The 57450-nt window shown below is 65.6% G+C and carries 49 protein-coding genes and 3 pseudogenes (2 of these 52 running past the window's edge); 21 read left to right on the top strand and 31 right to left on the bottom strand.

The genetic code is table 11. The features are described 5' to 3' along the window. Together ACW5DN_RS12075 and ACW5DN_RS12070 are read right to left on the bottom strand one after the other, a co-directional pair. On the bottom strand, positions 1-99 hold the start of the coding sequence (locus ACW5DN_RS12075) for an AmpG family muropeptide MFS transporter (protein WP_456962896.1). Its footprint begins 1197 nt before the window's first position; only the first 99 of its 1296 coding nucleotides appear in the window; its start codon is at positions 97-99; the stop codon falls past the left edge of the window. Further along, on the bottom strand, positions 96-905 hold the full coding sequence (locus ACW5DN_RS12070; RefSeq protein ID WP_456962895.1) for an exodeoxyribonuclease III: 810 nt from the start codon (positions 903-905) through the stop codon (positions 96-98). The genes ACW5DN_RS12075 and ACW5DN_RS12070 overlap by 4 nt, the downstream gene beginning before the upstream one ends. Positions 906-1010: 105 nt before the next feature. Between ACW5DN_RS12070 and ACW5DN_RS12065 the strand changes: the two genes are divergently transcribed. The 3 genes from ACW5DN_RS12065 to ACW5DN_RS12055 all read left to right on the top strand — a co-directional run bounded on the left by ACW5DN_RS12065 (position 1011) and on the right by ACW5DN_RS12055 (position 2967). Further along, complete coding sequence (locus tag ACW5DN_RS12065) at positions 1011-1544, top strand: GNAT family N-acetyltransferase (protein WP_456962894.1); 534 nt, start codon at positions 1011-1013, stop codon at positions 1542-1544. 2 nt (positions 1545-1546) lie between these two features. After that, positions 1547-2209, top strand: a complete 663-nt coding sequence (gene pyrE, locus ACW5DN_RS12060) for an orotate phosphoribosyltransferase (protein WP_456962893.1) — start codon at positions 1547-1549, stop codon at positions 2207-2209. A gap of 71 nt (positions 2210-2280) precedes the next feature. Further along, the gene (locus ACW5DN_RS12055) at positions 2281-2967 is read left to right on the top strand and encodes a hypothetical protein (RefSeq protein ID WP_456962892.1); all 687 of its coding nucleotides are present in this window, start codon (positions 2281-2283) and stop codon (positions 2965-2967) included. Here ACW5DN_RS12055 and ACW5DN_RS12050 read toward each other — a convergent pair. The 3 genes and pseudogenes from ACW5DN_RS12050 to coaBC form a co-directional block, all read right to left on the bottom strand. Continuing rightward, entirely contained in the window at positions 2929-5262 is a 2334-nt protein-coding gene (locus ACW5DN_RS12050) for a phosphomannomutase/phosphoglucomutase (protein ID WP_456963065.1), read from the bottom strand. The two genes, ACW5DN_RS12055 and ACW5DN_RS12050, sit on opposite strands and share 39 nt — an antisense overlap. Before the next feature lie 39 nt (positions 5263-5301). Continuing rightward, complete coding sequence (dut, locus tag ACW5DN_RS12045; RefSeq protein ID WP_456962891.1) at positions 5302-5775, bottom strand: dUTP diphosphatase; 474 nt, start codon at positions 5773-5775, stop codon at positions 5302-5304. Further along, positions 5775-7009: pseudogene (gene coaBC, locus ACW5DN_RS12040) on the bottom strand (bifunctional phosphopantothenoylcysteine decarboxylase/phosphopantothenate--cysteine ligase CoaBC). Before coaBC ends, dut begins: the two are co-directional and overlap by 1 nt. Before the next feature lie 235 nt (positions 7010-7244). Between coaBC and radC the strand changes: the two are divergent. The 3 genes from radC (at position 7245) to ACW5DN_RS12025 (ending at position 10510) form a co-directional block, all read left to right on the top strand. Beyond that, entirely contained in the window at positions 7245-7919 is a 675-nt protein-coding gene (radC, locus tag ACW5DN_RS12035; protein WP_456962890.1) for a RadC family protein, read from the top strand. 101 nt (positions 7920-8020) lie between these two features. Beyond that, entirely contained in the window at positions 8021-9709 is a 1689-nt protein-coding gene (gene argS, locus ACW5DN_RS12030; RefSeq protein ID WP_456962889.1) for an arginine--tRNA ligase, read from the top strand. Further along, the gene (locus ACW5DN_RS12025; RefSeq protein WP_456962888.1) at positions 9710-10510 is read left to right on the top strand and encodes an SPOR domain-containing protein; all 801 of its coding nucleotides are present in this window, start codon (positions 9710-9712) and stop codon (positions 10508-10510) included. 24 nt (positions 10511-10534) lie between these two features. Here ACW5DN_RS12025 and ACW5DN_RS12020 read toward each other — a convergent pair whose 3' ends face one another. Both ACW5DN_RS12020 and speA read right to left on the bottom strand, forming a co-directional pair. After that, positions 10535-11389, bottom strand: a complete 855-nt coding sequence (locus ACW5DN_RS12020) for an NAD(P)-dependent oxidoreductase (RefSeq protein ID WP_456962887.1) — start codon at positions 11387-11389, stop codon at positions 10535-10537. Positions 11390-11397: 8 nt separating this feature from the next. Beyond that, a complete protein-coding gene (gene speA, locus ACW5DN_RS12015; RefSeq protein ID WP_456962886.1) occupies positions 11398-13296 on the bottom strand; it encodes an arginine decarboxylase in 1899 nt (632 codons plus the stop codon). Between the two features lie 249 nt (positions 13297-13545). On the opposite strand from speA, the gene speE reads away from it, so the two are divergent. Further along, positions 13546-14397 carry a polyamine aminopropyltransferase gene (gene speE, locus ACW5DN_RS12010; protein ID WP_456962885.1) on the top strand — a complete coding sequence of 284 codons (852 nt, stop codon included), beginning with the start codon at positions 13546-13548 and terminating at the stop codon, positions 14395-14397. Between the two features lie 11 nt (positions 14398-14408). Here the strand turns inward: speE and ACW5DN_RS12005 are convergent, their stop codons facing one another. Continuing rightward, on the bottom strand, positions 14409-14747 hold the full coding sequence (locus ACW5DN_RS12005; protein WP_456962884.1) for a P-II family nitrogen regulator: 339 nt from the start codon (positions 14745-14747) through the stop codon (positions 14409-14411). A gap of 192 nt (positions 14748-14939) precedes the next feature. Here ACW5DN_RS12005 and ubiK point away from each other — a divergent pair, with 192 nt between their 5' ends. Together ubiK and ACW5DN_RS11995 are read left to right on the top strand one after the other, a co-directional pair. Beyond that, complete coding sequence (gene ubiK, locus ACW5DN_RS12000; protein ID WP_456962883.1) at positions 14940-15239, top strand: ubiquinone biosynthesis accessory factor UbiK; 300 nt, start codon at positions 14940-14942, stop codon at positions 15237-15239. A 9-nt stretch (positions 15240-15248) separates the two neighbouring features. Then, positions 15249-16763: a YifB family Mg chelatase-like AAA ATPase gene (locus ACW5DN_RS11995; protein WP_456962882.1), complete on the top strand. Its 1515-nt coding sequence runs from the start codon at positions 15249-15251 to the stop codon at positions 16761-16763. A 9-nt stretch (positions 16764-16772) separates the two neighbouring features. Here the strand turns inward: ACW5DN_RS11995 and ACW5DN_RS11990 are convergent, their stop codons facing one another. Beyond that, positions 16773-17066, bottom strand: coding sequence for a hypothetical protein (locus ACW5DN_RS11990; RefSeq protein ID WP_456962881.1), 294 nt, complete (start codon positions 17064-17066; stop codon positions 16773-16775). Between the two features lie 85 nt (positions 17067-17151). Beyond that, a complete protein-coding gene (locus ACW5DN_RS11985; protein ID WP_456962880.1) occupies positions 17152-18318 on the bottom strand; it encodes a putative peptide maturation dehydrogenase in 1167 nt (388 codons plus the stop codon). Between the two features lie 135 nt (positions 18319-18453). Here ACW5DN_RS11985 and ACW5DN_RS11980 point away from each other — a divergent pair, with 135 nt between their 5' ends. Continuing rightward, complete coding sequence (locus ACW5DN_RS11980; protein WP_456962879.1) at positions 18454-18774, top strand: NHLP-related RiPP peptide; 321 nt, start codon at positions 18454-18456, stop codon at positions 18772-18774. A gap of 48 nt (positions 18775-18822) precedes the next feature. Here ACW5DN_RS11980 and ACW5DN_RS11975 read toward each other — a convergent pair whose 3' ends face one another. The 6 genes from ACW5DN_RS11975 to aceB form a co-directional block, all read right to left on the bottom strand. Next, a complete protein-coding gene (locus ACW5DN_RS11975) occupies positions 18823-21330 on the bottom strand; it encodes a putative peptide modification system cyclase (RefSeq protein ID WP_456962878.1) in 2508 nt (835 codons plus the stop codon). Next, positions 21327-22313, bottom strand: coding sequence for a GGDEF domain-containing protein (locus ACW5DN_RS11970; RefSeq protein ID WP_456962877.1), 987 nt, complete (start codon positions 22311-22313; stop codon positions 21327-21329). Before ACW5DN_RS11970 ends, ACW5DN_RS11975 begins: the two co-directional genes overlap by 4 nt. Before the next feature lie 129 nt (positions 22314-22442). Continuing rightward, positions 22443-22655, bottom strand: coding sequence for a DUF2945 domain-containing protein (locus ACW5DN_RS11965; protein ID WP_456962876.1), 213 nt, complete (start codon positions 22653-22655; stop codon positions 22443-22445). A gap of 39 nt (positions 22656-22694) precedes the next feature. Continuing rightward, positions 22695-23186, bottom strand: a complete 492-nt coding sequence (locus tag ACW5DN_RS11960) for a hypothetical protein (protein ID WP_456962875.1) — start codon at positions 23184-23186, stop codon at positions 22695-22697. Between the two features lie 88 nt (positions 23187-23274). Further along, entirely contained in the window at positions 23275-24573 is a 1299-nt protein-coding gene (gene aceA, locus ACW5DN_RS11955; RefSeq protein ID WP_456962874.1) for an isocitrate lyase, read from the bottom strand. 45 nt (positions 24574-24618) lie between these two features. After that, positions 24619-26334: a malate synthase A gene (aceB, locus tag ACW5DN_RS11950; protein ID WP_456962873.1), complete on the bottom strand. Its 1716-nt coding sequence runs from the start codon at positions 26332-26334 to the stop codon at positions 24619-24621. Between the two features lie 160 nt (positions 26335-26494). Between aceB and ACW5DN_RS11945 the strand changes: the two genes are divergently transcribed. Next, positions 26495-27463 (top strand): LysR family transcriptional regulator, encoded by a 969-nt coding sequence (locus ACW5DN_RS11945; RefSeq protein WP_456962872.1) that lies wholly within the window; start codon positions 26495-26497, stop codon positions 27461-27463. A 21-nt stretch (positions 27464-27484) separates the two neighbouring features. Here ACW5DN_RS11945 and ACW5DN_RS11940 read toward each other — a convergent pair whose 3' ends face one another. The 9 genes from ACW5DN_RS11940 to ACW5DN_RS11900 form a co-directional block, all read right to left on the bottom strand. Then, a complete protein-coding gene (locus ACW5DN_RS11940) occupies positions 27485-28927 on the bottom strand; it encodes a glycosyltransferase family 2 protein (RefSeq protein ID WP_456962871.1) in 1443 nt (480 codons plus the stop codon). Between the two features lie 194 nt (positions 28928-29121). Beyond that, positions 29122-29742 (bottom strand): 1-acyl-sn-glycerol-3-phosphate acyltransferase, encoded by a 621-nt coding sequence (locus ACW5DN_RS11935; protein WP_456962870.1) that lies wholly within the window; start codon positions 29740-29742, stop codon positions 29122-29124. A gap of 127 nt (positions 29743-29869) precedes the next feature. Next, entirely contained in the window at positions 29870-30292 is a 423-nt protein-coding gene (gene arfB / locus ACW5DN_RS11930; RefSeq protein WP_456962869.1) for an alternative ribosome rescue aminoacyl-tRNA hydrolase ArfB, read from the bottom strand. Between the two features lie 9 nt (positions 30293-30301). Next, positions 30302-31105: a pseudouridine synthase gene (locus ACW5DN_RS11925; protein ID WP_456962868.1), complete on the bottom strand. Its 804-nt coding sequence runs from the start codon at positions 31103-31105 to the stop codon at positions 30302-30304. Further along, positions 31081-32778, bottom strand: a complete 1698-nt coding sequence (gene ubiB, locus ACW5DN_RS11920; protein ID WP_456962867.1) for a ubiquinone biosynthesis regulatory protein kinase UbiB — start codon at positions 32776-32778, stop codon at positions 31081-31083. The genes ACW5DN_RS11925 and ubiB overlap by 25 nt, the downstream gene beginning before the upstream one ends. Next, a complete protein-coding gene (locus ACW5DN_RS11915; protein WP_456962866.1) occupies positions 32775-33485 on the bottom strand; it encodes a ubiquinone biosynthesis accessory factor UbiJ in 711 nt (236 codons plus the stop codon). Before ACW5DN_RS11915 ends, ubiB begins: the two co-directional genes overlap by 4 nt. 9 nt (positions 33486-33494) lie before the next feature. Continuing rightward, positions 33495-34523: a 2-alkyl-3-oxoalkanoate reductase gene (oleD, locus tag ACW5DN_RS11910; protein ID WP_456962865.1), complete on the bottom strand. Its 1029-nt coding sequence runs from the start codon at positions 34521-34523 to the stop codon at positions 33495-33497. 75 nt (positions 34524-34598) lie between these two features. Then, positions 34599-36257: an olefin beta-lactone synthetase gene (gene oleC / locus ACW5DN_RS11905; RefSeq protein WP_456962864.1), complete on the bottom strand. Its 1659-nt coding sequence runs from the start codon at positions 36255-36257 to the stop codon at positions 34599-34601. 27 nt (positions 36258-36284) lie between these two features. Continuing rightward, positions 36285-37217 (bottom strand): alpha/beta fold hydrolase, encoded by a 933-nt coding sequence (locus ACW5DN_RS11900; protein WP_456962863.1) that lies wholly within the window; start codon positions 37215-37217, stop codon positions 36285-36287. A gap of 165 nt (positions 37218-37382) precedes the next feature. Between ACW5DN_RS11900 and xth the strand changes: the two genes are divergently transcribed. After that, the gene (gene xth / locus ACW5DN_RS11895) at positions 37383-38171 is read left to right on the top strand and encodes an exodeoxyribonuclease III (RefSeq protein WP_456962862.1); all 789 of its coding nucleotides are present in this window, start codon (positions 37383-37385) and stop codon (positions 38169-38171) included. Between the two features lie 101 nt (positions 38172-38272). On the opposite strand, the gene ACW5DN_RS11890 is transcribed toward xth, so the two are convergent. Continuing rightward, positions 38273-38542, bottom strand: coding sequence for a GlsB/YeaQ/YmgE family stress response membrane protein (locus tag ACW5DN_RS11890; protein ID WP_456963064.1), 270 nt, complete (start codon positions 38540-38542; stop codon positions 38273-38275). A 99-nt stretch (positions 38543-38641) separates the two neighbouring features. Continuing rightward, complete coding sequence (locus ACW5DN_RS11885; protein WP_456962861.1) at positions 38642-40003, bottom strand: AMP-binding protein; 1362 nt, start codon at positions 40001-40003, stop codon at positions 38642-38644. A gap of 230 nt (positions 40004-40233) precedes the next feature. Here ACW5DN_RS11885 and ACW5DN_RS11880 point away from each other — a divergent pair, with 230 nt between their 5' ends. The 7 genes from ACW5DN_RS11880 to rpmG all read left to right on the top strand — a co-directional run bounded on the left by ACW5DN_RS11880 (position 40234) and on the right by rpmG (position 46030). Continuing rightward, complete coding sequence (locus ACW5DN_RS11880) at positions 40234-40668, top strand: 4'-phosphopantetheinyl transferase family protein (RefSeq protein ID WP_456962860.1); 435 nt, start codon at positions 40234-40236, stop codon at positions 40666-40668. A gap of 38 nt (positions 40669-40706) precedes the next feature. Then, complete coding sequence (gene rsmG / locus ACW5DN_RS11875) at positions 40707-41408, top strand: 16S rRNA (guanine(527)-N(7))-methyltransferase RsmG (RefSeq protein WP_456962859.1); 702 nt, start codon at positions 40707-40709, stop codon at positions 41406-41408. A gap of 60 nt (positions 41409-41468) precedes the next feature. After that, positions 41469-42296 carry a ParA family protein gene (locus ACW5DN_RS11870; protein ID WP_456962858.1) on the top strand — a complete coding sequence of 276 codons (828 nt, stop codon included), beginning with the start codon at positions 41469-41471 and terminating at the stop codon, positions 42294-42296. Continuing rightward, positions 42293-43270 (top strand): ParB/RepB/Spo0J family partition protein, encoded by a 978-nt coding sequence (locus ACW5DN_RS11865; protein ID WP_456962857.1) that lies wholly within the window; start codon positions 42293-42295, stop codon positions 43268-43270. Before ACW5DN_RS11870 ends, ACW5DN_RS11865 begins: the two co-directional genes overlap by 4 nt. Before the next feature lie 104 nt (positions 43271-43374). After that, entirely contained in the window at positions 43375-45207 is a 1833-nt protein-coding gene (locus ACW5DN_RS11860) for a DUF885 domain-containing protein (protein ID WP_456962856.1), read from the top strand. A gap of 408 nt (positions 45208-45615) precedes the next feature. After that, positions 45616-45852, top strand: a complete 237-nt coding sequence (gene rpmB, locus ACW5DN_RS11855; protein WP_036191474.1) for a 50S ribosomal protein L28 — start codon at positions 45616-45618, stop codon at positions 45850-45852. Between the two features lie 13 nt (positions 45853-45865). Beyond that, positions 45866-46030 carry a 50S ribosomal protein L33 gene (rpmG, locus tag ACW5DN_RS11850; protein WP_036191471.1) on the top strand — a complete coding sequence of 55 codons (165 nt, stop codon included), beginning with the start codon at positions 45866-45868 and terminating at the stop codon, positions 46028-46030. Positions 46031-46118: 88 nt separating this feature from the next. Here the strand turns inward: rpmG and ACW5DN_RS11845 are convergent. Next, positions 46119-46346 (bottom strand): annotated as a pseudogene (locus ACW5DN_RS11845) (proprotein convertase P-domain-containing protein); the annotation flags it as partial. A gap of 147 nt (positions 46347-46493) precedes the next feature. Next, positions 46494-48227 (bottom strand): annotated as a pseudogene (locus tag ACW5DN_RS11840) (S8 family peptidase); the annotation flags it as partial. 507 nt (positions 48228-48734) lie between these two features. Here ACW5DN_RS11840 and ACW5DN_RS11835 point away from each other — a divergent pair. Both ACW5DN_RS11835 and ACW5DN_RS11830 read left to right on the top strand, forming a co-directional pair. After that, positions 48735-51608 carry a winged helix-turn-helix domain-containing protein gene (locus ACW5DN_RS11835; RefSeq protein ID WP_456962855.1) on the top strand — a complete coding sequence of 958 codons (2874 nt, stop codon included), beginning with the start codon at positions 48735-48737 and terminating at the stop codon, positions 51606-51608. 51 nt (positions 51609-51659) lie between these two features. Next, positions 51660-55106: a hybrid sensor histidine kinase/response regulator gene (locus tag ACW5DN_RS11830; RefSeq protein ID WP_456963063.1), complete on the top strand. Its 3447-nt coding sequence runs from the start codon at positions 51660-51662 to the stop codon at positions 55104-55106. Positions 55107-55184: 78 nt separating this feature from the next. Here ACW5DN_RS11830 and ACW5DN_RS11825 read toward each other — a convergent pair whose 3' ends face one another. Together ACW5DN_RS11825 and acs are read right to left on the bottom strand one after the other, a co-directional pair. Then, on the bottom strand, positions 55185-55853 hold the full coding sequence (locus tag ACW5DN_RS11825) for a response regulator (RefSeq protein WP_456962854.1): 669 nt from the start codon (positions 55851-55853) through the stop codon (positions 55185-55187). 9 nt (positions 55854-55862) lie between these two features. After that, positions 55863-57450, bottom strand: partial view of an acetate--CoA ligase gene (gene acs, locus ACW5DN_RS11820; protein WP_456962853.1) — the 3' portion only. It continues 380 nt past the right edge of the window; 1588 of the gene's 1968 nt are visible here — the last part of the coding sequence; its start codon lies beyond the right edge, outside the window; the stop codon is at positions 55863-55865.

Genomic DNA, 57450 nt, shown 5'->3' with positions numbered 1-57450 from the left:
GAAAAACATGGTCCCCGCCGATGGCGTGCCAAACGCGGCCAGGATGCCGCGCCAACCCTTGGGCCTGGCCGGAGCTGGGGCTGCTGCGGTGGCGCTCAACCCAACTCTCCGCGGTAGTCCACGACGAATGGCGCGTGATCGGAGAACCGCGGTTCACGCAGGATCGAGCAGGCCTGCACCCGTGCCGCCAGCGCGGGCGTCACCAACTGATAGTCGAGCCGCCAACCCACGTTGTTGGCATAGGCCGCGCCGCGATTGCTCCACCAAGTGTAATCCTGGCCCTCGGGGTGCAGCGTCCGATAGGCATCGGTCCAGCCAGCACGATCATCCTGACCCGGCCCGCACAGACCGTTGAGCCACTCACGCTCCGGTGGCGTGCAGCCGGAGTTTTTCTGGTTCGATTTCCAGTTCCGGATATCCAGTGCGGTGCGCACGATGTTCCAGTCGCCGCACAGCACGTAGTCGCGCCCGCTGGCGAGCCACTCGTCCAGTGTTGGCTGGAGCCAGTCCATCACCTCGAACTTGAAACCCTGGCGCAGCTCGCCCGAGGAGCCCGACGGGATGTAGAACGACACCACGCTGAGGTTGCCAAAACGCGCCTCGATGTAGCGCCCCTCCTCGTCGAAAGGCGCCCAGCCCAGCGCGGTACGGACCTCGTCGGGCTCACGCCGGCTGTAGATCGCCACCCCGCTGTATCCCTTTTTGGTGGTCGCATCGCGAAAGAAGGCACGATAGCCATCGGGCAGGAACGCCGGATCCAGGCCGTCAGGACCCTGAAGCTGGTGCTCTTGCGCCTTGGTCTCCTGCACGCACAACACGTCGGCGTCCTGTTCGCGGAACCAGTCGAAAAAGCCCTTGCGGGCCGCCGAGCGCAACCCGTTGGCGTTGAAGCTGATGATGCGCAAGGTGCGCTCCGCGATGGGGGATTAGCGATCATAACAATGCCGCCACGGCACGCGCAGCACCACGTCCCGGCGGTGAAGGCCAACGGGTGTCTTATCATCGGTTGCATGCACGAGCCGGCCGACATCCAGGTGGTGGTGGCCGACGCCACGCACGTCACCGCGATACGAAGCCTGCGGGTCGCCCCGGGGCAATCGGCGTTTGTCGGTGACATCGCCTTCAACCTGGCCGATGCGCAGCGTGACCGGCTCAGCGATGCAATGGCGATCCTGCACGCGGGCCAGCTGGTCGGCTTTTATCGACTCGATCGCGCGCCGCACGCCGTCACCGGTCGTCGCCTCGACCAGCCACACCTGGGCTTGCGAGCGTTCGTGATTGATCGCCAGCATCAGGGCCGGGGGTTGGGTATACGCGCCATCCGGGCGTGCTGCGCCGATGCATTGCGGCGCTATCCGCAGCGTCGGCTGTTGGCGTTGACGGTGAACTGCGACAATAGTGTCGCCCTCGCCGCGTATGCCCGCGCCGGGTTTCGTGACACCGGCGAGCTCTATCCCGGTGGCCCCGCGGGACCTCAACGGCTGATGCTGTGTCATTTGGACGAACTCGCCACCGATCCACCCTCCCTGCCTGGACCCCGCTGACCATGACCGACCACCGCACCCGATTCCTGCAACTGGGGTTGCGCGTAGACGCGCTGCGCTTCGGTGAGTTCACGCTGAAATCCGGTCGCGTCAGTCCGTACTTCTTCAATGCCGGGCGGTTTGATTCCGGCGCCTCGATGGCCACGTTGGCCGGCTGCTACGCCGACGCCATCGATGCGGCGGGGATCGACTTCGACCTGATCTTCGGGCCGGCGTACAAGGGCATTCCGCTGGCAACGGCGGTGGCCTGTGAATACGCCCTTCGCGGGCGTGACTTGCCGGTGGCCTTCAACCGCAAGGAGCCCAAGGCCCACGGCGAAGGCGGCAGCCTGATCGGCGCTTCACTGGAAGGCCGACGGGTGCTGGTGATCGATGACGTGATCACCGCCGGAACCGCAATCCGTGAAGCGCTGGGCATTATCGACCGCGCCGGCGGTACGGCGGTCGGGATCGTGATCGCACTAGACCGGCAGGAAGCCGTGGATCCGGCGCACAGCCGACGCTCGGCGGCACAAACTGTCACTGTGGAGCACGGCCTCCCGGTTGTCGCGGTGGCCAGCCTGGATGACCTTCTCGCCTTGGTGTCCGACTCGGGGGCGCTGGGCGACCAGCGCGAGCGCCTGTTGGCCTATCGCGCACGCTACGGCGGCAGCACGGACGACTGAGCTGCGGGGCGCGTGGCTTGGCCCGACTCTTGCGTTATCTGTAAGTGATAGCGACAGGTAGATGCACCGACATGAACAATCTTCCGCCACGATCGATCGTCCAGGCACTCGCCGTCGGCCTGCTGTTGGCGGCCGCGCCGGCGCTGGCCCAGAAAACGGAAGCCAAGAAGATCTATTGCTGGCAGGCCGAAACCGGCAAGGTCTGTGGCGACGCGCTGCCCGCCAGCGCGGTCGACAACGCGCGCACCGAGTTCAGCGTCAGCGGCATGGCGACCAAGCAGGTGCAACGTGCCCCGACCGAGGCGGAACTCAAGGTCGCCCGGGCGCAAGCCTTGCTTGGCAAGGAGGCAGCGCGCGTCAACGCCTCGCAGGCCCGCCAGGAAAACGCCATGGTGGCGTCGTTCGCCACGGAAGTGGAGTTGGAGCAGAACTTCAAGAACCGCATCGAGGTGATCGAGTCGAACATCGAGACCTCCCGGATCGGGATAAAGAGCACGCGGCGGAGCCTGCTGAACCTGTTGCAGCGGGCAGGACAGGCGGAACTGGCGGAAAAGCCTGTCGCCAAAACGCTGGCTGGCAACATCCTGAGCCAGCACCAGGCGCTGCGCGGACACCAGCAGTTGCTGGAGGCACGGCAACTTGAGCTCGGCACGATCGACGAAGAGCTCAGCGCCGCACTGGCCCGTTATCGCGAACTGAAGCCAGCGGACGCTGCCGGATCAGAAGGGCAGCTCGAGGTCTTGGTCAACCGCCAATAGCTTCTCCCGGAAGATGCCCTTGATCCGGGCCATCGCCGCCTGGCTGTCGGCATCGAACCGCATCACCAGCACCGGCGTGGTGTTGGAGGCGCGCACCAGCCCCCATCCGTCGGGCCAGTCCACCCGCAGGCCATCAATAGTGGTCAACCTCGCGGCATCGAAACTGGTACTGGCAATGAACTGATCGACGAACGCGTGCGGGTCGTCGTTCGGCGCGGCGACCTTGATCTCGGCCGTGGCAACGCCATCGGGCAATGCATCGAGCACGTCGCTGGGACGGTCAGCTTGTCCACCCAGGATTTCCAGCAGGCGGGCAGCCGCATAAATGCCGTCGTCAAAGCCGTACCAGCGCTCCTTGAAGAAGAAGTGACCGCTCATCTCGCCGGCCAGCTCGGCCTGGGTCTCGCGCATCTTGGCCTTGATCAGCGAATGGCCGGTCTTCCACATCAGCGGGCTGCCGCCGTGGCGCAGGATGTAGCCGGGCAGTCGGCCGGTGCACTTCACATCGAAGATGATCTGTGCGCCCGGGTTGCGCTCCAGCACGTCGGCGGCGAACAGCATCAACAACCGGTCGGGGAAGATGTTGTGGCCGTCGCGGGTGACCACTCCCAGCCGGTCGCCATCGCCATCGAAGGCGATGCCCAGGTCGGCATCCAGCCGCTCGACCATCTGCACCAGGTCGGCCAGGTTCTGCGGCTCGCTGGGATCTGGATGATGGTTGGGGAAGGTGCCGTCGATCTCGCAGTACAACGGCACCACCTCGGCTCCGATCGCCGTGAGCACCTTCGGCCCGAGTTCGCCGGCGACGCCATTGCCGGCGTCGACCACCACCTTCAGCGCGCGATCAAGCTGGATGTCGGAGGCGACCCGCCGGACATAGTCATCATCGATGGTGCGCTGTTCCAGGCCGCCTTCGACCGGCGCGACGTGCAGCCGGTCCTCGGCAATGCGCGCATACAGGTCAGTGATCGCCTCACCCGACAAGGTCTCCTCGCCGACCACAATCTTGAAGCCGTTGTAGTCCGGCGGGTTGTGGCTGCCGGTGACCGAGACGCAGGAGCCGGTCTTCAGGTGATAGGCACCAAAATAAACCAGTGGCGTGGGTGCCAGACCGATGTCGATCACATTGCGGCCCGCCCTGCGCAACCCCGCGATCAACCCGGTGACCATGTCGGGGCCGGACAAGCGCCCATCACGGCCCACCACGATTTCTTCCAGATTCTTGTCGTGCATCAACGAGCCAATGGCATGGCCAATCAGCTCGGCCACACCCAGGTCAAGGCTCTGGCCGACAACGCCGCGGATGTCATAGGCCCGGAAAATGCCCCGATCCAGTGCAACCGGAGTGGAAGCACTGCCAGCAGTCGTAGTCGTTGTCGTTGCCGTGGCGGCATCGGTAGCCGGGGAAGCGCTTTCTCCCATCGATTCGGCCAGGGTCAGCGCCGACTCCCCGGAATCGTCCTGCTCGTCATTTCCAGCCGCCTGGCGCCGCGCCACTATCGCCGGCCCGCGCCAGCACAACACACCCAGCAACGCCAGCAAGCCGGCGAGGATGCCGCAACCCAGCGGGCCCAGGCCAAATGGCGCAGCGGCAACGCGCGGGGCGGCGGCGGCGATGCGCAGATCGTTGCCCGGTACCTTGACCGCCAGAACCTCGGCACCGCCGGCCAGACCCAGGTCACCGCGTTCAACAATGTTGTAGTTGCCCTGGCGCAGCGCCAGGTAGGTGTCATTGGCCACCGATACCGCCGCCAACGGCGCGGTGAGCCGCTCCAGTGGCAGGTAGACCAAAGCCACGGCAACCGGCTCGCTGCCGCGGTTTACCGGCGCCGCCAGCGCCAGCCGGTTCTTGCCATCGCCACGAATGACAGCATTGACCGGCTGGTTCTCCGCCAATGCCGACTCCAGCACCGCCAGGCGGCCGTAGCCCCCTTTCGGCAGGGCGGCGTAGCCGGAATCAAACGCCGGCTTTACCAGCGCCGCGTCGCTGGCGCCGGGCCAGTCCTTGATCAGTAACTCGGCCGCGTGATCGAGTTGGCCGGTTGCTACGGCGGCCGCCAGCACCGGGTCGGCCAAGCGCTGGGCGAAGCGCTCCCGCTCGGCCGCCAGCGTGGCCGCTGTCGCCTGCACCGCCGTGTCGCGCGATTGTTCCAGCGCCATCCGGCGGTTGGCGTCGCCATGCTGCTGCCAGCCACTCCAGGCAAACCACAGCGCCAGCAGCGCGCAGACCCCGGCCATCAGCGGCAAGAACGGCTTGAGCGGCTCCAGCGACAGCTGGGGCCGGGTAAATTTCATATCGACCATGACTTCCCCTTCAGTACCACTTGAGTGCGCCTAGCGGACGCCGGTGTGGCCAAAGCCACCGGTTCCACGGACGCTGTCCCCGGATTCATGCGTTGCGAATTCATCCACCACCTGCAACTGCGCCCGCACCACCGGCAGCACCACCAACTGGGCGATGCGATCCCCAGGCGCGATCGTAAAGGGCTGATCACCCCGATTCCAGACGCTGATCATCAACGGCCCCTGATAATCGGCATCGACCAGACCGGTGCCGTTGCCCAGCACTATGCCGTGTTTGTGGCCCAGCCCGGAGCGGGGCAGGATCACCGCGCACAATCCGGGGTCGCCAATGTGGATAGCCAGGCCCGAAGCGACCAGCGCCGTAGCGCCCGGCAACAGGGTGAGCGCGTCGTCAAGCGCCGCGCGCAGATCCAGACCGGCGCTGGCGGGGGTGGCGTATTCGGGCAGTGGCCAGCAATCGCCAAATCTTGGATCGAGGATCTTCAGTTCGAGAGTGTGGTGCATCAGATATTCCGGGATGTCTGGGTGGGTATCGCCGGCAACTGCCTGACGACCAGGTCCAGCAGGCGTTCGGCCAGTTCGTGCTTGGATGCGGTGCCCAACGGGCACTCAAAGCCGGCGCCGTAAACGACCAGGGTGTTCTCGTCCGCCGCGAAACCCGAGCCGGGTACACCGACCCGGTTGGCAGCGATCAGGTCCAGCTGCTTGTCGACCAACTTGGCGCGTGCATGGCGCTCGACATCATCAGTCTCTGCCGCGAAACCGACCAGCAGGCGGGGCCGCAATGGACTCCCCGCCAGGTCGGCCAGGATGTCCCGGGTTCGTACCAACTGCAGGGTCAATCCTTCACCGCCGGCTTGCTTCTTGATCTTTGCCGTGGCGACGTGCGCGGGGGTGAAGTCGGCGACGGCGGCGGCGGCGACATACACCTGCGCCGGCAAGGCCTGCATCACCGCAGCGTGCATTTGCGCCGCCGAGCGGACGTCCACCCGGGTGACCTGGGCCGGGGTTGGCAGCGCCACCGGCCCGGCGACCAGGGTGACCTGGGCACCACGACGAGCGGCGGCGGCGGCGATCGCAAAACCCATCTTTCCGCTACTGCGGTTGCCCAGGAAGCGCACCGGATCGATGTCCTCATAGGTGGGACCTGCGCTCACCACGACATGACGCCCCACCAGCGTCCCGGGCTTCACGCTGAGGCCCGGGCCAGCTCGGCGACGATTTCATCGGGCTCCAGCAAGCGACCTTCGCCCACCTCGCCGCAAGCCTGGTCACCCGCGCCGGGGCCCAGAACCATCACCGAGCGTTCGCGCAGGGTTTCGACGTTGGCCCGGGTCGCCGCGTTCGCCCACATCAGCCGGTTCATGGCCGGTGCGATCGCCAGCGGCGCATCGGTTGCCAGGCACAGGGTACTGACCAGGTCGTCGGCAAATCCATGGGCCAGCTTGGCGATGATGTTGGCGGTGGCCGGTGCGATGAGGATCCGGTCGGGCCAGCGCGCCAGCTCGATATGACCCATCGCCGCTTCGGCGGCCTCATCCCACAACGACGTGCGCACGGGACGGCCCGAAAGCGCCTGAAAAGTGGCTGCGCCAACAAACCGCCGGGCATTGTCGGTCATCGCCACCTGCACCTGCGCGCCGGAGGCACCGAGCCGGCGGACCAGTTCCGCCGCCTTGTACGCGGCAATACCGCCGCACACGCACAGCAGGATCTTTTGTCCTTGGAGCGCTGACACGTTGGGGAAATTCCTACCGTGGGGCCAAGGCTTAGCTTACCCGACGCGAAGGGCGGTTCCGATGTCAGGCACCGGGACAATGCGGCACGGTGAATGCGCCCCGAAGCGGGGACGGAAAAATGCCCGGCGCGATCCCCCAATCCGCCGGACGCCTGGGTTGTGGACCTGGTTCGTCCCAGTGGCTTCGTCCCAGTGTTCCGTCCCCGCTTCACTTTTCCAGCCTTCGAGGCCACCCATGCATATACGAGATTGGCCCGCCTCCGAGCGCCCACGGGAGAAACTGCTGGCGCGCGGTGTCGGGGTGTTGTCCGACGCGGAGCTGCTGGCGATCTTCCTTGGCTCCGGCCTGCGCGGACGCGACGCGGTGACCACGGCGCGCGAACTGTTGACCGCGCATGGGCCACTACGCGCCTTGCTGGAGCGCGCACCGGCGGAACTGGCAAAGCTTCCCGGGTTGGGTCCGGCGCGCGCGTGCATGCTGGCGGCAGCATTGGAGCTGGGTCACCGGCACCTGTCGGCGGAACTGGAGCGCGGCATTGCGCTCAGTGACCCGCAGGCAGCCGGTCGCTACTTCGCCCAGCGCCTGCGTGGGTTGCCGCATGAAGTATTCGCTGCCCTGTTCCTGGATACCCGGCATCGGGCGATCGCCTTCGAAGAGTTGTTCCGGGGCACGATCGACGGCGCCGAGGTACACCCGCGCGAAGTGGTACGGCGGGCGCTGGCCCACAACGCCGCGGCGGTGATCGTCGGCCATAACCACCCCAGCGGGAATCCCGAGCCCAGCGCCGCCGACCGCGCGGTGACCGCCCGCCTCAAACAGGCACTGGCGCTGGTCGACCTACGGCTGCTGGATCACTTCGTGATTGCCGACGGCCCGCCGGTATCGCTGGCGGCGCGCGGCTGGGTCTGACGGCAGGGCAGTGATGGGATACGGGTGAACGTCGGCAACGCGCCGACGACACGCTCAATTCCGGGTAAAATGACCGGTTCTGCCGCCTTTCCAGAGTTTTCGTGAAAACCACCCTCCGCGCCCTGGTCATCCAAGCCATCGAAGCGATGCGTTCCGCCGGCAGCCTTCCGGCCGATCTGGAAACACCCGACTTCGTGATCGAACGCCCGAAGACGCGCGCGCAGGGTGATTTCTCGACCAACGCGGCGATGTTGCTGGCCAAACCGGCCAGAGCCAATCCGCGCGCGATCGCACAAGCGATCGTGGAGGCACTGCCGGCCAGCGCCGACATTGCCAAAGTCGAAATCGCCGGCCCCGGATTCATCAACTTCCACCTCGACGAGGCGGCCTGGCGTCGCCAGCTCGGCGAGGTGTTCCACCGCGGCCAGGCCTATGGCCGCAACGATTCCGGCAACGGCCACCACGCCGGAGTGGAGTATGTGTCGGCCAATCCGACCGGCCCGCTGCACGTCGGTCATGGCCGCGCGGCGGTGATCGGCGATTGCATTGCCCGGGTGCTGGATGCCAACGGCTGGGATGTCGCCCACGAGTACTACTACAACGATGCCGGCGTGCAGATCGAAAACCTGGCCTTGTCGGTCCAGGCGCGAGCGCGTGGCATCCAGCCGGACGACACCGACTGGCCCGAAAATGGCTACCGCGGCGACTACATCGCCGACGTGGCACGTGCTTACCTGGATGGCGCCGGCGTGGAACTGGACGGCCAGACCATCACCGCCGCGACCGACCCCGACGACCTCGCCGCGATCCGCAGCTTCGCGGTTGCGTGGTTGCGCCGTGAGCAAAACGACGACCTGCAGGCCTACGGCGTCAGCTTCGACGTGTACTTCCTGGAGAGCTCGCTGTACTCCGACGGCAAGGTCGCCGAGACCGTCGCCGCCTTGACCGCCAACGGCCACACCTATGAGGAAGGCGGTGCGCTGTGGCTGCGCAGCACCGATTTTGGCGACGACAAGGACCGCGTGATGCGCAAGTCCGACGGCAGCTACACCTATTTCGTGCCGGACGTCGCCTACCACTTGAGCAAGTGGCAACGAGGCTATGAGCGCGCCATCACCGAGCTGGGCGCAGACCACCACGGCTCGCTGTCGCGTGTGCGTGCCGGGCTGCAGGCGCTGGATCTGGCCATCCCGCAGGACTGGCCGGAGTATGTCCTGCACCAGATGGTGACGGTGATGCGTGGCGGCGAAGAGGTAAAGCTGTCCAAGCGCGCCGGCAGTTACCTGACCCTGCGCGAGCTGGTCGACGAGGCGGGCCGCGACGCTACCCGCTGGTTCCTGGTCGCGCGCAAGCCCGACTCGCAGCTGACCTTCGACATCGACCTGGCACGCAGCCAGTCACTCGACAACCCGGTGTACTACGTGCAGGTGGCGCATGCGCGGATGTGCGGGCTGATGCGCCAGCTGGACGAGCGCGGGTTGTCGTTCGACCGCGAGGCCGGACTGGCGCTGCCGCTGAACCTGGATGACGCCGCCACCCACGAGTTGGTGGTGACCGTACTGCGCTATCCCGACGTGGTCGACAGCGCCGGTCAGGATCTGGAACCGCACCAGTTGGCCATCTACCTGCTGGAGTTGGCGCAAACCTTCCAGTCGTATTACAACGGCCACCAGTTCCTGGTCGACGATGCCGACCAGCGCAACGCTCGGCTGGTGCTGGCAATGGCAACGCGGCAAGTATTGGCCAATGGACTTGGCTTGTTGGGCATCAACGCCCCGGAGGTAATGTAGGTGGCAGCACGACGTGGCAAGACACAGGCGCGGCGCAACCAGGGCAACAACGGCTTGCCGGGTTGGGCATGGATGGTACTGGGCATCGTATTGACCATCGCGGCAATCGCGCTCGCGCCCAAACTGTTGAAGTCGGATGGCGATGGCTTCTTCCGTCCCCAACCCAACCCGGACGCCCGTCCGGCACCGGTTGTCAGTGGCGGCGATGAGGCCGCTCCGGCACAGTCAGGCGCCGATGGGGAACCCGCCGTCAACGACGCTGGCCCCAAGTACGATTTCTATACCCTGTTGCCGGGCAAGGAAGTGGCCGTCAGCGATGCCGAACTGGCCGCCACGGAGCGTGCCGAAGCCGCACGCGCCGCCGCACTGCTGCGCGGAGAGCAACCTGCCCAGGTCGTCGTCTCCGCCAATCCCGACGCCGCCGACCTCGCGTTGCCAACCCCGGTTGATCCGACGCCCCAACCCGCGACGACGGCTCCCGCGACGCCGTCGTCCGCAAGCCAGCCCGACCGCGACACCGCTTCAGTCGCCGCACCCAAGCCGACCACCGCGACCGCCGTCGCCGATGGCGTCCGCTATTTGCTGCAGGCCGGCGCCTTCCAAGGGGCGAGCCAGGCGGAAGAGCTCAAGGCACGCATCGCCATGGTTGGCTTGAGCGCAAGAGTCGAGCCGGCCCAGATCAATGGCCAGACGATTTATCGCGTGCGCATGGGCCCCTACGACTCCGCCGGCGACCTGGCGGATGCCAAGCGCAAGTTGGGCAACAGCGGATTGCCGGCCATGGCGATCAAGGTCAAGTAGACCCCGCACCGCCGCCGGGCGCGGTCAGTCGCCGCGCTTGAGCTTTATCAATACCGATGTATCGGCATCCCCGTGTCCGCGTTCGGCCAGGGTGGTGTAGTCGGCCAACGCCAGTTCCAGCGTCGGCAGGCGGACTCCTGCCTCGCGTGCGATATCGCGCACGATGCGCAGATCCTTGAGCATGTGCGCGCTCTTGAAACCTGGGGCAAACTCCCCGCGCAGCATGGTCGCGCCGCGCTTGTCGAGGAACCAGTTGCCGGCCGCGCCCGCCATCAGGGTCGGCAGCAGGCGCTCGGGATCCAGGCCGAGTTTCTCGCTCAACGCCAGCCCCTCGCAGACCGCTTCGTTGATGCCGGCCACCAGCACCTGGTTGACGGCCTTGGTCGCCTGTCCGGCACCGGTATCGCCCATGTGGCTGATCCGGCTGGCGTAGGCCTGCAGCACCGGTTGCACCGTCTGGAAGTCGGCCTCCGTGCCGCCCACCATGACCGACAACTTGCCGTTGCGCGCACCTTCAACACCGCCCGACACCGGCGCGTCGATAAAGCCAATCCCCTGCGCCTGCAAGGTGGCAGCTGACCGCCGCGCCGTCTGCACCGACACGGTGGAATGATCGACCACCACCGAACCAGGCCTGAGCACTTGCGCCAGTGCGTTGACGTTTTCCAACACGTCGGCGTCCAGCGACACGCACAGCGTGACCACGTCGCAATCGGCGAAGTTGTCGGCCGAGCGTGCGGCACGGATACCCAGTTCGGCGGCCAGCGCATCGGCCTTCGCCTGGGTGCGGTTGCCCACGGCGATCAGCAGGCCGCGTGAGTGCAGGTAGCGCGCCATCGGTGCGCCCATCGCGCCGAGGCCAATAAATCCGGTTTTCATGCAATTCCTCATGCCAAAGGCGCGTCGTCGAGATAGGTGTAGCCGGTCAGGCCCGCTTCCAGCGTCGCATTCAATTGGTCGGCCTCATCCGCGGGCAGGTTGGCGGCAGCGACCTTCTGCCGGTAGTTCGCACGCAAGTCGTCCACCTTGTAGCCGACGTAGTCCAGCATCACGTCGGTGGTGTCGCCACGACGTTGCTGGGCCAGCCGGTAGCCGCCGTCAGCCGCGCCGTCCACCCGCACCTCGACCGCATCGGTGTCGCCAAACAGGTTGTGGATGTCGCCGAGGATCTCCTGGTAGGCGCCTACCAGGAAGAAGCCCAGCCGGTAGCTCTCGCCGGGATTGAGCGAATGGATCGGCATCGAGGTGTCCAGCGTCTCGTTGCCGACATAGGTGTCGATGCGGCCGTCGGAATCGCAGGTCAGGTCGGCGATCACGCCGCGGCGCTGCGGCGCCTCGTCCAGCCGCTCGATCGGCATGATCGGGAACACCTGCTGGATTGCCCACACGTCAGGCATCGACTCGAACACGCTGAAATTGACGAAGTACTTGTCGACCAGCCGCTGGTTGAGCTCGTCCAGCACCGCCTGGTGGCTCTTCTCGCCGGCATTGAGGCGGTCGCGCACGCCGTGGGCGATCAGGTAGAACAGGTCGTCGATGCGCGCGCGGTGGGTCAGGTCGATCTGGCCCAGCGCGTACGCGGTCAGACCTTCGCTGTGGAAATGCACCGCTTCGTGGAACAGCTCTACCGCCGGGCGCGCGTCCAGCTCCGCATGGATCCCGCGCAGGTGGCGGATCACCGCCGGCTCGTCGTCGTGCAAGTCCGGCACGCGGCCCTCGGGCGCTGGCTCCACCTCGGACACGTTGGCCACCAGCACCGCGTGGTGCGCGGTCATCGCGCGGCCGCATTCGGTGACGATCCGCGGCGGCGTGAGGCCGTGCTCGGCGCAGGCATCGGCCAGCGGCTGCACGATGTTGCTGGCGTACTGCTGCATGCCGTAGTTGATCGAGTAGTAGCTGCGCGAACGGGTGCCCTCGTAGTCGATCCCCAGGCCGCCGCCGACGTCCATATAGCGCACGTTCGCACCCAGTTTCGACAACTCGATCAGATAGCGCGTGGCCTCACGCATGCCACTGGCGATGTCGCGCACGTTGGAGATCTGCGAACCCATGTGGAAGTGAAGCAGGCCCAGGCAATCGGTCATGTCGGCCTCGCGCAGCCGCTTCCACAGGTCCAGCACCTGGCGCGGGGACAGGCCGAACTTGGCCTTGTCGCCGCCGCTGTTCTGCCACTTGCCCGCGCCCAGGCTGGCCAGCCGCATGCGCACGCCCAAGCCCGGTGTTACGCCCAGCGCCTTCGACTCTTCCATCACCAGCGACAGCTCGGACGGCTTCTCGATGACGATGAAGGTCTCCATCCCCAGCTTGCGGCCGATCAGGGCCAGGCGGATGTACTCGCGATCCTTGTAGCCGTTGCAGACGATCAGCCCGCCCGGCCGGCTCAGCGCCAGCACCGCCATCAGCTCCGGCTTGCTACCCGCCTCCAGCCCGAAACCCTCGCCATGGTGCGAGGCCAGGGTGCCGGCGACGCCTTCGTGCTGGTTGACCTTGATCGGGTACACCGCGGTGTAGCCACCGGCATAGTCCGCCTCCGCCATCGCCTGCACAAACGCGCCCTGCAGCTTGCTCAGCCGGTCGCCCAGGATGTCCGGGAACCGCACCAGCAGCGGCAACCGGGCGCCCTCGGCGCGAGCCTGATCGACGACCTCGGGCAGCGCGACCGCCGGACCACCGGCACCCGTCGGCAGCACCGTGACCCGGCCGGCCTTGTCGACGTCGTAATACCCCTCGCTCCAATGCGGAATCGAATAGGCTTTGCGGGCCTGATCCATCGACCAGTGGGACATCGGTTTGCTACCAGCAGTGTGGGGGATTGGCATTCTATCGTCCCGGTGCCCCGTGGGCGTCACAACGGAAGCCGGTTTACCCTGCCGTCATCAGGCACCGACCGCTGATCATGGGCCGTCGCACAACGATCCATCACGAAAGCGCAGCGGATGGTTCGCTACAATTGGGGTTTAATTTCGACCCCACCAAATGGCGGCCCCGGGCGGGACTGCCCGGTGGCGGCCTCCCCGAATACTGGACGAACCGCAATGGCCCCCAACCCCTCCTGGCACTACGAGAACTTCGAGCCGTCAGGCTCGGCAATCGGTTTCCGCATCAACAAGAAGCTGGACGAGGTGCAGTCGCCATTCCAGAAGATCGAGATCTTCGAGACGACCGACTGGGGCAACCTGATGCTGATCGACGGCGCTGTGATGCTGACCACGCGCGACAACTTCCTGTACCACGAGATGATGTCGCACCCGGCGCTGTTCACCCATGCCGACCCGAAGCAGGTGGTGATCATCGGCGGTGGCGACTGCGGCACCCTGCGCGAGGTGCTCAAGCACCCCGGCGTGGAGCGCGCGGTGCAGTGCGACATCGACGAGCAGGTCACCCGGATGTCGGAGAAGTACTTCCCCGAGCTGTGCGAGTCCAATGCCGATCCGCGCGCGCAACTGCTGTTTGATGACGGCATCGCGTACATGAAAAACTGTGCGCCCGGCAGCCTCGATATCGTGATCGTCGACTCGACCGATCCGGTCGGTCCGGCCGAGGGCCTGTTCAACAAGTCGTTCTTCGATTCATGCTTTCGCGCCTTGAAGGACGACGGCATCCTGGTGCAGCAATCCGAGTCGCCGCTGGTGCTGTTGGACCTGATCAAGGCGATGCGCGCGGAGATGGGAAAGGCCGGCTTTACGTCGTTCCAGACCCTGCCGTTCCCGCAGCCGTGCTACCCCACTGGCTGGTGGAGTTGCACATTGGCAAGGAAGTCCTGTGGTTTCGACTTCCGCGAGGCCGACGCGCGCGCCAAATCCTTCGACAGCCACTATTACAGCGCCGACATCCACAAAGGCGCCTCAACCCTGCCGCCCTTCGTTGCCGCGGCACTGGGCGAGTAACCCCGGCCTGCCTACAGCGCGTCGCCGTCCAACTCGCCGGTACGGATCCGGACAACCCGGTCCAGGTCCCAGACGAAAATCTTGCCATCGCCGATCTTGCCGGTGCCGGCGGCCTTCATGATCGCCTCCACCACGGTGTCGGCCTGGTCGTCGGTGATCGCGACCTCCAGCTTGATCTTGGGAAGGAAGTCGACCACGTACTCGGCCCCGCGATACAGCTCGGTATGACCTTTCTGGCGACCGAATCCCTTGACCTCGGTGGCCGTGATCCCGGCCACGCCGGCCTCTGCCAATGCCTCGCGGACATCGTCGAGCTTGAACGGCTTGATCACCGCCATCACCATTTTCATCCACTGTCTCCGGGGCTTGGGTACGATTGTCGACGAGGATAACGCGAGCGTTCCGTCGCCTGGGTTAGAGTAGCGGCTCCGCGGGGTCGGGCCATCAGGGGTCAGACTAATCTGACCCCTGACCGCGGCGCCGGCTGATGGCGCCGAACCGACCGGCAGGCGAGGCTGGGAACATTGTTGCAGGAGCCCACCATGATCGATCTGAACCACATCGACGAACTCGCCCGCCGCCTTAGCGGCCTGGTCCCGGAAAGCGTGCGCGAGAGCCGTGAGGAACTGCAGCAAAACATCAAATCGGTGCTGCAGACCGGCCTGTCCAAGCTCGACCTTGTCACCCGCGAGGAGTTCGAGGTGCAGCGCGCGGTGTTGCTGCGTACCCGCGAGAAGCTCAAGCAACTGCAACGCACGGTTTCCGACCTGGAGGCGCAGGTAGAGCGCGGTTCCGGCGGTGCAGCGCCGTCGTTTGATACTCCCGCCCAGCCGCGCCACTGAGTCATCCCGATGAACTTGGCACTCGTGCACAGTCGTGCGCGATCGGGGGTGCGTGCGCCTGCGGTCCGTGTGGAGGTCCACCTCGGTGGCGGCCTGCCGTCGATGTCGATCGTTGGCTTGCCCGAAGCTGCCGTGCGCGAAGCCAAGGATCGGGTTCGCGCGGCAATCCAGTGCGCGCAACTCGAGTTTCCGACGCGTCGGATCACCGTCAACCTGGCACCGGCCGACCTGCCCAAGTGCGGCGGTCGCTTCGACTTGCCTATCGCCCTTGGCATTCTCGCCGCCAGCGGCCAGATCCCGCTTGAGGCGCTGGCCGAATATGAGTTTCTCGGGGAACTGGGGCTGACCGGCGAGTTGCGTGCCATCGACGGTGTCCTGCCGGCAGCATTGGCAGTCGGCAGTGCCGGACGCAAGTTGATCGTCCCGCTTGGCAATGGCGCCGAGGCGGCACTGGCCAGCCAGGTCGAAGTGCGCACCGCGCGTACCTTGCTGGAGGTGTGCGCGATGATGAGCGGAACCAAGTCGCTGCCATCGGCGATCGCGATGCCCACCTCGCGCACTCGCGGCCCCGACCTCAGCGACGTTCGCGGGCAAACCCATGCGCGGCGCGCACTGGAAGTCGCTGCCGCCGGCGGCCATCACCTGCTCCTGGTCGGCCCGCCGGGATGCGGCAAGACCTTGTTGGCATCGCGGTTGACCGGCCTGCTTCCGGACGCGACCCAGGACGAAGCCCTGGACTCGGCCGCGATTGCCTCCATCAGTGGTCGCGGACTGGATCCGTCACGATGGCGCGAGCGTCCGTTTCGCGCGCCCCACCACACCGCCAGTGCGGTGGCGCTGGTAGGTGGCGGCGCCGAGCCCCGACCCGGTGAGATTTCCCTGGCCCACAACGGCGTGCTTTTCCTCGACGAACTGCCCGAATGGGGGCGGCACGCGCTGGAGGTACTGCGTGAGCCGCTGGAGTCGGGCGTGGTCACGATTTCGCGGGCCGCGCGCAGCTGCGAATTCCCGGCCCGGTTCCAGCTGGTGGCGGCGATGAATCCGTGCCCCTGTGGCTGGGCCGGCGATCCCAGCGGTCGCTGCCGTTGCAGCCCCGACACGGTGTTGCGCTATCGCGCACGCATCTCCGGCCCGTTGCTGGACCGGATCGATTTGCACGTGGAGGTTCCGAGGTTGCCGACATCGGCGCTGCGTCCGGACGCTCCCGACGGCGAGCCAAGCCAACAGGTGCGCGAGCGCGTCCTGCATGCGCGAAGCCTGCAATCCGATCGTGCCGGGAAAGCCAACGCGCAACTCAGCCAGCCGGAAACCGCCGCGACCTGCCGACTGTCCAACGCCGATCACGGTTTGCTGGAGCGCGCCATCGATGCGCTCCAGCTATCGGCACGCTCGATGCACCGGATCTTGCGGGTCGCCCGGACCATCGCCGACCTTGCCGACAGTCCGCACATCCGCACCCCGCACCTGAGCGAAGCGATTGGTTACCGGAGAATGGACCGCGGCCAGGCTAACCAGGCCGCCTAGGAAACCAGCTCAGTCGCCGCCGCAGTCCGCACAGATGGAACGACCTTCCATGGCGCCTCGCGATAACTCGCGTTCGCGTTCCCGCACCCGCGCGGTTTTGCAGATGCGGGTCTTCATGTTGCTGCCGATTCTCTTCTCGTATTCGCAGACCATCCGGTCACCGTCATCGTCCGCGTTGGTTACTGCCACGTCCTTCGCCACGGCTGCAGCGTCGGCCGGCGCACTCACCTGCCCCGCGTGGACAACCGACCCGGCCAGTAGAAGACCGGAAAAGAGCAACACAATTACACCTTTGGCTTGCATGAATACCCTCCCTTAAAGACACACCAATTGGAAGTGTTTACGCGCGTATTCCACAGCGGTCAAGACTGCGTCGGCGCGTCGCATGTTATTCCGTCTGCCATACCTCATGGGCCGGATCGAACTCCGCAGTCTCCATGGTTCCGGCGCGCCAGCCAAAGCCGCAGATCGCCAGCGGTCCTTCCAGCAATGGGTCGAGACCGAAGCCACGCTCGATGTCGACCTCGTTGATTGCCGAGGTCACGAATGCCCCCAAGCCCAACTCGGTTGCCGACAGGTAGAGGGTCTGCGACAGGTGCCCGCTGTCGAGCACCAGCGCCCGGTAGGCCTTGGCGTGGTGGCGGTACTTCCAGAAGCTGCGGCCAAAACGTGGCGTCAGCACCACCAGCACCGGCGCATTGGCGAACCAGTGCTGCCCGGCCAAGGCCAGTTTTGCGAATTCCGCCAACGGCAGCGCGGGCGCCGGCAACGGCTCCAATGCGTGATCGACCGGGTGGTAGTGGTATAGCCCGGGCGAGATACCTTCCACGTCCTGCACGATCAGATACGCCTCGGTCGGGTGCAGGCCACCGCCGGAGGGACTGGTCTTCTTGAGGAACGCCGTGTCGTGACTGACCCGCACCTGCGCCTGCGCGGAGAACACGCGTTGCAGCATCCGCGCGAACAGGGCCTCCGGCAAAGGCCGGTCGGCATCGAAATTTCGACAGGTGGTCCGGCGCGCAAGCAGATCGTCGAAATCGCTCCCCGCGGCACGCGGCAGAAACAGGCGTGGTGCGATACAGGCTTGCTCGCCCACTTCCGCGGGAGGCGCACCAAATCGTTGGCGCAATTTATCCGCGGTCACCAGGTCGTTGTCCTGCATGGCCCGCACGCCATCAATCCCGTGCCAACGACTCTGCCGATGGATGAGCGCGGCCAGGGGCCACCAGTACGAGGCGCGAAGCACATCATCACGCTCCCAGTGCACTGTGTGCTGCTCATCGGCAACCACCAACCCCTCACGCAGCAAACGGTCGAGAGCCCCGGGCGCATGGTCCGACAAGGTGTCGGCATCCACCCACTCGACAGGACTCAGGCTGCCGAGCAATTCGCGTTGCACAGCATCCACCTCGACCTCGTGATCCAGATGGGGCGCCAGTGCCAGCCAACGCGACACGCGACTTAGTCCCGCGCCCCCCGTCAGCAGCGACGCCAGGCTGAAGCTGGTGTCCTCCCGCAACTCAAAAAACAGCACCGCGCAGCGACGCACCCGCATGCACCTGCCCCCCCGGCAATCATCCGGATCCAAGATTCACCGAGTATGTTATGAATCCGGTTCCATACGAACCGTCCACAGCGCGCCAGGACCTCAGGTCGGCCGCCAGCAGCAACTTTCAGGAAAGGGGGAACCATGACTAACCTGCACGATGGATCAGGGCACCCGCCGATGGATCCCAGCGTCGCCGACAAGCTTCTCGAACTACTGAGCACCGACGATGAATTTCGCGCCCTCTTCAAGCAGGACGCGGAGAAAGCGCTGAACCAGGCCGGCTACTTCCTGCCCGCCGGGGCGTCGCCCTTGCGCTGTACCCAGGTCGACCACCTGGCCTCGAAACACGAGGTTGCCGAATCCCGCGAAGCACTCAAATCGCACCTCACGGCAGCAGGTCCACTGACCGTGATTTTTTGTTTCGAGGCAGGCAAGGTCTCATCGTTTCTTCGCAGCAAATAATCCGGCAGCATCGACGCCACGAAAGCCCGTCAGGGCCCTAAGCTTCGATCAATTGCCGTCACTGAGGGCCTGCCGGACATCGGCGACATTGATCGGCTGAAACAGCTGGCTATGTCCGATTTCCGCGTAGGCACGGCCCAGGTGGGCAGCCAGCCATCGCGTTTGCTGCCGCGCCTGCTGATCATTTCCCGCGGCCTCGTAGGCTGCGAGCAATGCCGAATGCGCCTGCAGCAGCTCGAATCCGTCAATCTGTGGCTCCAGCAAGGCGATCGCAGCATCGTGATCTCCCTTAAGGCGCAGTTGGGTCGCCTGCACGATAACCAGCAGCTTGCTGGTATTGAGGTCGTCCAACGCGGTGATCGCCGCTGCGGAGCGTTGCAGGACTTCCCCGGAAAGCGCGCTGTCACCACTTCGCTGGGCCAGGTAGGCCGCCATCAACAATCGGAAGGCGTCGCCTTGGCGCGCGGGTGAATTCACGTCCTGCAGCCTCGCCTCGGCCGCGCGTGCAACCCGCCTCAGACTCGGGACGGACACGTCACCGGGCTTGTCTGCCAACGCAGCCGATTGGGCGATCAATTCAAAATTGTGCCGATGGAATTCATCCAGCTGAGCGGTGGCAGCCATCGCCTCGGCGGCTTTCTTGCGCGCAACCTCGAAGTGCTGCTGGTCGAGCGCGACCGATACCCGATCCAGGTTCATGTAGAAACTGGACGGGTCGCCTTCGCGGGGTTTCAGGACGTCCAGGATCTGCCAGGCCTCGTCGTATCGGCCCATTGCTGCCAGCGCGGCCGCAGAATGCCGGGTGGGCTGACCGTTCCCGAGCTTGTCCGCAAGGCGGTACTGCTCGAGCGCGGCCGCCGGATCGCCCAGTGCGAGCCGTATGTGTCCGATATGCCGGATCGGATATGCACGCAACGGATCCTGCGGCACTGCGGCCGCTTCCGCATACGGAAGTGCATCCTTGAACCGATTGGCTTCCAGCAGGTACCAGGAAGCATTCGACGCACCGGCAAAATAATCCGGATACAGCGATGCCAACATGCGCCACTCCTCCAGTGGCGTGCCGGTACTGGCTGTCTCGGCCTTCCATGCATCCAGAGACAGGCGGTCGCGCGGTGGCAGCGCGGCGCGCAGGGACAGCGCCTTGTCCAGGTAGGGCAATGCCGCCTTGTAATCAATCGATGACCAATGCAGTTGCACCAGCCCCATGTAGGCCAACGCGAATCCGTCATCAAGCTCGATTGCATGCTGGTAAAGGTGTTTGGCATCCTCCCAGCGCTGCTCCGCGGTTGCCTTCTTGGCCAGTGCATAGGTTCGGAGCGCATCGAGGTTGCCGGTCGTCACTTCCGGCAGCGGCATTGAATCGCGCCGCACTCCCTCAAGGGCTTCGCCAAGGCGTTCACGCAACTTGGCGGTCACCTGGTCGATCGACTCCAGTGCGGACAACGCTCCCTTGCCGTCGGCGTATTCGGCATACACCGTGGTCTGGCTGTGAGGGTCGATCACCTCGGCGCTGACCCGCACGCGGCCACCAACTTCGGCCACCGTGGGCAGGATCACGGCACGGGCACCATCACGAATGGCAATCTCGGAGGCGAGCGCGCGGTCGAGCTCGGTACCGGGCTTTTGCTGCATCCGCGCCAAGGTGGCTTGCGTCTTGAGGTCACTGAGTACGTTGACGTGGCGGGACTGCTCCAGGCTGATCCGGAACGCCTGCTCAAGCGACGCGTCGAGCAGCGGTTGATCAGTCAAGTTGCGCAGGTCGGCCAACACCACCCAGTCGCGCTCGTTGAAGGCAATGGCCGGTTGCGGCTTGGCCATCACCCACAGCCCTACACCCAGCGCGAGGACCATTGCCGCCTCGGCCACCAATGCTGCCGGCCTGCGCCACAAGGCGACGTCCCGCCAGGCCTTGGCGCTGCCGCATGGCGACCGCAATGGCGCCAATCCCGCCTCACCTACCTCGAACACCTCCTGGGATTTTGACACCCCCTTGAACCGCCAGCGCCCGTGCGACTGCCAGGACAGGCGCTTCCCACGCTCCCCCAGTTCGCGCGCTGCACGGTGGGTCAATGACTCGGCGGTGGCCGACAACAGGATCTGTCCAGGCCGGGCCATCGTCATCAACCGTGCCGCCATGGGCTTGGCCAGCCCTTCGACTTCGACCGGCTTGGCACCCATCGATACCGCTTCATCGCTATTGCGCCAGCTCAACACTTCGCCAACATGCAGGCCGGTGCGAGCCTCCAGTACGACGGCATGTGAAGTGCCCAGTCGGGCCAATCCGCGGTTGTAATCGAGCGCAAAGGCGAGCCCGTCGATCGGTCTTTCGAACAGCAACAGCAAGCCGTCGGAACGATCGATCAGGCGACCTGACCATTGCTGCAACAGTTCCAGCGTCAAGCGGTCGTGGGCACGGAACAGGTCGGCCGCGGCGCCATCACCCAGTCGCTCGACCCAGGCTGTCGAATCGACCAGGTCGGTCAGCAGGATCGTGCACAGCCTCGGTGCGCCACTGGACGCAGCCGGGGCTGACGAGGCCGGATCAGAGATCATCTGGCAGGCTCTGGTTGCGACTGGACCGGGGATGCTTCTTGCCACTCCACCCGGTCGCCGCCCAGTCGTTTGGCGCGATACAACGCGGCATCGGCATCGGTGTACCAGTCGTTCCATTCGCCATCGGGAGCCACCAGGCAGGCTCCGGCGCTGAGCGCGCAAACCAGTGACTGGCCCTGCGAGACCTTCATCAGCCCCTGCACCGTGCCGAGCACGAAGTTCGCGTAGCGCAGCACGTCCCGGCGGGTATCGGCCTTGACCAACAGGCAGAACTCATCACCTCCCAACCGGCAGGCAACGTCCGCCGGACCGGTGACCGAACGAAGGATATTCGCCACGGCCTGCAGCACCCGGTCGCCGGCAAGATGCCCATGATCGTCGTTGACCTGCTTGAATCGATCGCAATCGAACAACACCAGGCCAAGGCCACTGGTAGCCTGCCCGTTGCGCCGTTCTTCCAGGTGTTGCAACAGCCCTCGCCGGTTGTACAAGCCAGTCAATTCGTCGCTGTGAACCAGGGCTTCGGCCTGGCTGAGTTGCTGGCTGGTCGCCCGCAAACGGTCCATCGCCGTCTGCAAGTCCTGGTTGCGACGACGCAAGCGTCGAATCAACTCCCGCTCGTTGAACACGACACGCGTGATCGCACGCCGCAGGAAATAGGAGATCAGCTTCGGACTGGTGTCGACCAGTCGCTGGAACTCCTCGTGGCGCAACTCCAACAGCTCCCCACCGGTGACGATATTGGCATCAGCACTGCGAGCGTGATCGCCGATCAACAGTCCAAGCTCGCCAAAAAACTCGCGCGGACCGAAGCACTTCGCAATCAGGTCGTCGCCGAAATCCAGCTCGACCAGACCGCTGGCGATGACATACATCGTGGTACCCAGGTCGCCACGACGGAACAACGAGGTGCCAGCTTCCACACGGCGGGTGCGCGCGAGGGACGCGAATAAAGCGTACTCGTCGCTGGATAACTCGCCCATGTCCGGACCTCGTCCTTTGACTGCGCCCATGCCCATTGCAAATTCCACGTCCGCCATTGGCAGTGCTGGAACAGACAATCAGCATAGCACCCAGCTGAACAGGCCATGCCACTCATCGGCGGCGCTTCGTCAATCTTTCAACTTGTGCAACGCGCTGCCTTTGTGCGCGGCGACATGATCGGTTTTGTCGCTCTTGATCTCGTACTGGGGATCGTCCTGGGCGGCGCGATGGGTATGACCCTTGTAGTCGAAATCGCGAGTGTGGACCTTGCTGATGGTGCCACTCACGTGGCCCGCCTCCGAGTTCCAACTGACGTGGTCTCCAACTTTGTAATTGGACATGGGTCTCCTCGGATGTTTAGGGGCCAAATCCGCTACCTATCAGCCGCCGCTCATCGCGTTCGCCGTCGTGCACCCCTTCGAGTTGGAGCAGGGATTGCCGTTTCCCCACAGCTTTCTCGAATCTTCAAGATCCTTGCGCCGCTCCGCGACGGTTCTGCACACGCGCTCCTTCATGTGGGTGCCGACGCGCGTTTCGCGCTTGCAGACCAGGCGATCCTCCTCGGCGTTGTGAATCTCCGCGCGGATCCACTCGAGCGAGTTGATCGCTTCGGTCCGACCCTTCTCGTCCAGGTCGAGCAACGAAGCCTTGCCCTCGATCAGGTGCAGCAGGTCACCCTGCCGTCGCACCAGACGCTCCCGTTCGCGTTGTGACATGTCGTCGTAGGGAGGCCTGTTGGCGTCCACGTTCGCCCGGATCTCTATTTGCTGTTCGCGGATATCGGAGAATGACAGCGGCTCCTCAGCGGCTGACGCCGAGAAGCTGACGAAAAGGCTCAACACTGCCGATGAAACCAGAACACGAAAATCCATGACCCCTACTCCTTGTCTCCAGATATCGTGAATCCACAATACCAGCATGGGGCGATTGTCAAACGTACATGTCTCGGAACGCGCCGAATCATGCCGCTGCGGCGCGTGCGGGTGCGAACTGCTCCTCCTCGGTCGAGCCCTTCAACGCGACGGTCGAGGATTGGCCGCCCTGGATCACCTGGGTCACCGCATCAAAGTACCCGGTACCCACTTCACGCTGATGCTTGACTGCGGTGAACCCTTCCGCGGCAGCGGCGAACTCGGCCTGCTGCAATTCGACAAACGCGCTCATCTGGCGCTCGGCATACCCACGGGCAAGGTGGAACATTCCGTAGTTGAGTGCGTGGAAACCAGCCAGGGTAATGAACTGGAACTTGTAGCCCATCGCGGCCAGCTCAACCTGGAACTTCGCAATCGTCGCGTCATCCAGGTTGCCCTTCCAGTTGAAGCTCGGCGAGCAGTTGTAGGCCAGCAGCTTGCCGGGGAACTTCGCGTGGATCGCTTCGGCGAATTTGCGTGCGAAGGCCAGGTCCGGCTTGCCGGTCTCGCACCAGACCAGGTCGGCGTACGGCGCGTAGGCGAGGCCGCGGCTGATCGCCTGGTCGATCCCCTTGCGGGTTTTGTGGAAGCCTTCGACGGTGCGCTCGCCGGTGACGAACGCGGCGTCGTTGGCGTCGATGTCGCTGGTCAACAGGTCGGCGGCCTCCGCGTCGGTGCGCGCGACGATCAGGGTCGGCACGCCCATGACGTCGGCGGCCAGGCGCGCGGCGACCAGCTTCTCGACCGCCTCGCGGGTCGGCACCAGCACCTTGCCGCCCATGTGGCCGCACTTCTTGGCGGAGGCCAGCTGGTCCTCGAAATGCACGCCGGCGGCGCCGGCTTCGATCATGCCCTTCATCAGCTCAAAGGCGTTGAGCACGCCCCCGAAGCCGGCCTCGGCGTCAGCCACTATCGGTTGCAGGAAGTCGATATCGCCCTGCCCTTCGGCGCACTGGATCTGATCGGCACGCAGCAGGGTGTTGTTGATGCGCTTGACCACCGCCGGCACCGAGTCGGCCGGGTACAGCGACTGGTCGGGGTACATCTGCCCGCCCAGGTTGGCGTCGGCGGCGACCTGCCAGCCCGACAGGTAGATCGCCTTGAGTCCGGCCTTGACCTGCTGCATCGCCTGGTTGCCGGTCAGCGCGCCGAGCGCGTTGACGAAGTCCGTGGTGTTGAGCGAGTGCCACAGCTTGTTGGCGCCGAGGGTGGCGAGGCTGTGCTCGACGGCGACGGTGCCGCGCAAGCGCACCACCTCTTCGGCCGAGTAAGGGCGTTGGATACCGCTCCAGCGCGGGTTGGTGTTCCAATCGTGGCGTATCTGGTCTGCGGTGGGTTGGCTGGTCATGGCGTGGGTCCTTGGTCGGGTTGGTTGCTGGAGATTTATGCGACGTCAGTCGAGGCGCTGGTAGGCCGGCAGGGTCAGGAAGTCCTCCAGGGTGTCGGCGTGGGTCAGGCGGTCGAGCATGCCGATGGCCTCGTTGATGCGGCTGCCGCCGGGCAGCTTGCTGCGGTCGCCGAGCCGGGTCGGCAGCGCGATCAGGGCGCGGTCGAGTAGCGCGAAATCGATCGGGGTGCCGTCATCGAGGTGCAGCGGTTCGCGAATGTGTTGTGGCGATGTCGGCATCTCGGCGCCAAGGGGGCCTCGCTTGCTACGGGCCGGAAGATCGCAGTGATGCAGCCATTGCCATAACTGCGCTCGGGCGATCTCGGCGGTGGCGGCGTCTTCCATCAGCCAGTGGATCGGCACGCATCCGGTGCCATCCAGCCACGCGGCGAGGTAACGGACGCAGACCTCGACGTTGTTGTCGAAGCCCGCGCGGGTGACCGTTCCCAATGGCGGAGTGACCAACTGGTCACGCAGCTGCCGCTCGTTGAAGGCCTGTACGTCCGCGCGCTGCACGTGGTGCTGGTTCGGCGTGGGCATGCGCTCGTCAAACACGTCGCGGGCAATCGGGATCAGCCCCGGGTGCGCGACCCAGGTGCCGTCGTGGCCGGCGGTGACCTCGCGTATCTTGTCGGCGCGCACCTTGGCCATCGCCGCTGCATTCGCGGCCGGGTCGTTGCTGATCGGAATCTGCGCTGCCATGCCGCCCATCGCATGGGCGCCGCGACGATGACAGGTGTGGATCAGCAGTTCCGAATAGAGGCGCAGGAACGGTTGTTCCATCGTTACCTGGCCACGCTCGGGCAGGATCCTGTCGGGGTGGACACGGAAGGTCTTCAGGTAGCTGAAAATGTAGTCCCAGCGCCCGCAGTTCAGGCCGGCGATCCGCCCGCGCAGGACGTGCAGGATCTCGTCCATCTCGAACGCCGCCGGCAAGGTCTCGATCAGCACCGTGACCTTGATCTGGCCTGCCGCCAGCCCGAGTGACATCTCGATGTGGCCGAGTACCTCGTCCCACAAGGCCGCCTCCTCCATGCACTCCAGCTTGGGCAGGTAGAAGTACGGGCCTCGGCCCTTCACCGCGAGCAGATGTGCGTTGTGGAAGGCAAACAGTCCCAGGTCGAACAGGCTGGCCGACATCGGCTGGCCATCGACCAGCACGTGCTTCTCGTCCAGGTGCCAGCCACGCGGACGTACCAGCAACACCGCTTGTTCTGTCAACGGCTTGAGTGCGTAGTGCCTAGCCGGCTTGCCGTCGATCCCGGGGGTTGTGTATTCCAACGTGCCTGCGGCTGCGGCCCGCAGGGCGTGCTGGCCGGCCATCAGGTTGCCCCAGGTCGGCGAGGTGCTGTCCTCGAAGTCGGCCATGAAGCAATTGGCGCCGGAGTTGAGTGCATTGATGACCATCTTGGGGTCGACCGGGCCGGTGATCTCGACCCGGCGATCCAACAGTGCAGCCGGCAATGGCGCGACTCGCCAGTCACTTTCGCGAACGGAGCGGGTGTCATCGCGGAAGTCCGGCAGCTGACCGGCATCAAACGCTGCCTGGCGCGTTATCCGGCGGGACAGGCACGCCTGGCGAGTCGCTTCAAAGCGCTGGTGCAGGGCGGCGAGGAACTCCACCGCTTCAGGTGTCAGCACGCTCTGCTGATCGTTGGCCGTCGCGGTGATGGTCACCGCTGCGGTGGGATCTCGCGACGCAAGAGGCTGTACTGCCGACATGCCGGTACTCCGTTGGGGTGGAGATCGACCATGCGGTGGCGTACCTGTATTTGACAACACAGATATTTCAATGTCTTGTATAAGATCTGCATATAACTGGATCGCAACTGGTGCCCAGCCTGCCGATCAGACCTTCAGCGCGTCCCCGACGAGAGCGCAAATGACTGCCGAGTCACCCGCGGTTCCGCGCTTTTCCTACAAGGGCGACCGGCTGAAGCCGCTGCGGGCGTTCTGCCAGACCGTGCGACTGGGCTCGGTATCGCGCGCCGCCGAGGCGCTATACCTGAGCCAGCCCGCCGTCAGCCTGCAGTTGCAGGCCCTGGAGCGCGACATGGGCTTGCGCCTTCTGGAACGCAGCGGCCGGCGACTGGTGATGACGCGCGAGGGCGAGGCATTGTATGAGTTGGCCCGTCCGCTGGTGGAGGGCTTCGACGAGCTCCCCACCGTATTCCGCGAGCGTGTGCGCGGGCTGGATGCCGGCGAACTCAACATCGCCGCCGGCAGCTCCACCATCCTCTACCTGTTACCCCAGATCGTCGCAGCCTTCCGTAGCGCCCAGCCAGAGGTACGGCTGAACCTGCACAACGTCACCGGCGCCGGCGGCCTGGAATTATTGCGATCCGATGCGGTGGACCTGGCGGTGGGCTCGATGCTCGACGTGCCTGGCGACCTGGATTACGCGCCGGTGGCGCGTTTCGAGCCGATGCTGATCACCCCGCTGGACCACCCGCTGGCCTCGCTGAAGAAGCTGAGCTTGCAGGACCTGTCTCCCTACGGCCTGATCCTGCCCCCACAACGGCTGACCACCTACCGGATGGTCGATCTGGTGTTCCAGCGCAATCGCGTGCCCTACACCGTCGCGCTGGAGGTTGGTGGCTGGGAGGTGATCAAGCAGTACGTGGCCATGGGGCTGGGGATCAGCATTGTCACTGCGATCTGCCTGGGCCCTGCCGACGCATCCCGATTGGCATCCCGCTCACTGTCGGACTACTTCCCGGATCGCAGTTATGGCGTGGTGGTGCGCAAAGGCAAGTACCTCAGTCCCCAGGCACGCGCGTTCACCGAGCTGATCAAACCGGACTTGTTCATGCGGCAGGATTACGACGCCACCGGGCAATCCCAGCGCTGAGGCGGCTCATCCTCGGCGGCATCAGCGACCACGCCGGAGCCGGACGCCGTCCACCTGACGACGCACGAACCAGCGGTAGCGACCCCACAACCATAGCCGGGCGGCAAACCACGCCATGGCCCATGGCGCGGTCAGCACCAGTGCATAACGCAGCGGCGCGACAAACGCGGCCCGTCCCACGGCGAGCCAACGGTGGGGGCCCGAGAATCTCCAGGCCAGCAAGAGCGTTGCACCCACCTCCAGCCCCACCACGCTGGCCAACAGGCTCCAGTGCCCGCTCAACATCAGCGCGTACAACAGCGTCGGATACCCAAGCTGCTCCAGCGCCATCAACACCAGCGTGGTGCCGGCGGGCCGTCCCAGTTGGCCGGTCAGGCGCTCACCGAATGGTTGCCGATACGCCTCGCGCACCCGGCGGAGCTCGGTCCCCGGGTCTTGGCTGCTCACGCTTGACGGTGATTTCCCGCGCCCTTGCATCCATCTTTGAGCGACGCGCAGTGGACTGCGCAGCAATACATCGAAGTAGTGTCCGCACTGGAGCAGTCCGATATTCGCTTGCCAGCACATGCGCGGAAGATGCTGAAGTTCGGGATACTCGGTGCGCGCTACGACATCGGCGACCCGGATATTGCGATAGCCCTCGGTGACCAGTGCCAAAGCAATGAACTGATCCTCAACGGCAGTCAGGTCATCGCCACGGATCGGCTCATAGCGGTCGAACAGATCCTCCAGGTAGCGGCGCCGATAGACCACCGCGCCACCCGTGGCGCATGCGATGCCGCCTTGGCTGCGCATCAGCCCGCGGTCGATAACCTCTTGCTGGATCTGCGCGAGGTGCTCGTGATACGCCACGCCGAGCGCGTGCCACCAGCGCCGGTAAACCGGCCAATGGGCCCACGGGTCCCGATACCCGTCCTCGCCCAGCCAGCACCGGAACGGCGTCGTGGTTGCCAGCGCGGCACGGTCGTCATGCCGCAACGGCCTGACACTCCCGCAGGCACTGGCAATACCCACGCCCTGGTACAGCTCACGGACACAACGTTCGATGTAGTCAGGCGATTGAAGCACCGTATCGGCATCGAGCACGCACATGACGTCCCCGGTGAACTGGCGCGCCTGCCACTTCAACGTCGCGGCCCGGCCGATAGACCACGCCCGCACCACGATCTGCAGATCGATCCCGTTCGCGCGTGCGAACTCCCGCGCAAACTGGATGGTGTGATCACGATCAACCCCGGCATCATCGACCAGCACCACGCGCCGTGGCAGACGGGTCTGGCGCAGCAATGACGCCAGGCAATGGGCGATCGTGTCCTGATTGCGGCAAACCGGAATGACGACGTCCACGATCGCCCGATGCCAATCCTCGGCCGGCGTCGGCACGGCCGGATCGGTCGCGCTCCAATAACCGGACACGGCCAGCCAGGTGCTCGGACCGATGACGAACCAGGGCGCACAGGCCATGGCTCAGCGCCGCCCGATCCACAGTCGGGATCTCGTGACTCGGGCAAGACGGAAGACAGCATCGACACGGCGCATTGCGGCACTCCGCGGCCGTGATCTGGACGGCCAGGTGGTTCATCTGTTGGGAAATACACCCCAGACAAGTACGAACGCAATTACCATGCCAACCCGGCAACGATGTGCTGGAAGCCGCCTCAGACGTCGTGATGCTTGCCACGCGATACGCCGCGATACCACTCGCGGATGCGCCCGATGTCGGCGCTCATGTCGGCGCTCAAGTTGATGGGAGCCGCCACCACCAGCACCTTGTCGGGATAGTGGAAGTACACCGGCAGTACCGGCACCTGGGCAGCATGGGCAATCTTCCAGAAGCCGGTCCGCCAATGCTCCACCGGCTTGCGGGTCCCTTCCGGCGCCAGGCCGATCCAGAACCGGTCGGCCTGCTCCAGCATTTCGGCCACTTGTCCGACCACCCCGCTGGCGGCACTGCGATTGACCGGGATCACACCGAGCTCGATCAGCACTCGCCCCAGCAATGGAAGTCGGAACAGCGAGTCCTTGCCCAAAATCTTGATGTCCAGCCCGAGCGCCAACTTGGCCGCAAACCCCCAGATCCCGTCCCAATTGGACGAATGTGGTGCCCCGATCAGAACCACCTTGGGCAGATCAGGGAACTCGCCCAACATTCGCCAGCCGCCCAGCCGCAATACACTACGGCCCAGCCAACGCTTGAAAGGACTTGGCTTCGTCCGCGGCACATTGGGTGGCAACGCCGGCACGATGTCGACAGAAGGTACGTGGACTGGTCGGTGCATCGGTTGGATATTCCCCCTGGTTTCGTCAACCCTGGTTTCGTCAATCATGTTGTCGTCAACCATGTTTCCGTCGCCCGTCTTCGGCTGGTCCGGAGACCGTCACTCGGGCTTCCGCCAAGCTGACTCGTCAGTCCCATTCCTGTCGTGATCGCCCCCGTCCCTGCTTGATCGTACTGCGCTCGCGCTTGCCTGCCAGCCGTCGCTCCTTCGATCCCCGGGTCGGTTTGGTTGCCACACGCTTCTTGGGCGGCTGCAGCCCGTGACTGACGAACGCCGCCAAGCGCTCACGCGCATCCTCGCGGTTGCGATCCTGGGTGCGAAACCGCTGGGCATTCAATACCAGCACGCCGTCCAGGGTAATCCGGCGATCCCGGCGCGCCAGCAGGCGTTCGCGCACCGGCTCGGGCAGCGAGGGCGAGTTGACGATGTCGAAGCGCAGCTCGACCGCAGTCGCGACCTTGTTCACGTTCTGCCCGCCGGGGCCGGCCGAACGCACGAAACGCTCGACCAGTTCGGACTCGGGAATCACGATGCTGCCGATCTCGACCATGGCTCGAGTCTAAACGCCGCGGCGCCCGGGTTCGCTCCGACACTCCTGCGGCAGCCCTTGGAACAACTCCAGCACCTTGCCGAACGGCGGATCGACCGGCGCGGTCACCTGCAGTACTTCCCCCGAGTCCGGGTGTGCAAATGCCAGCCGCCGAGCGTGCAGCAACATCCGGTGCACGCCGATCATCCGGAACGCCCGGTTGTGGCGCCCATCACCATGACTGGTGTCGCCAATGAGGTGGTGCGACATGTGCTTGAGGTGACGACGGATCTGGCGGAAGCGACCGGTCTGCGGCTGCGCGCGTAGCAGCGCGTAGCGCGAGGACGAAAAGCCCGTGGAAGGCCAGTCGCACTCGGCTTTTGCCAGCAGCTGGAAGCGGGTGGTGGCGTCCTTTTTGACCGGTTTTCCCGGCCCACCGTCAAGCGGGTGATCGACCTGGAAGTCGCCCTCTGGCCATCCCCGGCAGACCGCCCAGTAGTCCTTCTCGATCTCGCCCGCCATCACCGCCTTGCCCAGCACCGAGGCACTGTCACGATCGAATGCGAGCAGCAGGCAACCACTGGTCGCACGGTCCAGGCGATGGACGAGGAACACCTTGCGGCCGAACTGCTCGCGCAGGCGATCGGCAGCAAAATCGGTCTCGCCGCGCGCCAGAGCGCTGTCGTGCACCATCAGCCCAGCCGGCTTGTTGACTACAGCCAGGTGCTCGTCGCAATACAGCACGTCCAGCGCGAGTGCGGACGCGACCGGCACGCTGTCCGCTACGTCACCGTCGATGAACCCACCGGTCACTGTCGTGGACGCCGCGGCCACGCCATCAGCATCGCGACCAGTCCGGCCACGCCGGCGACCCAGGACGCGACCGGGATCGACCATAGCGTCGGCCCGCCCGCCTCCAGCCCGTACAACACCGCTGCCACGATCAGCAGGCCACTGCCAAGGATCGCCGCGACGGTATGTTTTTGCGCATCGCGAACGCTGCGACTCAACTCGGCCAGATCCTGCGAGCGCATCTGCAGCTCATGTTTGCCTTCGATCTGCTGGGTCAGCCAGGTGTGCAGCAGTCGCGGCATTTCGGGCGCGTGGGTAACCAGCTCCGGCAGGCGCTTGCGGAACTCGCCCAACAAACGCCTGGGGCTGTAACGGGCGACCAGGATCTTTTGCAGCACCGGCTTGGCCACGCCCCAGATGTCGATCTTCGGATCCAGCTGCCGGCCAACGCCCTCGATGTTGAGCAGGGTTTTCTGCAGCAGGATCAGTTGCGGTTGCAGGGTCAACTGGTGCCGCTGCGCGGTGCGGAACAACTTGACCAGCACCTCGGCCAGCGAGATCTCGCTCAGCGGGCGGGTGAAGTACGGCTCGCACACCGCGCGCACCGCAGCTTCCAGCTCGTCCACGCGGCTGTCAGCAGGCATCCAGCCGGCGCGCAGGTGCAGCTCGGCGATGCGGCGGTAATCACGGTTGAAGATCGCCATGAAGTTCTCGGCGAGGTAGTACTGATCTTCATCCGAGAGCTGGCCCATGATCCCGAAATCCAGCGCGATGAAGCGCGGGTTCGCCTTGCGCGCCGGGTCGGTATCGACCCAGATATTGCCGGCGTGCGCATCGGCGTGGAAGAAGTTGTCGCGGAACACCTGGGTGTAGAACACCCGCACGCCCTTGGCCGCCAGCGCGGGGCGATTGATGCCGGCTGCGTCCAGCGCCTCGATGTCGTCGGACGGGATGCCATGCACCCGCTCCAGGGTCAGCGCGCGGCCGGCCGTGTGCGACCAGATCACCTCGGGCACGTACAGGTCGTCGCTGGGGGTGCCGTCGGGCTTGGTCCAGAAGCGCCGCAGCACGCTGGCATTGGCCCCCTCACGCTCCAGGTCGAGCTCCGCGGCCAGGGTGTTCTCGATCTCGGCGACGATCTCGCGCGGGCGGATCATCTCGGCGCGCGGATGGGTGCGCTCGACCACGCCGGCCAACGCACGCAGCAGCCGGATGTCGGCGGCAATCTGCGCCTCGACATCGGGCCGCAGCACCTTGACCACGACTTCGCGACCGGGGGTGGTGTCAGGCGACGGCAACGTCGCCGCGTGGACCTGGGCGATCGATGCCGACGCCAGCGGGGTGACATCGAAGCGCGCGAATGCCTCGGTGACCGGGCGGCCCAATGCCTCTTCGACAATGGCGCGCGCGAGCTCGCCATCGAACGGCGCAACCCGGTCTTGCAGCAAGGCCAACTCGGTGGCGATGTCCGGCGGCACCAGGTCGCGACGGGTGGACAGTATCTGGCCGAACTTGACGAAGATCGGGCCGAGCTCCTGCAGCGCCAGCCGCAACCGGGCACCGCGTGACTGCATGGCGATCGACGCAGGCGCACGCGGCACGAATGGGCGCGCCAGCTTCAGCCAACGCTCCGCCGCGGTGCCATCAAGCAGGTCGTCGAGCCGATGACGCAGCAACACCCGGCCAATCCGCCAGGCGCGGAAAACCGACTTCATGGTGCTGCGTCCCCGGCCGATCCGCTGCCCGCAGGACGCTTCGATGCGCTGTTGCCCAGCGCGCTGGTATGCAACCGGGCTATGCGCGCGGCAATCCGCTCCACGTCATCGCGCAAACCATCCACGTCGTCATGGAAGGCATTGAGCTCAGCGCGTGGCACCACGTCGCGCGATTCCTCGGTGACGAACTCGGCCGCACTGCCGGCGAGCTGCCCGGCCACCACCTGTGCGTGGCGCAATCCGGCCGCCAATGCGTTCGCGATCTGTACCCCCAACACGTCCCCGAACACCTTTGCGAAGGGCCGCTGCCAGTCCGGGTCGAACCGCTCGGCCAGTCGCTGCAGCCGCCGCGCGAGATCGGCATCGCCCTCGATCCGTAATTTTCCGACCGGCGGTGCGTCGTCGTTGCGCAGGAAAGGCAGCTGCGAAATCAGCCCGCCCAGGGTGCTGCGCACTGACAGGTCCGGCTCGGACTCACCATCAATCGGCCCGACTTCAAGTCGCTCACCATTGACGCGAACCTGCAGCGCCAGCGGCGGGGAGGTCAAGCGCAGCGCGACCCGCCGACCATCCAGCGCACGCAGGCTGCCACGGGTCTCGGGATCAAGCGCCAACGCACGGTTGAGCGCGCCCTCCAGCGCGCGCCCGGCCGCTGGCTTGAGTGCGCCCAGGGGCGACGGGCTGGGCGGGTGTGATGGCTCGGTCATTCGCGCATTCTACTGGGCTTGGCCAGTCCCGCCGTGGTCGTGGCTGGAGCCGGAATACGCGGCGGCAACGCGCGCGAGCCCTTCGTCGAAGCTCACCGATGGCCGGTAGCCAAAGTCGCGCCGCGCCGGACCCATGTCATACCAATGCGTGGTCGCCAGTTGCTCGGCAAGAAAACGCGTCATCGGTGGCTCGCCCTCCAGCGGCAGGGCTCGCCACAAACCTTCGCAGGTGGCTCCGATCGCATAAGCCAGGCCAAACGGCAGGGTCTTGTCCACCAGCGGCGCACCCACCGCGGCGAGCAGGCCATTGACCGTCTCGCGCATGGTTCTGGGCTCATCGTTGCTGATGAAGTACGCCCGTCCGGCGCACGCGGCACCGGGCTCAAGATGCTCGAAGGCATCGAAATGGGCCTGCGCGGCGTTGTCGATATAGGTGGTATCGACCAGGTTGTTGCCATCGCCAACCAGGCGCAACCGGCCGGCGCGAGCGCGCTCGACCAAGCGCGGCAGCAGTTGGTTGTCACCCACGCCCCAGATCAGCCGTGGCCGTAGCGCCACCGTAGCCAGCGATGCGTCGCTCGCGTCCAGCACATCCTTCTCGGCGATCGCCTTGGTTGCGGCATACGGTGCCTTGAAGTGCTCGCCGTAGGGCACGGTTTCCGCACTGCCACCTTCCACCGGATGGGTTGCCCGGTGGGTCACGCTCGGGCTTGAGGTGTAGACCAGACGGTTGATGCCACGCGCCCGGCAGGCATCGAGCACATGCCGGGTACCGAGCACGTTGGCGCGGTAGTAGTCCTCGTAGGGCCCCCATGCACCGGCCTTGGCGGCGTTGTGGAAGATCGCCTCGCAACCTTTCGCGGCATGGATGACCGCATTGGGCGAGGCAAGGTCGCCCTGGATCTGCCTGACCCCCAGCGCGTCGAGTTCGGGGTACAGGCCGCGGTTGAAACTGACCACGTCGTGTCCGCGATCGCGCAAGCCGCGGCACAAGGCCTGGCCAAGGAAACCACCGCCACCGGTCACCAGGATTTTCATTGGCCCATCGTACGACACTGGCGCCGGGCTGCGCGCTGGCCCGCGAGGTTGAACGCGCGAGGTTGGAATAGACCGCTAACGCTTGCCGGCGGCCCACCGCGCCAGGGCCGGTCGCCCGATCTTCGCGTTGTGGCGGATATCGACCGGAAAGCCCGGGTGGCGCAGGAATCGGACGATGTCGGCGGTGTGCGGATGGAGAGCCGCCTGGGCGCGCAGTTCGCGCTCTACCCGGGGCCATTGCGTCGCGTTGACCCCCGGCGCCAACTCTACGCAGAGCACCGGTTGGCTCGCGCCCGCATCGCCGATCCCGACCAGCGCCGTGCGCCGTACCTCCGGGTGTGAGTTGAACACCGGTTCGACCTGCTCGGTATACAGCGGCCCGGCCGTGGTCTGCAGCCGATCGGACTTGCGGCCGCAGAACCACAACCTGCCATCGGCATCCAGATAACCGAGATCCCCCATGCGATGGACGGTGCGCGTTGCCGGCTCCTCGTGGATCTTGGCCAGTCGGGTCTGCAGGACACGATGGAAGTAGCTGTCGGTCGTGGTCGGCCCCGACACGGTGATCTCCCCAACCTCTCCGGCCGGCACGCACAGCGCGTCCGACCATTCGCTGATCGCCTCGTCGGTGATGCGGATGATCCGCACCACGTTCGGCGCTACCGGCCGGCCGACACAGGTGCCGGCGCCGGCCGCGGTGGCCACGCCGGTTGTCTCCAGCTCACGGCCCTCGATCATCGCCACCGGCAAGCACTCGGTCGCGCCGTATGGAGTCCAAAAACACGCGTCCGCGGGCAGCAAGCGTTGCAGCTTGGCCACCAGATGGGCAGGCACCGGCGCACCGGCCGACATCACCCGCTTCAACGTCGGCAACGCTTGGCCATGCCGCGCCAGCACTGCCATCAAGGCCGGCGACCCGAACAACTGGTCGACGCCGAAACGTGCGATCGCATCACACAGCTTGCGCGGGTCCGCGTTGGCCGGCCGGGTCGGGTCCATGTCCGGAATGATCGACGTCACCCCCAGCGCGGGGTCGAACAAGGCAAACGGCGGAAAGGTCGCCAGGTTGACGCCGCCGGGCACGATGCCGAATGCGTCGCGCAGCATGTCAACCTGGGCGATGAAATGCCGATGCCGGTAGACCACGCCCTTCGGGACTCCGGTCGAGCCACTGGTGAACAGGATCGCCGCGACGTCATCGGGAGCAGTCGCGGCCAGTGGCGCGAACGGGGCCGACGCACCGACACGGTTGGCACCCTCCTTTTCGACCTGATCCAGCGTTGCCTCACTCAGCCAGGCGCGCTTGCCGGTGGTGATGGTGACCCGCGCCGACCTCGCCCAGCCCAGCAGCTTCCGCCCGACGTGCGCCAACGGAATTCCGATGAACGCCTCCGGCTCGGACTCGGCCAGGCACTGCTTCAGCGCGCGCTTGTCGATGCCCGGATCCACCAGCACCGGCACCGCGCCGGCCTTGAACAACGCGAACATCAACAGGAAGAATTCCGGCGACGGCCGCACCATGACCACCGTACGGCTGCCGCGCACCACGCCGCGCAACGCCAGCCCGGCCGCGATGGCATCGCTGCGCGTGTCGAGCTCGGCGTAGGTCAGGCTGACGTCATACCGCGCCAGCCCATCCGGCCCACGCGAGCCCGGGCAACGCATCGCGACCCGGTCGGGTTGCTCGGCGGCCAGCCGCGGCAACGCCGCCGCGATATTGCACGAATCCGTCATGCCCCGATTGTAGGCGTCGCCCGGCAATCAATCCGCCAACGGATGGGTATCCAGGAACTGGCGTATCGCCGGCACCAGTACCTCGTGCTTGTCCTCCAGCACGTAATGCCCCGCATCCTCGAACGCTTGCACCTGCGCCTGCGGCAGGGCGTCGGTGAAGCCCTTCAGAAAGTGTTTGTCGAACACGAAGTCGCGCAACCCCCAGCCAATGAACGCCGGCCGGTCCGCATACTCCGGCAACCGCCGCCCGGCCTCGACCACCAACGGCCACGCCGCATCGCCCTCGCCCAGCGGAATGTCCTGCATGAAGCGCAGGGTGCTGATCGCATTGACCCACCCGTTGTACGGCGCGATGTAACCACGGCGCACGTCCGCCGGCAGCGACCGTCGCGTCCCCATCCACGCCGCACCGCGCGCAAACAGGTTGAACCTGCGGATCAGCCAGCCGCCGAGCTTCGAGTCCCGACCCAGCGACAACCGCCACGGCATCGGTTTGGCCGTCGGCAGCGGAAATGCCGCCGTGTTCAACACCACCAGTCGCTTGACCTGTGGCATGTGCCGCAACGCCCAGCCGAAGCCGATCATCCCGCCCCAGTCGTGCACCGCCAGCGTGACCGGCCCGGTGATGCCCAGATGCACCAGCAGTGCCTCGACATCATCAATCCGCGACTGCAGCGTGTAGTCGTAGCGCGGCGACGCCCCCGGCGCATCGTCGGGCTTGTCCGACAACCCCATGCCGACGTGGTCCGGCACGATGCAGCGGTAGCGGTCCGACAGGCCGGCCACCAGGTGCCGCCAGTAGAAGCTCCACGACGGATTACCGTGCAGCATGACGATCACCTCCGGCGCCGCGCCCTCGTCATCGCGCGGGCCTTCGTCGAGATAGCTCATCGCGATGCCGGGACGAACGTTGAAGCGCCGGGGAGTGAAAGGGTAGTCGGGCAGGTGCGCTGGCGTCATTGGAAAGGGAACGGCGACTGGGACCGCCATTGTCGCCTCGCCGCTCGCGCAACGCACGGCAAGCCTTGATGTGACGTCGCGGAAAATCGCATCACGAGTAAGCGTCCGCTAGTAGCAGGCGTTGGCACGGATGATGGAACCGGCCGTGCCGGCTAGACTGGCTGCATGAAAATCGCCAGTTGGAACGTCAATTCGCTCAACGTACGCCTGCCGCACCTGGAGCAATGGCTGGCTGCAGCCAAACCCGATGTGGTCGGGCTGCAGGAGACCAAGCTCACTGACGATCGCTTCCCCGACACGGCCTTGGCGGCACTCGGCTATCGCAGCGTTTTCAGTGGCCAGAAAACCTACAACGGCGTGGCCATCGTGTCGCGCCAACCGGCGACCGATGTGCAGATCGGCATCCCCGGATTCGACGATGAGCAGAAGCGGGTGATTGCAGCGACCGTCGACGGCGTGCGCATCATCAACCTGTATGTCGTCAATGGCCAGGACGTGGGCACCGACAAGTACGCCTACAAGCTGCGGTGGCTGGCGGCGGTACAGGCATGGATCGCCGCCGAGTTGCAGGCGCATCCGCAGATGGTGGTGCTGGGCGATTTCAACATTGCGCCAGACGACCGCGACGTGCACGACCCGGCAGTGTGGGACGAGACCCACATTCTGACCTCGACCGCCGAGCGCAACGCGCTGCAAGGTTTGCTGGCACTCGGGTTGCATGATGCCTACCGGCTCCACCACGACGGCGCCGGGGTATTCAGCTGGTGGGACTACCGCCAGGCGGGATTCCGCCGCGACCTCGGGTTGCGGATCGACCTGACCCTGGTGTCGGATGCGTTGAAGCCGCGCTGCGTGGCTGCCGGCGTGGACCGCGAGCCGCGCGCCTGGGAGCGACCGAGTGACCATGCGCCGGCCTGGGTGGAAATCACCCCACCGGTGGGCGGCGCCGGGTAGCCGGCCGCTAGTACCCGCCAAACGACAAATGCCCGGCGTGCGCCGGGCATTTGCGTATCACCGCCACGATCACGGCCTGTATCGAGCCATCCGTTCGGCTATCAGCGTGGACGACCGCGACGGAACAGGTTCACGATCGCCAGCAGAACCACCGCGCCCACCAGGGAAATCAGGATGCTGGGGATGCTGATCCCATCGCCGATGCTGCCGCCGGCAATACCCAGGACACCCGCCAGCCAGCCACCCAGGAACGCGCCAACGATGCCGACGATGATATTGAGAAAGATCCCCTGCTGACCGTCAGTCTTCATGATCATGCTGGCGATCCAACCGATGATGCCGCCCACAATCAACCAGATAATAATGCCCATCATGTTTGTCTCTCCTGTCCATTCAGAGGGTTAAGTGCTCCCCCGCTTGGGGGCGAACCCAGTCTGTATAGGACGGTGTGACGAAGGCGTCAGCAGGCCTCAGCCGGTCAGCAGTGCCAACACCGCGTCGCGTGGCAACTTTCCGGTGTCGTTGCGGGGCAGGCATTCAACGCAGCGCAGGCGACGCGGCAGGAACACCGGATCCATCTGCCCGCGCAATGCGAGCAGGATGGTCGCCTCGTCCTGACCCGGGGCGACCACCAGTGCGGCGATCCGGCGCACGCCGACATCGTCCGCGGCATCCAGCTGCACCATCACCCCTTCCACGACTCCGGGCACGGCGAGCAATTTTCGATTCAAGTCGCCCAACGAGGCACGCTTGCCGGCGATTTCCAGCAGGTCGGCGTTGCGTCCACGCAGTTGGAAGCAACCTTCCGGATGCAACTCGACCAGGTCAGCCAGCATTACCGGCTGTGCAAGGTGCGGCGCATGCACCGCCGTACCGTCGGGCCGCGGCTCCAGGCGCACGCCGGGCAACGGCGTCCAGGCGCTTTCCACCGCGGTGCGGCGACGGGCAATCACACAGGTCTCGGTTGAGCCGAACAGTTCGCGCACTTCACAGCCAAAGCGCTTCTCGGCGGCGGCAGCCAACTCAACTGGCAGAGGTGCGGTGGACGACACCACTCCGCACAGCCGTGGCAGCTTGATCCCGGAGTCCAGCACGATGCGCAGGTGCACCGGACTGGTTACCAGCAGGGGGGGCGTGGCGGCGTCGGCCAGTGCCTGCGCCACGTCGCCCGGGAAGAACGGGCGCGCCGAATGCATGGCAACCGGGCCGAGCAGCGGCAGCAGCACGGACATCTCCATTCCGTACATATGTTGCGGCGGCACCGTTGCGACCAAGGGCGTAACGCCATCCTGGTCAAGCAGTCCGACCAGCGCGGCCAGGTTCTGCGCGGTGCTGGCCTGGAACGAACCCCAACGCTTGGCCGTCGCGGTGGGCTGGCCGGTACTGCCGGAGCTGAAGCCGATCGCGACCAATGCCTGCTCTCTTATCGCCGACAACGTCCCATCCAGTTGGGGAAGCCTGTCGGGCAGCAGTTGGACACCCGGCCACACCGGGTCGCAGGTACTGTCGCCAATGCAGTAACTGCCCGGATACCGCGACTGCGCATCCTCGATCACCGCCCGCGCACGCGACGACGGCAGCAAGGTGGTCTGCCCACGCATCACGGCGGCGCAGAAAGCGACCAGGAAGCGGTAACGATCCTCGCACAGGTTGATCACATACGGGGCCGACGGCAGGCTCGCGGCCACGGCGCACACTTCACGCTGGAACGTCGCCAGCGAAATCACGCCATCGGCATTGAACGCGATCACCCGATCAGGCGCACCGGCAGCCATGGCCGACGCGTCCGGCGGGATGATTTCATTGGCAGAATTATCGATAACCGCAGACATAGGCCAATCCTGCGGCAACGCCGCTCCCCTTGCATTAGCTTACGCTGACCGGCCATGGTCAGATCAACAGCGAGTTCATGTTCCTGTCCGATCCCCCCACACCTCATTGGATCTGGCTGCCGCTGCCACGGAGACAGGCGGCCGAGCCGGTCGTGCGGAAATGGCTATCGGAACAACTCCACTATCCAGCGGCAGATCTGCGGATCGAACGCACGCCATATGGGCGCCCCATGCTCGGCGCACCGTTCGACCGCTGGGACTGCAACTGGAGCCATAGCGGTGAAGGCCTGCTGGCCGCACTCGTGGAAGGCCGCCGGGTCGGCGTCGACCTGGAGTGGCAACGCCCACGCCCGCGCGCGCAGTTGCTGGCCCGACGCTTCTTCAGCGCGGAGGAGGCTCAATGGCTCGACCACCTGGATCCCGCGGTGCGTGAGCACAACTTCGTGCGTTTATGGTGTGCGAAAGAAGCGGTCCTGAAGGCGCACGGGCGCGGTCTGGCATTTGGCCTGGAGCGGCTCGCGTTTACGGACACCGCGGCCGGGCTGCAACTGGCCACCTGTGACCCGGCACTGGGACGCCCCTCACAGTGGGGCCTGCGTGAACTGTCACCCGCCCCTGGCTACACCGCAATGCTTGCCTGGCGTGACCACTGGCCGCCGACGTGACGGTTACCAACCGCCTACGGCCGTCATACTCTCCGACGATGATTAGCCCAACCTTCCCTGCCGCAGCGACCTCCGAGCGCCTGCAAGCCCGTCTGCAAGCGGGCCTGGAGGCCCTCGCCCTGGATCGCGGCCTGGCCGCGCCGCTACTGGACTACCTGGACCTGCTGGCCCGCTGGAACCAGACCTACAACCTCACGGCCGTGCGCGACCCGCTGGAAATGGTCGACAAACACCTGCTCGATTCGCTGGCGATGCACGCGTATCTGGACGATATCGCCGGGGCGGGCGGGGCATTGGCCGACCTGGGTACCGGTGCCGGCCTGCCTGGCATCCCGTTGGCCATCGCCAAGCCCGGCCTGCGAGTCACGTTGGTGGAGAGCAATGGCAAGAAGTGCCGGTTCATGCGCGAGGTGGTGCGCAAGCTGGGCCTGCGGGACGTGCAAGTGGTCGAATCGCGGATCGAGGCGCTGGATCGGCCCGGCGCCTTCGACGCGATTACCGCCCGCGCGCTGGCGACGCTGCCGTTGATCCTCCAGCTCGGCGGCCATCTGCTCACACCCGACGGCTGCCTGCTGGCAATGAAGGGCGTGTACCCCGCGCAGGAGATCGCCGAATTGCCACCGGGCTGGGCCTTGGGTGCGTCGCATCCGCTGTCGGTTCCGGGCCTGGACGCCGAGCGCCACCTGGTCATCGTGGGACGAAGCCACGCCCTCGGCAGGCAACCGCCGAGGCGGGCATAATCCCCAGTCCAACCGGCGCCTCGCGCCGCCTTTGCAACCTTCAGCCAGGGGACGAGTCGCATGGCCCGCATCATCGCCGTCGCCAATCAGAAAGGTGGGGTTGGCAAGACCACCACCGCCGTCAACCTGGCCGCCGCATTGGCGCGCACGCCGCAGAAGGTGTTGCTGGTTGACCTGGACCCGCAGGGCAACGCCACCACCGGTAGCGGAGTAGACAAACGCGAGCTGGAAACGTCGATCTGCGAGGTGCTGCTGGGCGAGGACACCGCCGCCGCCGCGATCGTGCGCACCCAGGAAGACTTCGACCTGCTGCCGGGCAACATCGACCTGACGGCGGCCGAACTGCGGTTGATGACCACCGATGCGCGCGAGCAACAACTCAAACTGGTGCTGGCGCCGATTGCCGACAACTACGACTTCGTCCTGATCGACTGCCCTCCGGCATTGTCCTTGTTGACGCTCAACGCGCTGACCGCCGCCGATTCGGTGATCGTGCCGATGCAGTGCGAGTACTACGCGCTGGAAGGCATCAGCGCGCTGATGGATACCATCGAGGCGATCCGCGGCAACCTCAACCCGCAACTGGAGATCGAGGGCGTGTTGCGGACCATGTTCGATGTGCGCAACAACCTGGCCAACGCGGTCTCGGCCGAGCTGACCACTCATTTCGGCGACCAGGTGTTCCGCACCATCGTCCCACGCAACGTGCGCCTGGCCGAAGCGCCCAGCCATGGCCAGAGCATCGTCGGCTACGACCGTGCGAGCCGTGGCGGGATTGCCTACCTTGGCCTGGCCGGGGAAGTATTGCGCCGCCAGCGCGAACGAAGCCGGGCGGTCAAACAAGCGCAGCCGGGGATCACGCCACCAACCACGGAGACCGTCGCATGAGTGCCGTAAAAGGCGAGCCCGGCAAGCAAGCCGCCGCCAATGAGCCGGCCGCCAAGGCCGCGGCAAGCAAAGGGGCTTCCGCAAAGAAGCGTGGTCTGGGTCGCGGACTGGAGGCCCTGCTTGGCCCGAAGGCCGGAGCCACCGTGCTGGAAGCCGGCATCGGCGATACCTTGCGCTACCTGCCCGTGGATGCTCTCGCGCCGGGCAAGTACCAACCGCGCAAGCACTGGGACCAGGGCAAGCTGGAGGAGTTGGCGGAGTCGATCCGCGCCCAGGGCGTGATCCAGCCGATTGTCGCGCGCGAAACCCGCGAGCACGGCGGCAAGACCTACGAGATCATCGCCGGCGAGCGTCGCTGGCGCGCCTCGCAACTGGCGGGACTGGACGAGATCCCGGTCGTGGTGCGCGAAGTGGACGATCGCACCGTCGTCGCGATGGCCCTGATTGAGAACATCCAGCGCGAGGATCTCAATCCGCTGGAAGAGGCCTCTGCGCTGCAGCGGCTGATTGACGAGTTCGACCTCACCCACGCCGAGGCCGCCGGCGCCGTGGGGCGTTCACGCGCATCGGTCTCCAATCTGCTGCGGCTGCTGGAACTGCCGCCGGCAATCCGCGCACTGGTCGAGGCCCGGCAACTTGAGATGGGGCACGCGCGCGCGCTGCTGACCCTGTCGCCGGATCTGGCCAGCAAACTTGCCAGCGATGCCGCCGAGCACGGCTGGTCGGTGCGTGAGGTGGAACATCGCGTCCAGCAGTACGCGTTGGGCAAGGTTCCCGAAGGCAAGCGCGCACGCCCGGCCAAGGCGCGCCCACAGGCCGACATCCTCACCTTGGAGCGTGAGCTGTCGGAGTCGCTCAACACCAAGGTCAACGTCCTGCACGGTCGCGGCGGCAAGGGTCGGCTGGTGATTCATTACAGCGACCTGGATTCACTCGACGGGGTGCTGGAGAAGCTGCGCGGCCGCGGCGAGTAACACCGACGGACCAGACCGGCGCCGTCAGCCCGGTACTTTTGGCCCGTGGGCAGGCATCGAGCGCGAATGCGAAGATCAGGAACCTTCCCGTATCCGTGGCCGCCGTGAACCTACTGCTCCCCGCCCTCCTCGCCGCCCACCTGGCGCTTGCCGCCGTGCCCGCCCACGCCGGACCGGCCGCTACCGGGGCGACGGCCACCACGCCCGGCGCCGAGCCAGCCACCGAAGCCTCGGCAGCTGACGCCCGTTTCCAGGCGATCCACGAGCGCGAATGGTCCTGGCGGCAGGAGCAATTCGGCAGCGCCGACGAGGACAGCGACGGCGCCAACCAGCACCAGCTTCCATCGGTCGACGCGGCCAGCCAGGCCGCGCGATTGAAGGTCTGGGAGGGAGTGCTGGCGGAACTGGACATGATCGATCCCGACGCGCTGTCGGCGGACAACCGCATCAACCTGGCGGTGTACCGCCCCCAGATCGAGAACCTCGCCGCGGCGATCCGGTTCCGCAGCTACGAAATGCCGTTCAACTCGGACTCCTCGTTCTGGTCCAACCTGGGCTTCATGACCCGGCGCCCGATGCATACCGCGGAAGACTACCAGGCCTACATCGACCGCCTGGCCGACGTGCCGCGCTACTTCGACCAGCAGATCACCAACATGCGGGCCGGGCTGGACCGTGGCTTCAGCGTGCCGCGGATCGTGCTGGACGGGCGCGATATCTCGATCGCCGCCATCGCCGAACTCGACGACCCGACCCAATCCAGCTTCTACGAGCCATTGGAGAAGCTCCCCGACACCATCCCTGCCGCCGAGCAAGCCAGGCTGCGCGAAGCCGCGCGCGCTGCGATCGGTGAACAGCTGATCCCCGCCTACGGCCAACTGCTGAGCTTCTTCCGCGAGCAGTACGTGCCGCGCGCACGCACCACCCTGGGCGCCTCCGAGTTTCCCGATGGCGAAGCGTTCTATCGCCAGCAGATCCGCAAGTACACGACCCTGGATCTCACCCCCGATGAAATCCACCAGATAGGCCTGGATGAAGTCGCCCGGATCCAGACCCAGATGGATGCAATCATCGAGCAGGTCGGCTTCGAAGGCAGCTTTGCCGAGTTCCTGGAGTTCCTGCGCACCGACCCGCAGTTCTACGCCAAGACCCCGCAGGAACTGCTCAATCGCGCCGCCTGGATCGCCAAGCGCATCGACGGCGTCGTCGGCCAGTACATCGGCACCCTGCCACGCGGCCGCTTCACCATCGTCCCGGTCCCGGAAGACATCGCACCGTTCTGGACCAGCGGTCGTGGTGGCAACGGCACCTACTGGCTCAACACCTACGACCTGCCCTCGCGCGCGCTCTACAACCTGCCGGCCCTGACCCTGCACGAAGCCTCACCCGGCCACGCCCTGCAAGGCGCACTGGCAGAGGAGCAAACCGCCCTGCCGGACTTCCGCCGCAACACCTACATCTCCGCCTTTGGCGAAGGCTGGGGGCTGTACGTGGAAAAACTGGGCGAGGAAATGGGCATCTACCAGACCCCCTACGAACATTTCGGCCGACTGACCTACGAGATGTGGCGCGCGGCGCGACTGGTGATCGACACCGGCGTGCATGCCCAAGGCTGGACCCGCGACCAGGCCCTGGCCTACCTGCGCGACCGCACCGCGCTGAGCGAGCACGAGATCACCACCGAGGTCGACCGCTACATCTCATGGCCCGGCCAGGCGCTGAGCTACAAGCTGGGCGAACTGGCGATCGTCCGCCTGCGTGGCGAAGCAGAGAAAGCACTGGGCAACCAGTTCGACATCAAGGCCTTCCACGACATGGTGCTGGCGCTGGGCTCGGTTCCGCTACCGGTGCTGGAAACCCAGGTGCACGAGTTCATCGAGCAATCCCGCACGGCCGAAGCCACTAAACCCGAAAAAGCGGAAACGACCAGCACCTGACCGCGCCACCCAAAGCGCCGACGCGGCGTCCGGTGTAGGGCCTGCGTATAGCGGACATGGATGTCCGCGGCGGCGAGTCGGCCACGGATGGCCGACCGAGCCGAAGAGCAGGCCCTACACCGGGCGCCGCTCCCCCCGAAGCCCACGCCCTGCCCTTGCGCTTGCCGTTGCGCTGACCACTTGCCCAGCCACCCCCAAGCCCGCATAATACCCGGCTCGCTGTGTCCTGCTTTCCCAATGGGTAAGCAAGGCGACTCCCGGAAGCGCGATTCCGGGTCGCCCGGTTCCAGCGTCCGTCCTCCGGGACGGCACCCTTCCCGTATCGCATGCCGCCCACCTGAACCGTGGATCCGGCGGGGCCGCCGCCTCCCTGGCCAAGGGAAGCATCAACATCCTTTCGAGGTGCGTATGTCCCGTGTATGCCAAGTAACCGGCAAGCGAACGACGACCGGCAACAACGTCTCGCACGCCATGAACAAGACCCGTCGCCGCTTCATGCCCAACCTTCACGAGCGCCGCTTCTGGGTCGCCAGTGAAAACCGCTGGGTGAAGCTCCGTGTTTCCGCCAACGCCATGCGCACCATCGACAAGAACGGTATCGACTCCGTTCTGGCCGATCTCCGCGCACGCGGCGAAAAGATCTAAGGAGAATTGAACCATGGCTTCCAAGCGCGACAAAATTCGCCTGATCTCTTCGGCCAACACCGGTCATTTCTATACCACTGACAAGAACAAGAAGAACACGCCGAACAAGATGGAGATCAAGAAGTACGATCCCGTCGTTCGCAAGCACGTGATCTACAAGGAAGGCAAGATCAAGTAAGCCTTCCGGCTTGTCCAAAAAGAAACCCGCCTTCCGGCGGGTTTCTTTTTTCGTGCCAGAACTGTTGGCAGAAGCCGCTAGCCAAAGATCAAAGCTTGATGTCCCACGAGTTGATGTAGCCGGTGTCACCGGCCCACATGTCGCGTGCGCGCAACTTCCAGGTGCCATTGATCGACTCACCCGACAGGTCGACGTCGGCATAACCGATCACGTTGTCCGCACTATCGCTGCCGCTGGAGTTCTTGATCCGGTAGGTCGAGCCATCCGGTGCCACCAGGTCAATCTGCAAGTCACCGCGATACGTGTGCCGGATATCGACGTTCAACCGGGTCGCGGACGCGCCGTTGCCACTGCGGCCCGACACGGTGATCGGGCTTTCGATGGTGCCCGGGCTGGGAATCGAGTAGTTGCCGGCGTTGGTGTAGGTCTGCGGACTGTTGTCACCACCGCCGCCGCCTGCGGTATAGCTACCGACCAGGCTCACCCCGGTGTAGCTCTGGTACGCCTTCACGCGCACGTGATACGTCCCAGCCACCGGCGTTGCAAAGGTGCAGGTCTCGCTGTTGCCGCTGCGCCACGGTCGGCAGTCATACGCGCTGTCCGTTGGTGCACTGCCGCGCCTGACATACAGATCCGCATCACCGCTGCCGCCGGAGATGGAGAAGCTCAGGCCACTGGCACCGGCCGGAACCACCATCGTGTAGACCACGTCGTTGCCACTGCTGGCCGCCAAGCCAGTCGCCGGCACGCCGTTCTGCAAGGTTCCATCGCCCGGGTCGCCCGGGTCACCACCACCTCCGGCCACCGCATCCACCGCCGCCTTCGCATTGACGATGCCCTGTCCAATGTCGCGGTCGGTATTGCCCGGGAACGGGCGCAAGGTGGATTTCAGGATGGATTCGATCTGTGCCGGCGTCTTGACCCCGCCATTGGCCGCGGCCGCCGACTGGATCAGCGCGACCACGCCAGCCACGTGCGGAGCCGCCATCGAAGTGCCCGACATCAGGCTGTAGCCCTCGGCGCCCGGCGTGGTGCTCCCGGTATTGACGGTCGAGGCAATGCCGCTGCCTGGTGCGGCCACGTCGATCAACGAACCATAGTTGGAAAAACTCGAGCGTGCGCCCTGACGATCGGTGGACGCCACCGAGATCACGTTGTTGCAGTTGCCTGGCGTGAACCCGGAAACGTCGGCGTTGCTGTTGCCCGATGCGATGACGATGGTGGTGCCGCGCGCGACCGCCCCATTGATTGCATTCTGGGTGGTGTTGCCACACGAACCCGAGCCGCCCAGGCTCATGTTGATGACCTCGGCAGGATTGGGATTGTTCGGCACCCCCGGGACGCTGCCGCCGGACGCCCAGATGATGCCGTCGGCGATATCGGAGGTATAGCCGCCACCCTTGCCGAGCACGCGCACCGGCTGGATCCGGGCATTCGGAGCCACGCCGGCCACACCCTTGTTGTTGTTGGTGACAGCGGCGACGGTGCCCGCAACGTGGGTACCGTGCCAGCTGGAACCACCACCGTTGTAGGCGTCGCCAGGGTCGGCCGGGTTGCTGTCGCGACCGTTGCCATCGCCTGCGACGCCGGCGTCGGAAATCATGTCGTAGCCGGCAATGACGTTGGCGTTCAGGTCACTGTGGTTGGTGATGCCGGTGTCCAGCACGGCGACGACAATGCCCTGGCCGGTGCTGACATCCCAGGCCTGGTCAGCCTTGATGCCACCAGCGGCCTCGAAGTAGTGCCACTGGTTACTCGCGTAATAGGTGTCGTTGGGGGTCATGGTCGGCTTGAGCAACTGATCGACCTCGACGTACTCCACGTTTGGGTCTGTGGCGATCTGGCGCATCAACGCCGCTGCCTCGACCCGATCCAGCTTGCGGGCGGTACGGATCACGTCGGCTCCAGTGGCCGTGCGACGCAATTGCCGCAGCTCCATCTTTTGGCCGGCAGCCGTAGTAGTGGCAACGCGTTGCAGCGAGCGCTGAACATTGGCAACGTTGAGCTGCGGAGCGCTACCGTCGCGGTACTTCACGATGAAGCGATCATGCGTCTCGCCCGATTGCAGGGCCGACAGGTTGACCGTACCGTCGCCTGCGGCAAGCGCGGGCGCGGCGAAGATGGATGCTGTCAACGCGGCTGCGGTGGCGACTGCAAGCGCGTGCTTGCGCATGCCGGAAGTGGAAATTGTAGGCATTTCGTATTACCCCTATGTGGCTTGGTTTGGGTGTATTGAAATGACAAACGATCCAGACCAGTTCCTCCCCCCACGATGCGGTCTGCGTTGCCATCACTGTGCGAACTGAGCCTGGCGAATGGCCGTGGACGCGGCTTCCTTTGCGTCCACGGCCGAAGACGTCGCTATTCGGCACTCCGTACCGACGTCCTTGCGAGGCCCCTGCACTCCGCTATTGCCCTTCCCTGGCATTCCTTCCCTGGCGTTCCTCCCCTGGAGGTGCGTTCCAATTGCCCGAGCAACCGAAGTACGGAACAGATATAAGTGACGTCAAGGGTCATCTGCTTATGAAAATTGTTCAATTTTTTATCAATTAACGGTTAATTTGAGACACTCGTCACGTTATTGGCCGACAGATATCCCCTCGGCAGCAGCTATCGGGATAGTTGAGGGTTCGGCGGGGAGCCGGCTCGGCGGGCTGTGCGGAGGCGCACCGCCGCGATACAACCCACGACAGGAGCGCGCGCAGTGACGGATGCACCCGGGTGTCCATGGCCCAGCGAGGTCAGGCAACTAAGGATTGGCGACCTGGAAATTGACCTGAGGTACCGCCGGGTCAGCAGTCCGGAGCAAACGGTCGAACTGCCCCAGCGCGCGTTCGACCTGTTGCTGGAGTTTCTCTCCAGCCCCCATGCCCTGCATACCCGGGCAATGTTGTTTGATCAGGTCTGGCAGGGTGTGATCGTCGAAGATGCCAACCTGTCACAAAGCATATGGCTACTGCGCAAGGCCTTGGGGCCATCGCGCAAGCAATGGATCCGTACCGTTGCAAAAAAGGGCTACGTGTTCGAGCCGCCCGGACCCGTGGAACCGGTGCTGGTCAATGCGACCGATGCCATCGACGGCGGGGCAGCCGGGCGGGACGACTCGCCGCCTGCGGAACCGTCGGAAGTCCGCATTGGCGGCCCAGAAGTTCCTGAGAAACGGCTCCACCTCTGGCTATTGGCGGCGGGACTGGCGACGCTGGCCGCCATTGCCATCGTCTTGGTACCCAAGCCCACGCCATTGGCGCCGATTGACGCGGCAACCGCTCCGGTGGCCGTCGCACTGATCGAGGTTGGCAACAACAATGATGCCGAGGCTCATTGGCCGGCAACCCTGTTGTATGCCTGGCTGGAATGGAAACTCGACTCGCTGCCGGAAGTGATCGTGTTGAGCGAAGCGCACCTGGCTGCCGACGCGGCGTCACTGTCGCCTACGGTGGTGCTGCTCAGCTCCGGGCAAACTGCAGACAAGCCGGGCGAACGTTTCGTCCGCGCCCGCATTACCGACGCCGATGGCACCCGGCAACTGGAACTGCGCGGCAACCAGGCCCGGATTCCGGCACTGGTCGACCAGTTGTCCCAGCAGATACTGACGCAGTTGGTTCCCGGCCGAGACGACACGCCGTGGCCAACGCTGGACATCGATGCACCCGCTGCCCGCAGCTATGCCACCGCCTACCAGGACTATCGCGACCGGGATATGTCCGCCAGCGCGGCCGGCTTGCAGTCGGTAGTCGAACAATCGCCTGATTTTGGACTGGCACAGCTGCAACTGGCGATGTCCCGGGCACGATTGGGCCAAGCCAATGCCGCCGTGGCACACATGCAGACGGCGCGCGAATTGCTGGTGCCGATCGGCGACGATACCGACCAGGTGCTGGATGCCGCACAACTTTCGGTCGATCCGCGCCGCGTGACTGAGGCGGCTGCGGCACTCACCGCGTTGGCGGACAGATACCCGAAAAACCTGACATTCCGGCTCGACCAGGCCTGGTTCCAACTACGCTCCGGCCAGTCCGACCTGGCACTGGAGAGCCTGGCGGAGGTGGAATGGCAGCGCCAGCCCATCAGCTTGCGCATTCCCTGGTTGATTTGCCTGGCCGAGATTGCCGGCACCCGCGGCGACCGCAATGGCATGCGTACGCACGCGATGGCGGCCGAGCAACTGGCACGTGACGCCGGCCCGGGATGGGAGCGTGAGCGCGCGGCCGCCATCCACCTGAAAGCCCAGGTCGACGTCGCCGAGTTCGGGGAGAAGGCCGACATGTCGCAGTTCGAGCAGGCAGCAGTGCTGTTCGCCGCTGCCGGCGCGGAACTGGACGCATTGTACGTCCGGGTTTCCGCCGAACTGTCGAAGCCACCATCGGTGCCGTCGACGCAGCTGGACACGCTGCTGGCCCGATCACACGCCGGCGGTTATCGGTCCATGGAGGTCCAACTGCTTCGCCGCGTCGCATTCCAGCACTACAACGCCGGCAACCTGGCCGAGTACCGCAAGCGACTGGATGAGGCCCTCGCCATCGCCGTGGCTGCGGGCGATGCCCACGGGCAGCGCACATTGCAACTGGACTTGCTCAACGAGGACGCCTTGGCGGGTCGCTTCGATCAGGCACGCGAACGTGTTCGCCGTATCCGAAGCCAAGGGTTGAAAGGCAACCTGGCGGTGTGGCTGGATCAGTTCGAGGCGTTTATCCTGGCCACCGAGGGCGACTACACCGGCTCGCTGGAAGTACTCGAGCACACCGTGAAGCGACTCGCCCGTGAAGACCTCCCGCCATTGCCCACGGTGGTTTCTGCGCGACTGGCATGCGCGAGGGTGACTGGGCTGTTGTCGTTGGGACGGATGCAGCAAGCGCGCATGGCGCTGGATCGCTGCGGTCTGGATGGGCAACCCGAGCTGCAGGATCAATTGGTGATGCACCAAGCCGCCATCTCCCTGCTGGCCGGCGATGCGGCGTCTGCGTTGCCACGGCTGCAGACGATGGTGACCCGGATCCGATCCATGGAGCAATGTCCCGAACGCTGGATGACGGCACTGCAGGTCGCGCCGCTGCTGGCTCGCGCCGGCCAATTGGAAGAAGCGGACGCGTTGTACATCGCTACCCACGACGCACTGCAAGGTTCCGGATACGCCTGGTTGCTCGCCGACGCGGAAGTTGGCCAAGCCGAAACGGCAGCCGCGCGCGGCCGGTGGACGCAGGCGATGCGCCACGCAGAGGCCTCACGCCAAACCTATCCCAACGACACCTGGATGCAGTCCCACCGCCTCGACCAAGTCGCAATCCTGCACGCACTGGCCGACAACCAGCCCGAGGCCGCGCAATCCTTGCTGTCACGCAGTCACGCCCGCGCCCATGCGCTGGGGGATGTCGCGGTACAGCTGGAGCTGCACAGCCTGATGGCGGCCGATGGCCGGCTCAACGACTGCGACATCGAAGGCCCCGGCGCGCAAGTCGCCACCACCGGCATGCGGGGCGCAAACCTGGGTTGGATGACACCCTGGCCGGCAGGCCGCGAAGCGACCATCGCGGCGGCACCTGCCCACAACCGGAACCCGGCCGACCAGATACGGCGCTGACCGATACCATGAGCAACTTCATATCCGGTTCCTGACTGGCGAGGCGTGGAATTGATTCCTGGCTGGATACTGCTGCTGGTGTCGGTCGGCTATGTCGGCATGCTGTTCGTGGTCGCGTATTACGGCGATCAACGCGAAGCGATGCCGAAACATCGCTGGGTACGCCCGGCGGTGTACTCGCTGGCGTTGGCGGTCTATTGCTCGTCATGGACGTTCTACGGCGCGGTCGGTACTGCTGCGCGTACCGGCCTGGGGTTCCTGCCGATCTACCTGGGGCCGCTGCTGCTGTTGCTGTTCGGGTGGCGGTTGCTGGAACGGCTGGTACTGATCTCCGACGAGCAGCGGATCACCTCGATCGCCGACTTCCTTTCCTCGCGGTATGGCCGCGCGCCAGGGCTGGCGGCTCTGGTCTCGTTGCTCGCACTGATCGCCGCGATTCCCTACGTAGCGCTGCAGTTCAAGGCCGTCGCCGACAGTATCGAGGTACTCGCCGGGGTACCGGCCAACACCAGTCTGTTGGCTGACCCGGCGCTGTACATCGCGTTGTTGCTGGCGGTGTTCTCGATCCTGTTTGGCACCCGGCAGATCGACGCCACCGAGCACCATCACGGCATGGTGCTGGCGGTCGCGCTGGAGTCGCTGGTCAAACTGGTGGCGTTCATCGCCGTGGGTATCTTCGCGCTGATGCACCTGCCGGGCGTCGGCGGCCTGGGCGAGCGCATCGTGCAGGCGGCCGATACCGTCACCCGGCCCGGCTTGCCGGTGGGCTTCGTCGCCCAGACCCTGCTCGCCTTCACCGCGTTGATCTGCCTGCCACGGCAATTCCACGTCGCGGTGGTGGAGTGCCAGAACGTCGGCGACCTGCGCATCGCGCGTTGGTTCTTCGGCGGCTACCTGATATTGATCAGCCTGATGGTTGTGCCGATCAGCCTGGCCGGCCAGGCCGTGCTGGGCGACAGCGGGGTATCGCCCGACACCTACGTGCTCGCACTGCCACTGGTGATGGACGAGAACCTGTTGGCGCTGATCGTCTACATCGGTGGATTCTCCGCCGCCACCGGCATGGTGATCGTGACCAGCGTGGCGCTGGCAACGATGGTCAGCAATGATCTGATCATGCCGGCACTGTTGCGTACCGGCGCACTCAGCCGGACCGGGCCGGGTATCGAGAAGCGGGTGCTGTGGGTACGCCGGGCAACGATTATCGGCTTGGCGCTGATGGCCTACGCCTATGCCCGGGGGTCCGGTGACGGCAGCCTCGCCCAGCACGGCCTGTTGGCATTTGCCGCGGTCGCGCAGTTCGCACCGGCGTTGATCGGCGGCCTGTACTGGCGAGGTGCCAGCCGCACCGGTGCGCTCGCGGGAATCGCCGCTGGCGCATCGGTGTGGTTCTACACCTTGTTGTTGCCGAGCCTGGCCACCGGGGGCTGGATCGCTTCGGACTGGGTCGATGTCGGCCCGTTCGGCATTGCCTGGCTGCAACCGGAGCAACTGTTCGGCCTGGTGGGTTGGGACAGCCTGACTCACGGGGTGTTCTGGTCACTGCTGCTCAACACCAGCGCCTTTGTCTACGTCTCCGCACGTCAGCGGCCGCGGCTGCAGGAGCAACTGCGGGCGGCGCCATTCCTGGACCCGTATCGAGAACGACCGCCGCTCGGCCCGGGCGGCTGGGCCGGCAACGTGCGCGGTGGCGACCTGTTGGCGTTGGCCGAACGCATCGTCGGTGGGCGTCATGCCCGACGCTCCTTCCAGGACTATGCCGGTCGGCAGGGTCAGCCATGGAACCCGGAACAGCTTGCCGACCGCGCGCTCGCCCAGTTCACCGAGCGCCTGCTCGCCGCCGCGATCGGTGCTGCCTCGGCGCGGCTCACCTTGACCAGTGCCCTGCGCGGATCGGGCATGGAACTGGGCGAGGTGGTGGCGCTGCTGGACGAGGCGAACCAGGAGCTGCGTTTCAACCGCCAGGTACTGGCGACCACGCTGGAGAACATCAGCCAGGGCGTCAGCGTGGTGGACGCGGAGCTGTGCCTGGTGGCCTGGAACCGCCGCTACCAGGAGATGTTCGACTACCCGCAGGGCATGTTGTACGTCGGCCGTCCGGTCGCGGATCTTCTGTACTGGAATGCCGAGCACGGCGAGATGGGTCCGGGGGACATCGAGACCCAGGTGCAGCGGCGGATCGAGCACCTTGGTGTCGGCGCGCCGCATGTGTCCGAACGCGTGCGCAGCAACGGGCAGGTGATCGAGCTGCGCGGCCGGCCGCTCGACGGTGGTGGCTACGTCACCAGCTACAGTGACATCACCGATTACAAGCGCGTCGAGCGCGCCTTGCGCGAATCCAACGAGACCCTGGAGCAGCGTGTCGAGCAACGCACTCGCGAGGCCGAGGACGCACAGCAATCCAGGACCCGGTTCCTTGCCGCGGTCGGCCACGACCTGCTGCAACCGTTGAATGCCGCGCGGCTGTTTACCTCGGCCCTGCGCGAGAGTGACGAGCCCGACGAACAGGGGCGCCTCGCCGAACGCGTCGATGCCTCCCTGCGCGCCGCCGAGGATCTGCTCGACGGCTTGCTCGATATCTCCCGCCTCGACGCCGGTGCATTGCGCCCGGAGATCGCCGACTTCGACGTCAACGAACTGCTGCGCGAACTGGCCGCCCAGCATTCACCGATCGCCGCCAGCCGTAACCTGCAATTGCGGGTGCGCGCGCCGGCCGCGCCGCTGATGGTGCGTACCGATCGCCGGCTGTTGCGCCGCGCGCTGCAGAATTTTCTCGCCAATGCCTTGCGCTATACCCGTGATGGCGGCGTGCTGATCGCCGCGCGCGTGCGCAAGGGCGCCGTCGAGCTGCAGGTCTGGGACACCGGGCCGGGGATCTCGCCGCACCACCTCGTGCAGATCTTCGACGAGTTCCGCCGCTTCGACCATCCCGGCCGCGGCGAGCGTGGCCTCGGCCTGGGACTATCGATCTGCCAACGTATCGCCCGCACCCTGGACCATCCGCTGGGCGTGCGTTCGCGGGTCGGTGCCGGCAGCGTGTTCTCGATCACCGTGCCATTCGGCCGGGCACGTTTCCCCGACGCCCCCGCGCCCGCCCCGCGCACCGAAGGCATTGCCGATTCCCTCACCGGCCTGCGTGTGTTGTGCATCGACAACGACCGCGAGATTCTCGAAGGCATGCGTGCCCTGCTCACCCGCTGGCACGTCGTCAGCATGACCGCCGCCACCGTCGACGAGGCCATCGTCGTGCTGGACGCGCTGCCGGCCGGCGAAGCTCCCGACGTCGCCCTGGTCGACTACCACCTGCACGACCGCCTCGACGGTCTGGGCATCATCGACCTGCTGCGCGAGCGCCTCGGCCCCGACCTGCCGGCCGCGCTGCTGACCGGCGACGGCAGCGATGCGCTCAAGCACGCCGCCCGCGAGCATCACTGCCTGGTGCTGACCAAGCCGATCAAGCCGGCGTCGCTGCGGGCGTTCCTGGCGGCGCAGCGCTAGACAGCCGATGGCCTTCGACCAGGCACGTCGCGCTCGGTCGGGCGGTTCCCCGCCGCGCTGGCCAAAGCCAAGTCGAAGCTACTCCACACCCTCCGGCGGCAACGTGATGTTGCCCGGATCCAACGCCAGGCGGCCGGCAATCAGCACGGCCTGGGTGCGGTTGTTGGCGCCGAGCTTGCGCAGGATCGCGGTGACGTGGGCCTTGACGGTCGCCTCGGAGACTGTGAGCTCGTAACCGATCTGCTTGTTCAACAGGCCCGAGCCGAGCATCTGCAGGACGCGGAATTGCTGCGGGGTGAGGTCGCGCAGGCGGCGGGCGGCATCGTGCTCATCGGGGTGGGCGGCTGGGGCATTGAAGGCGGCGGCCGGGGCCCAGCGGTCGCCCGCCAGAACGGTACCGATCGCCTCACCCAGGGTGGCCACATCGGCGGACTTTGGAATGAAGCCGACCGCGCCGTGGTCCAGTGCGCGCCGCATCACCGCCGGCTCCTCGCGCGCGGACACCACCACGATCGGCAACTGCGGACGCAAGGCACGCAAGTGCACCAACGCACTGAAGCCCTGCGCGCCGGGCATGTTCAGGTCGAGCAGCAACAGGTCGGCGTCCGGCTCGGCTTCGACCAGCGCGTACAGGGCGCCCACGCTGTCGGCCTCGTGCAGGCGCGCGGTCGGCAGTACCCGCGCAACGACCCCGCGCAAGGCTTCGCGGAACAGCGGGTGGTCATCGGCAATCAGCAGGGTCGGCATGGGCGGACGCTACGGGACGCGACGCTCCTTGACCAGCGAATCGACTACGGCCGGATCGGCCAGGGTGCTGGTGTCGCCGAGTTGATCCGGGGCGTTCTCCGCAATCTTGCGCAGGATGCGGCGCATGATCTTGCCTGAGCGGGTTTTGGGCAGGCCCGGCGCCCATTGCAGATGGTCGGGAGTCGCAATCGGACCGATTTCCGTACGCACATGCTTGACCAGTTCCGCGCGCAATGCATCGCTGGGCTGCTCGCCGGCAATCAGCGTCACGTAGGCATAGATGCCCTGGCCCTTGATGTCGTGCGGGAAGCCGACCACGGCGGCCTCGGCGACCTGCGGGTGCGAGACCAGTGCGCTCTCCACCTCGGCGGTGCCGATGCGGTGGCCGCTGACGTTGATCACGTCGTCCACCCGGCCGGTGATCCAGTAGTCGCCGTCGGCGTCGCGGCGGCAGCCATCGCCGGTGAAGTAGGTGCCCGGATAGGTCTTGAAATAGGTATCGATAAAACGCTGGTGGTCGCCGTAGACGGTGCGCATCTGGCCCGGCCACGAATCGACGATGACCAAGTTGCCTTCGCCCTCGCCTTCGATGAAGTTGCCGTTGGTGTCGACAATCGCCGGCTGGACGCCGAAGAACGGATTGGTGGCACAGCCGGGTTTGAGGTCGGTCGCACCCGGCAACGGTGAGATCAGGATGCCGCCGTTCTCGGTCTGCCACCAGGTGTCCACGATCGGGCAACGGCCGTCGCCGACGACGTCGTAGTACCAGCGCCAGGCCTCGGGATTGATCGGCTCCCCGACGCTGCCCAGCAGGCGCAGTGATTTGCGCGAGGTCGCCTTGACCGGCTCGTCGCCCTCGCGCATCAGCGCGCGGATCGCGGTCGGCGCGGTGTAGAAAATGCTGACCTGGTGCTTGTCGATGACCTGCCAGAAACGCGAGGCGTCCGGGTAATTCGGAACGCCCTCGAACACCAGCGAGGTGGCGCCGTTGGCCAGCGGCCCGTAGACGATGTAGCTGTGGCCGGTGACCCAGCCGACGTCGGCGGTGCACCAATAGACGTCGTCCTCGCGCAGGTCGAATATCGCCTCGTGGGTGTAGCTGACATACACCAGGTAGCCCCCGGTGGTGTGCAGCACGCCCTTGGGTTTGCCGGTGCTGCCGGAGGTGTAGAGGATGAACAATGGGTCTTCGGCATTCATGCGCTCGGGCTCGCACTCGACCGGCTGCTCGTCGACCACGGCGTCATACCAGCGGTCACGCGGCATCTGCATGTCGACCGCGGCGCGGGTATGGCGTACCACCAGCACGGTCTCGACGCTGTTGGTACCGGGCAGCTTCAACGCGGCATCGACGTTGACCTTCAATGGCACCCGCTTGCTGCCGCGCAGGCCCTCGTCGGCGGTGATGATGAGCTTGCTGCCACTGTCGGCCACGCGGTCGGCGATCGAGTGGGCCGAGAAGCCGCCAAACACCACCATGTGCACCGCGCCGATGCGCGCGCAGGCGAGCATCGCGATCGCCGCCTCGGGAATCATCGGCAGGTAAATGGTGACCCGGTCGCCCTTGCCGATGCCCAGCGCGCGTAGGGCGTTGGCC

The sequence above is a fragment of the Lysobacter sp. A289 genome (assembly GCF_054072675.1).
Note: the sequence above shows the minus strand (reverse complement) of the source record. Positions and strands in the feature narration are given on the sequence as shown.

Coding starts and splice junctions, on each gene's coding strand:
- ACW5DN_RS12055 (WP_456962892.1), top strand. CDS start 2,281: ATGAACAATCTTCCGCCACGATCGATCGTCCAGGCACTCGCCGTCGGC.
- xth (WP_456962862.1), top strand. CDS start 37,383: ATGAAAATCGCCAGTTGGAACGTCAATTCGCTCAACGTACGCCTGCCG.
- pyrE (WP_456962893.1), top strand. CDS start 1,547: ATGACCGACCACCGCACCCGATTCCTGCAACTGGGGTTGCGCGTAGAC.
- aceA (WP_456962874.1), bottom strand. CDS start 24,573: ATGACCAGCCAACCCACCGCAGACCAGATACGCCACGATTGGAACACC.
- ACW5DN_RS11915 (WP_456962866.1), bottom strand. CDS start 33,485: ATGACCGAGCCATCACACCCGCCCAGCCCGTCGCCCCTGGGCGCACTC.
- ACW5DN_RS11865 (WP_456962857.1), top strand. CDS start 42,293: ATGAGTGCCGTAAAAGGCGAGCCCGGCAAGCAAGCCGCCGCCAATGAG.
- ACW5DN_RS11880 (WP_456962860.1), top strand. CDS start 40,234: ATGCTCGGCGCACCGTTCGACCGCTGGGACTGCAACTGGAGCCATAGC.
- arfB (WP_456962869.1), bottom strand. CDS start 30,292: ATGGTCGAGATCGGCAGCATCGTGATTCCCGAGTCCGAACTGGTCGAG.
- ACW5DN_RS11885 (WP_456962861.1), bottom strand. CDS start 40,003: ATGTCTGCGGTTATCGATAATTCTGCCAATGAAATCATCCCGCCGGAC.
- ACW5DN_RS12050 (WP_456963065.1), bottom strand. CDS start 5,262: ATGAAATTTACCCGGCCCCAGCTGTCGCTGGAGCCGCTCAAGCCGTTC.
- ACW5DN_RS11960 (WP_456962875.1), bottom strand. CDS start 23,186: ATGGATTTTCGTGTTCTGGTTTCATCGGCAGTGTTGAGCCTTTTCGTC.
- ACW5DN_RS11965 (WP_456962876.1), bottom strand. CDS start 22,655: ATGTCCAATTACAAAGTTGGAGACCACGTCAGTTGGAACTCGGAGGCG.
- ACW5DN_RS11825 (WP_456962854.1), bottom strand. CDS start 55,853: ATGCCGACCCTGCTGATTGCCGATGACCACCCGCTGTTCCGCGAAGCC.
- ACW5DN_RS11940 (WP_456962871.1), bottom strand. CDS start 28,927: ATGGCCTGTGCGCCCTGGTTCGTCATCGGTCCGAGCACCTGGCTGGCC.
- ACW5DN_RS11935 (WP_456962870.1), bottom strand. CDS start 29,742: ATGCACCGACCAGTCCACGTACCTTCTGTCGACATCGTGCCGGCGTTG.
- rpmB (WP_036191474.1), top strand. CDS start 45,616: ATGTCCCGTGTATGCCAAGTAACCGGCAAGCGAACGACGACCGGCAAC.
- ubiB (WP_456962867.1), bottom strand. CDS start 32,778: ATGAAGTCGGTTTTCCGCGCCTGGCGGATTGGCCGGGTGTTGCTGCGT.
- ACW5DN_RS11945 (WP_456962872.1), top strand. CDS start 26,495: ATGACTGCCGAGTCACCCGCGGTTCCGCGCTTTTCCTACAAGGGCGAC.
- rsmG (WP_456962859.1), top strand. CDS start 40,707: ATGATTAGCCCAACCTTCCCTGCCGCAGCGACCTCCGAGCGCCTGCAA.
- ACW5DN_RS12065 (WP_456962894.1), top strand. CDS start 1,011: ATGCACGAGCCGGCCGACATCCAGGTGGTGGTGGCCGACGCCACGCAC.
- ACW5DN_RS12020 (WP_456962887.1), bottom strand. CDS start 11,389: ATGAAAACCGGATTTATTGGCCTCGGCGCGATGGGCGCACCGATGGCG.
- ACW5DN_RS11975 (WP_456962878.1), bottom strand. CDS start 21,330: ATGATCTCTGATCCGGCCTCGTCAGCCCCGGCTGCGTCCAGTGGCGCA.
- ACW5DN_RS11870 (WP_456962858.1), top strand. CDS start 41,469: ATGGCCCGCATCATCGCCGTCGCCAATCAGAAAGGTGGGGTTGGCAAG.
- ACW5DN_RS11890 (WP_456963064.1), bottom strand. CDS start 38,542: ATGGGCATTATTATCTGGTTGATTGTGGGCGGCATCATCGGTTGGATC.
- ACW5DN_RS12005 (WP_456962884.1), bottom strand. CDS start 14,747: ATGAAAATGGTGATGGCGGTGATCAAGCCGTTCAAGCTCGACGATGTC.
- ACW5DN_RS11990 (WP_456962881.1), bottom strand. CDS start 17,066: ATGCAAGCCAAAGGTGTAATTGTGTTGCTCTTTTCCGGTCTTCTACTG.
- oleD (WP_456962865.1), bottom strand. CDS start 34,523: ATGAAAATCCTGGTGACCGGTGGCGGTGGTTTCCTTGGCCAGGCCTTG.
- oleC (WP_456962864.1), bottom strand. CDS start 36,257: ATGACGGATTCGTGCAATATCGCGGCGGCGTTGCCGCGGCTGGCCGCC.
- ACW5DN_RS11900 (WP_456962863.1), bottom strand. CDS start 37,217: ATGACGCCAGCGCACCTGCCCGACTACCCTTTCACTCCCCGGCGCTTC.
- aceB (WP_456962873.1), bottom strand. CDS start 26,334: ATGTCGGCAGTACAGCCTCTTGCGTCGCGAGATCCCACCGCAGCGGTG.
- ubiK (WP_456962883.1), top strand. CDS start 14,940: ATGATCGATCTGAACCACATCGACGAACTCGCCCGCCGCCTTAGCGGC.
- speE (WP_456962885.1), top strand. CDS start 13,546: ATGGCCCCCAACCCCTCCTGGCACTACGAGAACTTCGAGCCGTCAGGC.
- ACW5DN_RS11995 (WP_456962882.1), top strand. CDS start 15,249: ATGAACTTGGCACTCGTGCACAGTCGTGCGCGATCGGGGGTGCGTGCG.
- radC (WP_456962890.1), top strand. CDS start 7,245: ATGCATATACGAGATTGGCCCGCCTCCGAGCGCCCACGGGAGAAACTG.
- speA (WP_456962886.1), bottom strand. CDS start 13,296: ATGTCCCACTGGTCGATGGATCAGGCCCGCAAAGCCTATTCGATTCCG.
- ACW5DN_RS11980 (WP_456962879.1), top strand. CDS start 18,454: ATGACTAACCTGCACGATGGATCAGGGCACCCGCCGATGGATCCCAGC.
- ACW5DN_RS11970 (WP_456962877.1), bottom strand. CDS start 22,313: ATGGGCGAGTTATCCAGCGACGAGTACGCTTTATTCGCGTCCCTCGCG.
- ACW5DN_RS11985 (WP_456962880.1), bottom strand. CDS start 18,318: ATGCGGGTGCGTCGCTGCGCGGTGCTGTTTTTTGAGTTGCGGGAGGAC.
- rpmG (WP_036191471.1), top strand. CDS start 45,866: ATGGCTTCCAAGCGCGACAAAATTCGCCTGATCTCTTCGGCCAACACC.
- dut (WP_456962891.1), bottom strand. CDS start 5,775: ATGCACCACACTCTCGAACTGAAGATCCTCGATCCAAGATTTGGCGAT.